General features: G+C 70.9%; 56 protein-coding genes (1 of these 56 only partly in view). 20 read left to right on the top strand and 36 right to left on the bottom strand.

What is annotated here, in order from left to right; genetic code table 11:
* Positions 1 to 54: 54 nt before the first annotated feature.
* The 4 genes from AB0M83_RS25790 to AB0M83_RS25805 all read right to left on the bottom strand — a co-directional run bounded on the left by AB0M83_RS25790 (position 55) and on the right by AB0M83_RS25805 (position 2,841).
* The gene (locus AB0M83_RS25790) at positions 55 to 1,287 is read right to left on the bottom strand and encodes a DUF222 domain-containing protein (protein WP_364520929.1); all 1,233 of its coding nucleotides are present in this window, start codon (positions 1,285 to 1,287) and stop codon (positions 55 to 57) included.
* A 159-nt stretch (positions 1,288 to 1,446) separates the two neighbouring features.
* Positions 1,447 to 2,049: a hypothetical protein gene (locus tag AB0M83_RS25795; RefSeq protein ID WP_364520931.1), complete on the bottom strand. Its 603-nt coding sequence runs from the start codon at positions 2,047 to 2,049 to the stop codon at positions 1,447 to 1,449.
* A 1-nt stretch (position 2,050) separates the two neighbouring features.
* On the bottom strand, positions 2,051 to 2,509 hold the full coding sequence (locus tag AB0M83_RS25800) for an SRPBCC family protein (protein WP_364520933.1): 459 nt from the start codon (positions 2,507 to 2,509) through the stop codon (positions 2,051 to 2,053).
* The gene (locus tag AB0M83_RS25805; protein ID WP_364520935.1) at positions 2,506 to 2,841 is read right to left on the bottom strand and encodes a metalloregulator ArsR/SmtB family transcription factor; all 336 of its coding nucleotides are present in this window, start codon (positions 2,839 to 2,841) and stop codon (positions 2,506 to 2,508) included. The genes AB0M83_RS25800 and AB0M83_RS25805 overlap by 4 nt, the downstream gene beginning before the upstream one ends.
* 134 nt (positions 2,842 to 2,975) lie before the next feature.
* Between AB0M83_RS25805 and AB0M83_RS25810 the strand changes: the two genes are divergently transcribed.
* The 3 genes from AB0M83_RS25810 to AB0M83_RS25820 are packed head-to-tail and all read left to right on the top strand — an operon-like array spanning position 2,976 to position 5,468.
* Positions 2,976 to 4,559: a serine hydrolase domain-containing protein gene (locus AB0M83_RS25810; protein ID WP_364520937.1), complete on the top strand. Its 1,584-nt coding sequence runs from the start codon at positions 2,976 to 2,978 to the stop codon at positions 4,557 to 4,559.
* Positions 4,442 to 4,786 (top strand): PGPGW domain-containing protein, encoded by a 345-nt coding sequence (locus AB0M83_RS25815; RefSeq protein WP_364521013.1) that lies wholly within the window; start codon positions 4,442 to 4,444, stop codon positions 4,784 to 4,786. Before AB0M83_RS25810 ends, AB0M83_RS25815 begins: the two co-directional genes overlap by 118 nt.
* A 19-nt stretch (positions 4,787 to 4,805) precedes the next feature.
* On the top strand, positions 4,806 to 5,468 hold the full coding sequence (locus AB0M83_RS25820; protein WP_364520939.1) for a TetR family transcriptional regulator: 663 nt from the start codon (positions 4,806 to 4,808) through the stop codon (positions 5,466 to 5,468).
* Here AB0M83_RS25820 and AB0M83_RS25825 read toward each other — a convergent pair.
* From AB0M83_RS25825 to AB0M83_RS25860, 8 genes are all read right to left on the bottom strand, one after another.
* The gene (locus tag AB0M83_RS25825) at positions 5,428 to 6,093 is read right to left on the bottom strand and encodes an epimerase (protein WP_364520941.1); all 666 of its coding nucleotides are present in this window, start codon (positions 6,091 to 6,093) and stop codon (positions 5,428 to 5,430) included. The two genes, AB0M83_RS25820 and AB0M83_RS25825, sit on opposite strands and share 41 nt — an antisense overlap.
* Positions 6,090 to 6,488 (bottom strand): carboxymuconolactone decarboxylase family protein, encoded by a 399-nt coding sequence (locus AB0M83_RS25830; protein ID WP_364520942.1) that lies wholly within the window; start codon positions 6,486 to 6,488, stop codon positions 6,090 to 6,092. The genes AB0M83_RS25825 and AB0M83_RS25830 overlap by 4 nt, the downstream gene beginning before the upstream one ends.
* A gap of 81 nt (positions 6,489 to 6,569) precedes the next feature.
* Positions 6,570 to 8,954 (bottom strand): DNRLRE domain-containing protein, encoded by a 2,385-nt coding sequence (locus AB0M83_RS25835; RefSeq protein ID WP_364520943.1) that lies wholly within the window; start codon positions 8,952 to 8,954, stop codon positions 6,570 to 6,572.
* Between the two features lie 74 nt (positions 8,955 to 9,028).
* Positions 9,029 to 11,530, bottom strand: coding sequence for a LamG-like jellyroll fold domain-containing protein (locus tag AB0M83_RS25840; RefSeq protein ID WP_364520944.1), 2,502 nt, complete (start codon positions 11,528 to 11,530; stop codon positions 9,029 to 9,031).
* 29 nt (positions 11,531 to 11,559) lie between these two features.
* Positions 11,560 to 12,540 carry an ABC transporter permease gene (locus AB0M83_RS25845; protein ID WP_364520945.1) on the bottom strand — a complete coding sequence of 327 codons (981 nt, stop codon included), beginning with the start codon at positions 12,538 to 12,540 and terminating at the stop codon, positions 11,560 to 11,562.
* Positions 12,537 to 13,499 carry an ABC transporter permease gene (locus AB0M83_RS25850; protein WP_364520946.1) on the bottom strand — a complete coding sequence of 321 codons (963 nt, stop codon included), beginning with the start codon at positions 13,497 to 13,499 and terminating at the stop codon, positions 12,537 to 12,539. The genes AB0M83_RS25845 and AB0M83_RS25850 overlap by 4 nt, the downstream gene beginning before the upstream one ends.
* Positions 13,492 to 15,048: a sugar ABC transporter ATP-binding protein gene (locus AB0M83_RS25855; RefSeq protein WP_364520947.1), complete on the bottom strand. Its 1,557-nt coding sequence runs from the start codon at positions 15,046 to 15,048 to the stop codon at positions 13,492 to 13,494. The genes AB0M83_RS25850 and AB0M83_RS25855 overlap by 8 nt, the downstream gene beginning before the upstream one ends.
* Complete coding sequence (locus AB0M83_RS25860; RefSeq protein WP_364520948.1) at positions 15,048 to 16,124, bottom strand: ABC transporter substrate-binding protein; 1,077 nt, start codon at positions 16,122 to 16,124, stop codon at positions 15,048 to 15,050. Before AB0M83_RS25860 ends, AB0M83_RS25855 begins: the two co-directional genes overlap by 1 nt.
* Positions 16,125 to 16,279: 155 nt before the next feature.
* Between AB0M83_RS25860 and AB0M83_RS25865 the strand changes: the two genes are divergently transcribed.
* Positions 16,280 to 17,287, top strand: coding sequence for a LacI family DNA-binding transcriptional regulator (locus AB0M83_RS25865; RefSeq protein WP_364520949.1), 1,008 nt, complete (start codon positions 16,280 to 16,282; stop codon positions 17,285 to 17,287).
* On the opposite strand, the gene AB0M83_RS25870 is transcribed toward AB0M83_RS25865, so the two are convergent.
* Positions 17,288 to 17,647 (bottom strand): hypothetical protein, encoded by a 360-nt coding sequence (locus AB0M83_RS25870; protein WP_364520950.1) that lies wholly within the window; start codon positions 17,645 to 17,647, stop codon positions 17,288 to 17,290.
* Positions 17,648 to 17,904: 257 nt separating this feature from the next.
* Here AB0M83_RS25870 and AB0M83_RS25875 point away from each other — a divergent pair, with 257 nt between their 5' ends.
* Entirely contained in the window at positions 17,905 to 19,059 is a 1,155-nt protein-coding gene (locus AB0M83_RS25875; RefSeq protein ID WP_364520951.1) for an AAA family ATPase, read from the top strand.
* 65 nt (positions 19,060 to 19,124) lie between these two features.
* Here the strand turns inward: AB0M83_RS25875 and AB0M83_RS25880 are convergent, their stop codons facing one another.
* Both AB0M83_RS25880 and AB0M83_RS25885 read right to left on the bottom strand, forming a co-directional pair.
* Complete coding sequence (locus AB0M83_RS25880) at positions 19,125 to 19,688, bottom strand: snapalysin family zinc-dependent metalloprotease (protein ID WP_364520952.1); 564 nt, start codon at positions 19,686 to 19,688, stop codon at positions 19,125 to 19,127.
* Between the two features lie 175 nt (positions 19,689 to 19,863).
* The gene (locus AB0M83_RS25885) at positions 19,864 to 20,355 is read right to left on the bottom strand and encodes a helix-turn-helix domain-containing protein (protein ID WP_364520953.1); all 492 of its coding nucleotides are present in this window, start codon (positions 20,353 to 20,355) and stop codon (positions 19,864 to 19,866) included.
* A gap of 102 nt (positions 20,356 to 20,457) precedes the next feature.
* Between AB0M83_RS25885 and AB0M83_RS25890 the strand changes: the two genes are divergently transcribed.
* The 3 genes from AB0M83_RS25890 to AB0M83_RS25900 all read left to right on the top strand — a co-directional run bounded on the left by AB0M83_RS25890 (position 20,458) and on the right by AB0M83_RS25900 (position 23,157).
* Positions 20,458 to 21,162 (top strand): SDR family oxidoreductase, encoded by a 705-nt coding sequence (locus AB0M83_RS25890; protein WP_364520954.1) that lies wholly within the window; start codon positions 20,458 to 20,460, stop codon positions 21,160 to 21,162.
* A gap of 169 nt (positions 21,163 to 21,331) precedes the next feature.
* Positions 21,332 to 21,895, top strand: a complete 564-nt coding sequence (locus tag AB0M83_RS25895; protein ID WP_364521014.1) for a TetR/AcrR family transcriptional regulator — start codon at positions 21,332 to 21,334, stop codon at positions 21,893 to 21,895.
* Between the two features lie 98 nt (positions 21,896 to 21,993).
* Complete coding sequence (locus tag AB0M83_RS25900; protein ID WP_364521015.1) at positions 21,994 to 23,157, top strand: cytochrome P450; 1,164 nt, start codon at positions 21,994 to 21,996, stop codon at positions 23,155 to 23,157.
* Here the strand turns inward: AB0M83_RS25900 and AB0M83_RS25905 are convergent.
* The 4 genes from AB0M83_RS25905 to AB0M83_RS25920 are packed head-to-tail and all read right to left on the bottom strand — an operon-like array spanning position 23,147 to position 27,593.
* Entirely contained in the window at positions 23,147 to 23,566 is a 420-nt protein-coding gene (locus AB0M83_RS25905) for a nuclear transport factor 2 family protein (protein WP_364520955.1), read from the bottom strand. The two genes, AB0M83_RS25900 and AB0M83_RS25905, sit on opposite strands and share 11 nt — an antisense overlap.
* A 55-nt stretch (positions 23,567 to 23,621) precedes the next feature.
* The gene (locus AB0M83_RS25910; RefSeq protein ID WP_364520956.1) at positions 23,622 to 24,512 is read right to left on the bottom strand and encodes an aminoglycoside phosphotransferase family protein; all 891 of its coding nucleotides are present in this window, start codon (positions 24,510 to 24,512) and stop codon (positions 23,622 to 23,624) included.
* Between the two features lie 16 nt (positions 24,513 to 24,528).
* Positions 24,529 to 25,323, bottom strand: coding sequence for a siderophore-interacting protein (locus AB0M83_RS25915; RefSeq protein ID WP_364520957.1), 795 nt, complete (start codon positions 25,321 to 25,323; stop codon positions 24,529 to 24,531).
* Positions 25,320 to 27,593, bottom strand: a complete 2,274-nt coding sequence (locus tag AB0M83_RS25920; RefSeq protein ID WP_364520958.1) for an excinuclease ABC subunit UvrA — start codon at positions 27,591 to 27,593, stop codon at positions 25,320 to 25,322. Before AB0M83_RS25920 ends, AB0M83_RS25915 begins: the two co-directional genes overlap by 4 nt.
* A 76-nt stretch (positions 27,594 to 27,669) precedes the next feature.
* Here AB0M83_RS25920 and AB0M83_RS25925 point away from each other — a divergent pair, with 76 nt between their 5' ends.
* A complete protein-coding gene (locus AB0M83_RS25925) occupies positions 27,670 to 28,464 on the top strand; it encodes a TetR/AcrR family transcriptional regulator C-terminal domain-containing protein (protein WP_364520959.1) in 795 nt (264 codons plus the stop codon).
* Here AB0M83_RS25925 and AB0M83_RS25930 read toward each other — a convergent pair.
* The 7 genes from AB0M83_RS25930 to AB0M83_RS25960 all read right to left on the bottom strand — a co-directional run bounded on the left by AB0M83_RS25930 (position 28,442) and on the right by AB0M83_RS25960 (position 35,556).
* Entirely contained in the window at positions 28,442 to 29,182 is a 741-nt protein-coding gene (locus AB0M83_RS25930; RefSeq protein WP_364520960.1) for a methyltransferase domain-containing protein, read from the bottom strand. The two genes, AB0M83_RS25925 and AB0M83_RS25930, sit on opposite strands and share 23 nt — an antisense overlap.
* Before the next feature lie 10 nt (positions 29,183 to 29,192).
* Positions 29,193 to 29,423: a ferrous iron transport protein A gene (locus AB0M83_RS25935; RefSeq protein ID WP_364520961.1), complete on the bottom strand. Its 231-nt coding sequence runs from the start codon at positions 29,421 to 29,423 to the stop codon at positions 29,193 to 29,195.
* Positions 29,420 to 29,650, bottom strand: coding sequence for a glutaredoxin domain-containing protein (locus AB0M83_RS25940; RefSeq protein ID WP_364520962.1), 231 nt, complete (start codon positions 29,648 to 29,650; stop codon positions 29,420 to 29,422). Before AB0M83_RS25940 ends, AB0M83_RS25935 begins: the two co-directional genes overlap by 4 nt.
* Complete coding sequence (locus AB0M83_RS25945) at positions 29,647 to 31,764, bottom strand: phage holin family protein (protein ID WP_364520963.1); 2,118 nt, start codon at positions 31,762 to 31,764, stop codon at positions 29,647 to 29,649. The genes AB0M83_RS25940 and AB0M83_RS25945 overlap by 4 nt, the downstream gene beginning before the upstream one ends.
* On the bottom strand, positions 31,761 to 32,354 hold the full coding sequence (locus AB0M83_RS25950; RefSeq protein WP_364520964.1) for a VTT domain-containing protein: 594 nt from the start codon (positions 32,352 to 32,354) through the stop codon (positions 31,761 to 31,763). The genes AB0M83_RS25945 and AB0M83_RS25950 overlap by 4 nt, the downstream gene beginning before the upstream one ends.
* Positions 32,351 to 33,142: an MBL fold metallo-hydrolase gene (locus AB0M83_RS25955; protein ID WP_364520965.1), complete on the bottom strand. Its 792-nt coding sequence runs from the start codon at positions 33,140 to 33,142 to the stop codon at positions 32,351 to 32,353. The genes AB0M83_RS25950 and AB0M83_RS25955 overlap by 4 nt, the downstream gene beginning before the upstream one ends.
* 248 nt (positions 33,143 to 33,390) lie before the next feature.
* Entirely contained in the window at positions 33,391 to 35,556 is a 2,166-nt protein-coding gene (locus tag AB0M83_RS25960; protein WP_364521016.1) for a germacradienol/geosmin synthase, read from the bottom strand.
* Positions 35,557 to 35,760: 204 nt separating this feature from the next.
* On the opposite strand from AB0M83_RS25960, the gene AB0M83_RS25965 reads away from it, so the two are divergent.
* Together AB0M83_RS25965 and AB0M83_RS25970 are read left to right on the top strand one after the other, a co-directional pair.
* Positions 35,761 to 36,054: a GNAT family N-acetyltransferase gene (locus tag AB0M83_RS25965; RefSeq protein ID WP_364520966.1), complete on the top strand. Its 294-nt coding sequence runs from the start codon at positions 35,761 to 35,763 to the stop codon at positions 36,052 to 36,054.
* A gap of 152 nt (positions 36,055 to 36,206) precedes the next feature.
* Positions 36,207 to 37,223 carry a S1 family peptidase gene (locus AB0M83_RS25970; protein ID WP_364520967.1) on the top strand — a complete coding sequence of 339 codons (1,017 nt, stop codon included), beginning with the start codon at positions 36,207 to 36,209 and terminating at the stop codon, positions 37,221 to 37,223.
* A 121-nt stretch (positions 37,224 to 37,344) separates the two neighbouring features.
* On the opposite strand, the gene AB0M83_RS25975 is transcribed toward AB0M83_RS25970, so the two are convergent.
* Entirely contained in the window at positions 37,345 to 37,962 is a 618-nt protein-coding gene (locus AB0M83_RS25975; RefSeq protein WP_364520968.1) for a class I SAM-dependent methyltransferase, read from the bottom strand.
* Positions 37,963 to 38,117: 155 nt separating this feature from the next.
* On the opposite strand from AB0M83_RS25975, the gene AB0M83_RS25980 reads away from it, so the two are divergent.
* The 4 genes from AB0M83_RS25980 (at position 38,118) to AB0M83_RS25995 (ending at position 41,819) form a co-directional block, all read left to right on the top strand.
* Positions 38,118 to 38,840, top strand: coding sequence for an SDR family oxidoreductase (locus AB0M83_RS25980; protein ID WP_364520969.1), 723 nt, complete (start codon positions 38,118 to 38,120; stop codon positions 38,838 to 38,840).
* A gap of 98 nt (positions 38,841 to 38,938) precedes the next feature.
* Complete coding sequence (locus AB0M83_RS25985) at positions 38,939 to 40,144, top strand: cytochrome P450 (protein WP_364520970.1); 1,206 nt, start codon at positions 38,939 to 38,941, stop codon at positions 40,142 to 40,144.
* A 10-nt stretch (positions 40,145 to 40,154) separates the two neighbouring features.
* On the top strand, positions 40,155 to 41,000 hold the full coding sequence (locus AB0M83_RS25990; protein ID WP_364520971.1) for a hypothetical protein: 846 nt from the start codon (positions 40,155 to 40,157) through the stop codon (positions 40,998 to 41,000).
* Positions 41,001 to 41,063: 63 nt separating this feature from the next.
* Entirely contained in the window at positions 41,064 to 41,819 is a 756-nt protein-coding gene (locus AB0M83_RS25995) for an SDR family oxidoreductase (protein ID WP_364520972.1), read from the top strand.
* Between the two features lie 124 nt (positions 41,820 to 41,943).
* On the opposite strand, the gene AB0M83_RS26000 is transcribed toward AB0M83_RS25995, so the two are convergent.
* On the bottom strand, positions 41,944 to 42,504 hold the full coding sequence (locus AB0M83_RS26000; protein WP_364520973.1) for a TetR family transcriptional regulator: 561 nt from the start codon (positions 42,502 to 42,504) through the stop codon (positions 41,944 to 41,946).
* Positions 42,505 to 42,614: 110 nt separating this feature from the next.
* Between AB0M83_RS26000 and AB0M83_RS26005 the strand changes: the two genes are divergently transcribed.
* Positions 42,615 to 43,451, top strand: a complete 837-nt coding sequence (locus AB0M83_RS26005) for an oxidoreductase (RefSeq protein ID WP_364520974.1) — start codon at positions 42,615 to 42,617, stop codon at positions 43,449 to 43,451.
* Between the two features lie 345 nt (positions 43,452 to 43,796).
* On the opposite strand, the gene AB0M83_RS26010 is transcribed toward AB0M83_RS26005, so the two are convergent.
* Positions 43,797 to 44,390, bottom strand: coding sequence for a CGNR zinc finger domain-containing protein (locus AB0M83_RS26010; protein WP_364520975.1), 594 nt, complete (start codon positions 44,388 to 44,390; stop codon positions 43,797 to 43,799).
* A 75-nt stretch (positions 44,391 to 44,465) separates the two neighbouring features.
* On the opposite strand from AB0M83_RS26010, the gene AB0M83_RS26015 reads away from it, so the two are divergent.
* Positions 44,466 to 45,317, top strand: coding sequence for an alpha/beta fold hydrolase (locus tag AB0M83_RS26015; RefSeq protein WP_364520976.1), 852 nt, complete (start codon positions 44,466 to 44,468; stop codon positions 45,315 to 45,317).
* 156 nt (positions 45,318 to 45,473) lie between these two features.
* Here AB0M83_RS26015 and AB0M83_RS26020 read toward each other — a convergent pair whose 3' ends face one another.
* From AB0M83_RS26020 to AB0M83_RS26040, 5 genes are all read right to left on the bottom strand, one after another.
* Positions 45,474 to 45,875 (bottom strand): hypothetical protein, encoded by a 402-nt coding sequence (locus AB0M83_RS26020; protein WP_364520977.1) that lies wholly within the window; start codon positions 45,873 to 45,875, stop codon positions 45,474 to 45,476.
* The gene (locus tag AB0M83_RS26025) at positions 45,875 to 46,693 is read right to left on the bottom strand and encodes a heavy metal-binding domain-containing protein (protein ID WP_364520978.1); all 819 of its coding nucleotides are present in this window, start codon (positions 46,691 to 46,693) and stop codon (positions 45,875 to 45,877) included. The genes AB0M83_RS26020 and AB0M83_RS26025 overlap by 1 nt, the downstream gene beginning before the upstream one ends.
* A 9-nt stretch (positions 46,694 to 46,702) precedes the next feature.
* On the bottom strand, positions 46,703 to 47,500 hold the full coding sequence (locus AB0M83_RS26030; RefSeq protein WP_364520979.1) for a heavy metal-binding domain-containing protein: 798 nt from the start codon (positions 47,498 to 47,500) through the stop codon (positions 46,703 to 46,705).
* A 124-nt stretch (positions 47,501 to 47,624) separates the two neighbouring features.
* Positions 47,625 to 48,329, bottom strand: coding sequence for a heavy metal-binding domain-containing protein (locus tag AB0M83_RS26035; protein WP_364520980.1), 705 nt, complete (start codon positions 48,327 to 48,329; stop codon positions 47,625 to 47,627).
* Positions 48,329 to 49,357, bottom strand: coding sequence for a PfkB family carbohydrate kinase (locus tag AB0M83_RS26040; RefSeq protein ID WP_364520981.1), 1,029 nt, complete (start codon positions 49,355 to 49,357; stop codon positions 48,329 to 48,331). Before AB0M83_RS26040 ends, AB0M83_RS26035 begins: the two co-directional genes overlap by 1 nt.
* Before the next feature lie 114 nt (positions 49,358 to 49,471).
* On the opposite strand from AB0M83_RS26040, the gene AB0M83_RS26045 reads away from it, so the two are divergent.
* Both AB0M83_RS26045 and AB0M83_RS26050 read left to right on the top strand, forming a co-directional pair.
* Positions 49,472 to 50,215, top strand: coding sequence for a DeoR/GlpR family DNA-binding transcription regulator (locus AB0M83_RS26045; RefSeq protein ID WP_364520982.1), 744 nt, complete (start codon positions 49,472 to 49,474; stop codon positions 50,213 to 50,215).
* Positions 50,212 to 51,492 carry a 6-phospho-beta-glucosidase gene (locus AB0M83_RS26050; RefSeq protein WP_364520983.1) on the top strand — a complete coding sequence of 427 codons (1,281 nt, stop codon included), beginning with the start codon at positions 50,212 to 50,214 and terminating at the stop codon, positions 51,490 to 51,492. Before AB0M83_RS26045 ends, AB0M83_RS26050 begins: the two co-directional genes overlap by 4 nt.
* Here AB0M83_RS26050 and AB0M83_RS26055 read toward each other — a convergent pair.
* Positions 51,489 to 52,214, bottom strand: a complete 726-nt coding sequence (locus tag AB0M83_RS26055) for a nucleotidyltransferase domain-containing protein (protein WP_364520984.1) — start codon at positions 52,212 to 52,214, stop codon at positions 51,489 to 51,491. The genes AB0M83_RS26050 and AB0M83_RS26055 overlap by 4 nt on opposite strands.
* Before the next feature lie 10 nt (positions 52,215 to 52,224).
* Positions 52,225 to 52,923 carry an SDR family NAD(P)-dependent oxidoreductase gene (locus tag AB0M83_RS26060; RefSeq protein ID WP_364521017.1) on the bottom strand — a complete coding sequence of 233 codons (699 nt, stop codon included), beginning with the start codon at positions 52,921 to 52,923 and terminating at the stop codon, positions 52,225 to 52,227.
* Between the two features lie 178 nt (positions 52,924 to 53,101).
* Between AB0M83_RS26060 and kstD the strand changes: the two genes are divergently transcribed.
* Positions 53,102 to 54,582, top strand: the 5' portion of a protein-coding gene (gene kstD, locus AB0M83_RS26065) for a 3-oxosteroid 1-dehydrogenase (RefSeq protein ID WP_364520985.1). 244 nt of this gene lie beyond the right edge of the window; 1,481 of the gene's 1,725 nt are visible here — the first part of the coding sequence; its start codon is at positions 53,102 to 53,104; its stop codon lies beyond the right edge, outside the window.

A 54,582-nucleotide genomic window follows, 5' to 3' on the forward strand; every position in this document is an offset into this window, starting at 1 on the left:
AACAACGAGAGATTGCACTCTTCACGTGGCTATCGCAGTCCGGTAGCCTACGAATCAACACACGCCCACCTGTCCGCCTGACCGGGGCAAGCTCACTTGACAGTGACGGGGTGGGCGATGACAGCCCGGGAAGGCGCAGCCGCGGTCGCGCAGGTAGAGCGCGCGGCGGAGTGGGGTGGAGACCAGGCGGTGGTGACGGCCCAGGTCGAGAGGCTCACTCTTGGCGCCGAGGACTGCGGGGATGATTTTGCAGTCGCAGGCGTGGATGCGGGCTTCGGCGGCGGAGATGGTGCCGAGGTCGCCGAGCAGGGCTCGGCCGACGCTGGTCTTGGGTGTGGGGTTGAGGCTGGTTTGGCCAGCAGCGGGCGTGTTGGTGGTGCCGGTGTTGTCGAGCATGACCTGGCCGAGCCCGGCCTTGAGTGGGGTGCCGGTGTCGCCGAGTGCAGCCGGAGCGGCAGCGGGCGTGGTGCCGGTGTTGCCGAGCATGGCCTGGCCGATGCTCGACTTCAGGTCTGCCAACGACACCGCCACCATCACGTGGGCTCGTTCACCTGCCTGCATCGGCAGGTCTGGGGAGTTGAAGGCCAGGTCGATCGCGTCGGAGAAGGCGTCGCCGTAGCGTTCCAACGGCGAGCGTAAGTCTGGGCCCTCGTCGGGGCTGTGGCGTTGCGCCAGAGAGTCGAAGAGGGCGCTGGCTCGGGCGCCGGTCTCGTCGTCGAAACGGCCGTTCAGCTCCCAGAACCCGGTTCTCTTGCGGCGAAACGACAATTCGCGGCTGGGCTTGGCCGGTTCGGTCTCGTCGGGTGCAGCGCCATCAGGGTCGAGGTGGGCCAGGATGCGTGCGCCTAGGGCGGCGACCTGCTTGTACCCGGCTTCGGAGGCGAACGTGAGCAGGTGCTGCTCGGCGCCGTCGCGGTGCTCGGGCGGGATCTGGGTCATCACCCCGACGATCGTGTCGATCATCGGGCTGCTCAACCAACCCTCCGACGCAGCAGCGCCAGTAGCAGGAGCCAAAGCGGGGATAGGAGTGCCGTCGAGGGTGCGGCTCGGGGTGAGGGCGCGGGCTCGCTTGACCACGGTCTCGGCGGCGGACTTGGGGACGTCGGCGAGGTGTTCGAAAAGTCGCGCGACAGAACGGTATCCGAAGAGTTCCATGACACCGCGGGACTCGATTTCCGCGAGCAGAGTACCGATTTCAGCCTCGGCAGACCGCACAACAGTGAGCAGAGCGGAGATGCGGTCGGCCAAGGCCACCGCATCCGCTTGCCACACCGTTTCCCTGTCCATACAACAAGATTACCGAAGATCGAACGCATGTCATCACTCGATCAGGTGCGAACAAGACCGCGGCAGGGACACCGTTGCGTGGGGAATTGGCGCTCCGGCACCGAGCACCAAGCAACCATGCGAAGCGCCGATTTCCCACGCCCCGGCGAAGCCGTATCTCTAAGACTGCGGGTAGTGAACTCGATAACGCAAGTGAGTAACTCCAGACCCGGCAACAACCTCAACCTGCTCAAGCGAAGCGTTGGTGTCAAGCGAAGAGAAGTACCGAACCCCAGTCCCGAGAAAGACGGGAACGAGATCAACCCGAAGCTCATCGAGAAGCCCAAGGTTCAAGCACTGCTGAGCAATACTAGGCCCAGAGACCCCCACAGACCCATCGCCAGCAGCCAAAGCCAGCGAGACGGCCTCCGACACAGAGGAAACGAAAGTGAACGGCGCCAGATGAGAGGCAGGCCAATCTGAAGGAGGAGGCCGATGAGTGACGACGAAAGCGGCACCCCCACCAGGTGGATTGCCGCCCCAGCCGTGGGTGTGGTCGAACACCCGCCGCCCGCAGACGAACGCGCCATGGCGGACCGTGTCCAAAAAGGACCGCAAGTAGTCCGCGCTCGACGGAGACACGCGGAACGTCATCGGGTAGCCGACCATCGGCACCTCCACGTCTCCCGCGGTGTACCAGTCGAACAGCGGGCCCACCGAATCGTCGGGCCGCGCCACGAAACCGTCCAGTGACATGCAGAAGCTCGCGACGACGCCGGCCATTTCAGTCCGCCAGCACCTTGTCGAGACGCTCGTACGACTCCGTGATCCCGCGGCTCATCCCGCTCTCCAGCGCCGCGTCGCGCGCCTCGATCGAGGGGAACACCGAGTGGGTCACCATGCGCGTGCGGCCGCCGAGGTCGGTCAGCTCCATCGAGTCCAAGGTGACTTCGCCGGGTGCACCCAGGAACTCGAAAGTCTGGACGATCCGGTCGGCGCTCACCGTGTGGTAGACGCCGCGGAAGCGGTACTCGCCGCGCTCGTCGCGGTGGATGTAGTCGTAGCCGCCCCCTGAGCGGGCGTCGAACTCGACGATCTCCATCTTCATCCCGTGCGGGCCCAGCCAGCGCACGATCAGCTCCGGGTCCGTGTGCGCGCGCAGGACCGCCGACGGCGGGGCCGCGAACTCGCGGGTGATCTCGATGAACGGCGTTCCGGGCTGCGCGGTGATCGTCGTGCTCATGGCGTTTCCTCCAGGTTTTCCAGGACGGCATCGAGCCGCCGGTAGCTGCGTTCGGTGGCCAGCCGGTACGTGTCGATCCAGCTGGTGAGGGCTTCGAGGGCGGACGGCACGAGGTGGCACGGCCGGCGCTGCCCGTCGCGGCTGCGCGTGATCAGCCCGGCCTGCTCCAGCACCTGGATGTGCCGGGAGACCGCCTGCTTCGTGATCGCGAAGGGCTCGGCCAGCTCGTTGACCGTCGCTTCGCCGCGGGACAGCCGCGCGATCAGCGCCCGGCGGACCGGGTCGCCGAGGGCGGTGAACGCCCGGTTCAATGCCTCCTCGTCAACCGGCATCTTTATCAACCAATCTGTTTATCAAGTGATCTGTTGAATATAGCGCGACTGTCAAGACCCCTGCCGAAAGTCGGGGGTGACCGACGTCGTCCGGCAGCGGCCGGTAGCCCCGCCCGGTCCCTACGGTGACCCGCATGACCAGGCTTTTCCTCGTGCTCGCCACGCTCCTGCTCGGCACCGCGACGCCGGCGGCCGCCGCAACGAACGACGACATCGACGGGTACGTCCGTGCCTACCTCGACCACACGGGCCTGCCCGGCGCCGCGGTTGCTGTCACCCGTGGGGGTGACGTCGTTCGCGTCGCGGGCTACGGCCACGACGCCTCGGGCGCGCCCCTCACCGCGTCGACCCGGCTGCCGATCGCGTCGCTGAGCAAGTCGATGACGGCCTTCGCGGTGCTCCAGCTCGTCGAAGCCGGCCGGATCGAGCTCGACGCGCCCGTGCCGCGCTACCTGCCCGAGTTCCGGCTCGCCGACCCGCGCGGCGCGCGGATCACCGTCCGGATGCTGCTGGACCAGACGTCCGGGATGGCCGACTCCGCGTTCCCCGACTTGAAGCTGCCGCAGCCGCACACCCTCGCCGAAGCGGTCGGACGCCTGCGTGACGCGGGGTTGGCGAGCGAGCCCGGGGCGGAGTTCCACTACCACAACCCGAACTACGAAGTGGCCGCCCGGATCGTCGAGGTCGTGGCCGGGCAGCCGTTCGCGGAGTACCTGCGGACGCGGCTGTTCGCCCCGCTCGGGATGACGTCGAGCGCCACCGTCGACGCGCCGCCGACCGGGACCGGCGGGTACGTCCGGGCCTTCGGGTTCGAGGTCCCGGTGACCGAACCGGACTGGTTCACCGGCGGCAGCCACGGCGTCCTCACCACCGCCGAGGACCTCGCGAAGTGGCTGGCGGCGCAGCGGGACGGCGGCGGCGTGCTGGCCCCGGCGTCGAACGCGCTGGCGCACACCCCGGCGCCCGGCCGGGACTACGCGCTGGGCTGGACCGTCCGGGCGGGTCAGGTGGCGCACACCGGCGAGTGGTTCAGCCACACCGCGGCGCAGATCCTGCTCCCGGACGGCTACGGCGTCGCGGTGGTGACGCCGATGGGGATGGCGCTGGACAACGAGGCCGAGCTGCTGGCCCAGGGCCTCGCGACGCTGGTCCAGGGCGGTTCGCCGGAGCCCGCGCTGCCCGCCGGGGTGGTCGCCGACCGGGTGCTCGCGGCGCTGGCGCTGATCACCGTGGGCCTCGCGGTCGTGGGTGTCCGGCGGGCCCGGCGGAAGCCCCGCTGGTGGCGGGTCGTGCCGCCGGTGCTGCCGCTCGTCCCGCTCGTATTCCTGCCTCAGCTGCTCGGGGTGGTATTCGCCGGAAGACGGGGTACCTACGCCCAAGTGCTCTACGTCTGGCCGGGCCTCGTGGCCGTGCTCGGCGTGGTCGCACTGGCGGGCTTGACCGTGGCGGTGGCGAGGGCGCGGGCTCTCGTGAGTGGCACGCGAGGCCGTAACCAGGAAGAATCGGGCGAAACGAGGGGAGACGCCCAGTGGGCATCGGCAAACAGGCGAAGAGGATCTCGATCGTGGTGGCGGGCGGCGTCCTGCTGGTGGTCGGGGTGCTGCTGCTCGTCCTGCCCGGCCCCGGCCTCCTGCTCGTGCTGGCGGGGCTGCTGCTGCTCGCGTCGGAGTTCCCGGCGCTCGAGCGGTACGTCGACCCCGTGCGCGACCGCGCGATGAAGGCGGCCGAGGACAGCGTGTCCTCGCCCCTGCGGATCGCCGGCTCGGTCTTGGCGGGGCTGGCGCTGCTGGCGGCGGGGATCGTCTGGGGCACGGTCAAGTCGCTGCCGTTCAGCGGCTGGAGCACCGGATCGAGCCTGATCCTGTCGTCGGTGATCCTCTTCGCGCTGCTGATCTGGAGCTACCGGCGGGTCAAGAACCGCCGGGAGGCCGCCCACAGCGGCTGAGGAGGATACTGTCGGCGCCATGAGCGCCGGATTCCAGCGAGCCCGGCGGCCCGAGCAGATCGAGGCGCGCCGCACCGCGATCCTCGGCGCCGCGCGAGAGCTCCTGGGCGAGCGCCCGGTCGCCGACATCAGCCTGCGGGAGCTCGCCTGCCACGTCGGGCTCGCGAAGTCCAATGTGCTCCGCTACTTCGACAGCCGCGAGGCGATCTTCCTCGAAGTCCTCGACACGGCGTGGACGGCGTGGCTCGACGACCTCGAAGGAAAGCTCGGCGACCCGGCACCGGCGGATCCCGGCTTCGCGCGCGAAGAGCGTGTCGCGGGCAAGATCGCCGCGACGCTGGCCGAGCGGCGGTTGCTGTGCGAGCTGATCAGCGCGATGGCGCCGGTGCTGGAGCGCAACATCTCGCCGGAGTTCGCCCGCAGCTTCAAGGGCCGCGCGGCGGCCAGCACCGAGCGGCTCGGCGCGCTGGTCCGGACGCGGGTGCCGGAGCTGTCGGCCGACGGCGCCCGGCAGTTCGCCCTCGGCGTGGTGATCCTCGTGTCGGGGGCGTGGCCGTACGCCAACCCGACCGACGCCGTCGCGGCGGCCACGGCCGAGCTGGGCGGGGCGCCGTCGTTCGCGGCCGGGCTGGCCGAAGGGCTCACGAACCTGCTGGCCGGGCTCGTCGCGCGGCGGCGGTGACGATGTCGGTGTTCTCGAGCACGGGCTTCTCGTAGCCGTTCTCGGCGACTTCCAGCATCGCCAGGCCGAGCTCCCGGTTGGTCGTCACGAAGCGGGGGAACAGCCGCCGCAGCACCGGGTACAGCGGCATCGCGACGCGGTAGAGCGTCCGGTACAGCGTGGTCTTCGACGTGATCCCGTGCAGCGGCTGGATGTAGCCGGGGCGGACGGAGAACGTCCGCAGCGGCAGCTTCGCCAGCGCGTTCTCGGTGGCGCCCTTGACGCGCGCCCAGCGAACGCGGCCGCGTTCGGTGCTGTCGGTGCCGGCACCCGAGACGTACACGAAAGTGGTGTCCGCCGGCAGTTTCCGGGCCACCGAAAGGGTGAGTTGGTAGGTGATCCGCTCGTACTCCTCCGGCGCCACGCCGACCGACGACACCCCGAGGCAGAAGAAGCACACGTCGTACCCGGTGATCGGCTCGAGGGCAAAGAGGTCCTCCTCGACGCGTTCGGCCAGCTTCGGGTGGTCTTCGCCGAGGGCGGAGCGGCCGATCGCGAGCACGGCCTCGACCCGGTCGTCGAGCAGGCACTCGCGCAGCAGGCCCTGCCCGACCATGCCGGTCGCGCCGAACAGCACGGCCCTCATCGATCGGCCACCGGCAGCAGCCCGCGCTCCCCGAAGACCTTCTTCGCCACCGCCGTTGCGTTCAGCGCCCGCGGGAACCCGCAGTAGGCGGCCGACTGCAGCAGCGCCTCGACGATCTCGGAAGGGGTGAGCCCGGCGTTGAGCGACGCGTTGACGTGCACCTCCAGCTGCGGCTCGCAGCCGCCGAGCGCGGTCAGCATGCCGAGCGTGACGAGCTGCCGATCGCGCGGCACGAGCTGCGGCCGCGTGTAGATCTCGCCGAACCCCCAGGAAACGAGGCTGTCGGCCAGCTTCGGCGAGATGTCGGCGAGACCGTCGAGGACGCGCTGGGCGGTCTCTTCACCGTTGAGGTCGGTCAGGGCCTGGTGGCCGCGGGCGAAGCGATCATCGGTCATGCCGGCGACGGTAGCGGCTGGAGTGGGCTCCAGGGCAACCGGCGGAGGGCCGCACCGGGGAGTTCCCGGTGCGGCCCCACGTCAGACGGCGTTCGTCTTCCGGCTCGCCACCGCGTTCGGATCGACGTAGTAGCTCGTGTACGACGTGTCCGTGCGCTGGCCTGCCGCGTTGGCGCTCCACGCGTCCACGTACAGCCAGATCTTCGTGTCGGTCGCCGGGGCGGTGAACTCGAACGTCCCCGTGCCGTCGGCGCCCGGCTGGACCACCACGTCCGGACCCGTCTCGCCGTTCGGCCGGATGTGGTAGCCGTACGCGGCCAATCCCGGCTGGACCGGCGTCAGCGTGCAGTGGACCAGCTGGCCGGGCCGCAGGTTGCCCTCCCCGTCACACGTGAGCGGCGGGGCGGCGGACTTCGGGTAGAAGCGGTAGTAGCCCGCCGCGTGCGAGTTCGAGCCGTCGGCGAACGTGCTCGTCACGTCGAGGTACTGCGTATCGGTGCTGAGCGGCGTCAGGGTGACGCTCGCCGTGCCGTCCGGCCCCGCCGGCACCGTGACCGGCGCCGCCTGGAGGTACGTGTACGTGTAGCTCACGACGCCGGGAAGCGCCGACGAGAACGTGAACGTGCCCGGCGTGGTGACGTAGCCGCCTTCGCAGCACTCGGGGAAGTCGGTGCTCGTGATGGTGGGCCCGTCCGAGCCGACTTGGACCTCCTCTTCGTTCGTCGCCGACGTGAGCCCGGCCGCGGTCGTCGTGTACACCTGGATCGTGTGGTGCCACGGCTGGTCCGGGACGATCGTGACCTGGGCCGTGCCGTCCGGTCCCACCGGGACGGTCACCGGCTCGCCGTAGTCCCAGTCGTAGGTGAACGACGTCGACCCCGGCAGCGTGGCGTGCAGCGTGAAGACGATCGGCCGGCCGACCATGGTGCCGGCCGGGACGTCGACCACGGGCAGGCCGCGGTCGATGTCGAGCGCCCCGCCGCCCTCGCCGGACAGGTTCCCGTTCGTCATCCGCGCCCGGACGGAGACGTTGTAGCGCTTGGTGACGTCGGTCGGGGTGACGGTGATCGCCGCGGTGCCGTCCGGGCCCGCGGGCAAGGTGACCTCCGGGCCGCCGTCGATCTTGTAGAGGTACTCGGTGGCACCGTCGGCGCCGTGCGGGCCGAAGGTGCACTGCCGGGTTTCGCCCAGGAAGGCCCGGGCCGGGGTACAGGTCATCGAAGGACCGTTGCGGGCCACGAAGAACCGGTAGTCGCCCGACGGTCCGTAGTTCCCGGCGGCGTCGAGGCCGTACGCGGACATGCTGATCGGGCCGTCCGTCTTCGGGGTGTACCGGACGGTGGCCTTGCCGCCGGGCCGGTCGGTCGCGACGTAGCCGCTGTCGGTGTAGCCGGCCTGCCACCGGAAGCCGGTGATCTGGGTGTCGCCGCCCGCGTCGAGGGTGAAGTCGCCGGGGATGCCGACGCCGCCCTTGCCGGGCACCTCGTACACGTAGTCGGTCGAAGTGATCACCGGTGCCGTGGCGGGCGGGGTGAAGTCGGTGGTGAACCGGCAGGTTTCGCTCCACGGGCTCGCGGCCAGGCTGTCCTTCGCCCGCACCTGCCACGCGTAGGTGACGCCGTCCGCGAGCTGCGTGTCGGGGTCGAAGTACGCGCCGGAGCCGTAGACGTCGTCCGTGCCGGTCGCGCGCTGCTCGGGGTGGTCCACCGGCCACCAGGCGAACTCGGCCGAGAAGCTGTAGTCGTCGGGGTCGCTGACGGTGGCCGACATCGCGGCGCCGCCGTGGCGGACGAGCGGCGTTTCCGCGCAGGCGTGCGTGCCGGTCTTCAACGCGGTGGGCGTCGCGGGCGGCTGGTTCTTCTGCATGCTGACGTACAGCAGCGGCCGGTACGTCCGGCCGAACCGCGGGTTGTACTGCTGGCTGTCGGGCAGCCGCAGCACCATCGTCAGCGAAGTCCGGCCGGCGTCGATCGCCTGCTGCAACGCGGTTCCGGCGTCCCAATCGAGGTAGTCCGACGGGCAGACGTCGAGACTGCCCGGGCCGGCCAGCTTGGTCAGCTCGCGGGGCTGGTCGTTCCAGGTCGGCGCCTTCTTCGCCGGCGCCGTGACCCACAGCTCGGTGCCGCGCGGCGCCGAGCAGTCGGTGACCGCGGTCTCCCGGCCGGACAGCTCCGCGTAGAGCACCTTGGCGCCGCGCAGCCCGGAGAGGTCGAAAGTGAAGTAGGACTTCGCAACGTGCTTCTTGCCGTGGTCGAGCTTCGCGCCGATCGGCGCGTCGCCGGCCGGATCGGCGAAGTTCTTGTCAGGCTGGGCCGAATCGATGTACGACCACGACGTCGACTGGATCGACGTGTACTCCGTGGCCGAAGCCGGGAGCGCCGTCCCGGCCAGGATCAGCGCCGTCGTGACGGCCAGGACGCCCGCTCTGGCGGGCAGGAACGATCTTCGAGAGCCCAAAAGGCTCACCCCCTGAATGCGAAACCCGGGGACCGCGATCGCGGTCCCCGGGCCCAACACGCTTCAGGAGTGTTTCCGGTTGCCTACTTACCGCTCGAATACAGCGCGCTCACGTCCGCGTCGGACAGCGCCCGGTCGTAGACGTGGACCTGGTCGACCGCTCCGTTGAGGTAGTCGACCGGGCCGCCGCCGTACTTGCCGCGGCCGATCACCGTGTGGCCCGTCGACGCGTCGCCGAGGCAGACGCTCTTCGTGGCCGCCAGCTGCCCGTCCACGTACAGCTTCAACGTGCCCGAAGCCGCGTCGCGGACGCCGACCACGTGGTACCAGCGGTTCGGCTCCGGCGCCGTGGGCGCCAGGGCCCGCGTGCCCACGAAGCTCATCGCCAGCCGGTGGTCCTGACCGGAGTACTGCAGGAAGAACGCGCTGGTGCTGGCGCCGTCCTGGCTGACGATCGTCTGGAAGCCGTCACCCACGGCGTTGAACTTGACCCACGCCGCCGCGCTGTAGCTGCCTTCGGTGTTCACCAGGGACGCGCCCGTGTCGGCGTACTGGCCCGACCCGTTCACCGCCAGCGCCGAACCGCTCTTGCCCGCGGTCCAGGACGCGCCGCCGACGAGCGTGGCGTCGTGGTCGCCGACGGCGTCCGCGGCCACGGTGCCGGTGTTCTCGTCGAACGGGTACGCGGCGATGCCGTCGATCCCCGGCGTGCCCGCGGGCACCGGAGGACCGGACGTCACCGGAGCACCCGTCGCGCCCTTGATCACCGCGAGGTTCGCCGCGCGGACCGCCGCGAAGTCCATCTTCTTCACCTGCCGGTCGTAGGTGAAGAAGCCGTTGACCTCCTTCTCGACGTCGGTGGTCTGCGTGTAGACGCCGGCCGAGACGCCGCACCGCTGGGCGACCAGCAGCAGGCGCTGCTGGAGCTCGCCGTAGCGCCGGGTCAGCGTCGCGCTGTCGGGCTCCATCTCGTAGGCGAAGCTGCCCGCCGGGTCGAACTCGTGCCCGGCGACCTTCAGGCCGAGACCGCCGTACTCGCCGTCGACGGCCGCTCGAGTGCCGGTCTGCACCGGCGTTCCGGGCCCGGTGTAGGTATGGTCGTCGTAGATGTCACCCTTGCCGCTGTCCGGTTCGGACCGGCAGCAGTTGACGCCGGATTCGGCGTTCACCAGCCGCGAGGGATCCCACGACTTGACCTCGTCGGCGATGCGGCCGACCTCGTAGTCGCCCCAGCCTTCGTTGAACGGCACCCACGTGACGATCGACGGGAAGCTGCGGTGCTGGCCGATCATCCGCTTCATCTCGGACTCGTAGTTGACGCGCGACGCCGCCGACGGCTCGACGTCGTCCTTCATCGCCGGCATGTCCTGCCACACCAGGAGACCCAGCTTGTCGGCGTAGTAGTACCAGCGGTCCGGCTCGACCTTGATGTGCTTGCGCACCATGTTGAAGCCGAGCGCCTTCTCCTGCTCCAGGTCGAACTTCAGCGCCGCGTCGGTGGGCGCGGTGTAGATGCCGTCCGGCCAGAACCCCTGGTCGAGCGGGCCGACCTGCATGACGAACTTGCCGTTGAGCAGCATCCGCTGCTTGCCGTCGGCGGTCTTGCCGACGCTGATCGACCGGATGCCGAAGTACGAACCGACCTCGTCCCCGCCGGACAGCCGCACGCGCAGGTCGTAGAGGAACGGGTCGTCCGGCGACCACAGGTGCGGCCGGTCCACCTTGAGCTTCAACGGCTTGTTCGCGTCGCCGGACACGCGCCCGACCGGGCGGCCGTGGTCGTAGGCGACGGCTTCGACGCGCTGCTTCACCGGCCCGCCGACCACGGCGTTCACCGTGACCGACCCGGAAGCCACGTCCGGGGTGACGTCGAGCCGGTCGATGCGCGCGGACGCCACCGGTTCCAGCCACACGGTCTGCCAGATCCCGGAGGACGGCGTGTAGAAGATGCCGTCACCGGGCTGGCGCTGCTTGCCGATCGGCTGCCCGCCCTGGTCGTTCGGGTCGGCGACGCCGACGACGACCTCCTGGGCCTTGGCCGTGGTCAGCGCGTCGGTGACGTCGACCGACCACGCGTCGTACCCGCCGGTGTGGCGGCCGACGGTCTTGCCGTTGACGATCACCGTCGTGTCGTAGTCGACGGCCTGGAAGTGCAGCAGCAGCCGCTGCCCGCCCTTGCCGACCTGCCAGTTCTTCGGGACCTCGAAGGTGCGGCGGTACCACATGTTCGTTTCGTGGCGCATGATCCCGGACAGCGCGGACTCGACCGGGTACGGCACGAGGATCCGCTCGCCGAGCGTCTTCCCGATGGGCGCGGCCTCGCCCGGGGTCGCCTTGGCGAACTCCCAGACGCCGTTGAGGTTCTGCCACTTGTCGCGGGTCAGCTGCGGGCGCGGGTAATCGGGCAGGGCGTTCGTGGGCGAGACGTCCTTCGTCCAGGGCGTCGAGAGCGGCGGGGTGAGCCGTTGCCACTGGGGTGCGTCGGCGGCGCTCGCCGCGGGGGCGGTGCCGAGGCCGGCGACCGCGACGGCGAACGCGGCGGCCGCGGTCAGCCATCTCCGGGTTTTTCGGGCAGGGCGGAACATCGTTGAGACCTCCTGTGGGGGGACGGGGCTCAGCGGGTTCGGGAACGCGCCAGCAGGCGCTGGATCACCACGACGACGAGCAGGAAGGCCCCGCTCACCACCGTCTGGTAGTTGGAGTCGAGGGTGCCGATCTGGTTGATGACGTTCTGGATCAGCGTGCGCAGCAGCACGCCGACGAGGGTGCCGATGATCGTCCCGGCACCGCCGGTGAGCAGCGTGCCGCCGATGACGACGACGGAAATCGTGTCGAGTTCGGTGCCGACGCCGATCACCGTGACGCCGGACTGCAGGTACGCGGCGGTGAGGACGCCGGCGAACCCGGCGAGCGCGCCGCTGAGCGTGTAGAGGCTGATCTTGGTGCGGGCCACCGGAAGCCCCATCAGCAGCGCGGACTGCTCGGCGCCGCCGATGGCGAACACCGACTGGCCGAACCGGGTGCGGCGCAGCAGCAGGCCGCCGAGCGCGAACAGGATCAGCGTCAGGTACACCGGCACGCCGACGCCGAAGATCGTGCCCTGGCCCAGCCAGAGGAACGCCGAGCCCGGGTCCACTTTGTACGTCGTCGCGCCTTCGGACGTCAGGGCCAGCAGCAGACCCCGGGCGAACAGCAGGGAAGCGAGCGTGACGATGAACGGCGCCATCCCGGTGCGCGCGATGAGCACGCCGTTGACGAACCCGATCAGCGAGCACACCGCCAGCGGCAACAGGATCGCGACGACGAGCCCGTACTGCGCGCCGTACGCGGCGAGGACGCCGCCGAGCGCGTAGTTCGAGCCGACCGACAGGTCGATGCCGCCGGAGATGATCACGAACGTCATGCCCAGCGCGATCACCGCGAGGAACGAGCCCTGCAGCACGAGGCTGCGCAGGTTGTCCGCGGTGCCGAAGTGCGGGAAGGCGAACCAGGCGGCGGCGATGCCGAGCACGAGCACGACGGCCGCGCCCTGACGCTGCAGGACACCGGCGAACGCGGCGCCCGACGCGCTCGTCTGGCTGGTGGTGGCGGTCATCGGCTGCTCCGCTCGCGCGCGACGTAGACCGCGACGACGATGATGGCCGCCTGGACCATCTGCGCGGTGGAGTCCGGCAGGTTGTGCTTGATCAGGGTGGCTTGGACGAGCTGCATGAGCAGCGCGCCGAATACGGTGCCGAGCACGCGGACCCGGCCGCCGGTCAGCGGCGTGCCGCCGACGACCACCGCGGTGATCGCCGACAGCTCCATGAGCAGGCCGACGTCGCTCGGGTCGCTGGCGCCCAGCCGGGACGTCGCCAGCACGCCGGCCACCGCGGCCAGTGCCCCGGAGATGACGTAGACGCTGATGAGCACGCGCTTCACCGGCAGGCCGGCCAGGGTGCTGGCGGGGCGGTTGCCGCCGACCGCGACCAGGTGCCGCCCGAACGTCGTGCGCTGCACGACCAGCCCGGCCAGCACCGCGAGCACGCCCGCGACGATCACCATGACCGGGACGCCCAGGAAGTCGCCGGTGCCCAGTTCCAGGAACTCCGGGTTGCGCACCTGGACGAGCTGGCCGTGGGCGATGACCAGGGCGAGCCCCCGGCCGCCCACCAGCAACGCCAGCGTCGCGATGATCGGCTGGATTCCCAGGTAGGCCACCAGGTAGCCGCTGAACAGGCCGGAGACCACGCCCGCGATGATGGCGACGATGATCGCCGTCAGCGGGCCCGCGCCCAGGTAGAGCGGGATGAGCGCGGCGGAGATCGCCATCACCGAGCCGACCGACAGGTCGATGCCCTCGGTGCCGATCACCAGCGCCATGCCGAGCGCGACGATGCAGACCGGCGCCGCCTGCACGAGCTGGGTGCGGAAGTTGGCCGCGGACAGGAAGTTCTCGGTGAACGCGATGTTGAACAGCAGCAGCACGACGACGGCCAGGTAGACGCCGTAGTTCTGCAGCCACGCCGTGACTTTCGCGCGGTCCGGGGCTTTCGTCAGGGTGGCGCTAGACATCGTTGTCAGCCTCGGCTGCGATCGCGGTCAAGACGTTCTCCTCGGTGATGCGGTCGCCGGTCAGCTCGCCGACGACCGAGCCGTCGCGCAGCACGACCACGCGGTCGGAGCCGTCGATCAGCTCTTCCAGCTCGGACGAGATGAGCAGCACGCCGAGCCCTTCCTGCGCGAGCTCGTCGATCAGCGCCTGGACCTCGGCCTTGGCGCCGACGTCGATGCCGCGCGTGGGTTCGTCGAGCAGCAGGATCTTCGGGCCGGTGGCGAGCCAGCGGGCGAGCAGCACCTTCTGCTGGTTGCCGCCGGACAGCTCGGACACCTTCTGCTCCGGGCCGGCCGCCTTGATCCGCAGGCGGTCCATGAAGATCTTGACGACCTTGTCCTGCTTGGCCTTGCTGACCAGGCCGAACGGCGAGAGCGTCGGCAGCGCGGCGAGCACGATGTTCTCGCGGACCGACAGGTTCGGGATGATCCCGTCGGTCTTGCGGTCCTCGGCCAGCAGCGCGATCCCGGCCCGCATGGCGGCGGCGATCTTGCCCTTCTTGAGCGGTTTCCCCGCGAGCAGCACGGATCCGCCGTCGAGGGGGAAGGCCCCGACGATGGCCCGCGCGGTCTCGCTGCGGCCGGAGCCGAGCAGCCCGGCGAGACCGACGACCTCGCCGGGCCGGATGCTCACCGAGACGTCGTGCAGCTTCCGCATGCCGGACAGGTTTTCCGCCTTCAGCAGCGGTTCACGCTCGACATCGTGTTCCTCGCCGAACGCCGTGACGCCCTCTTCGCGGATCTGCTTGATCTCCCGGCCGAGCATCTTGGACACGAGCTCGATGCGCGGCAGGGTGGCCAGCGGTCCACTGTGGACGACCCGGCCGTCGCGCAGCACGGTGACGCTGTCGCAGACCCGGTACAGCTCGTCCATCCGGTGGCTGACGTAGACGATCGCGATGCCTTCGGCGTGCAGCCGGTTCAGCACCTCGAAGAGCGTCTCGACCTCACGCGGCTCGAGCGACGACGTCGGTTCGTCCATGATGACGACCTTGGCGTCGGTCGAGACCGCGCGGGCGAGGGCGACCATCTGCTGCGCGCCGACGCCCAGCGTGTGCAGCGGGCGCTTGACGTCGTCGTCGATGCCGTAGCCCTTGAGGAGCTCGCGGGCGTCGGCGTACATCTTGGACCAGTCGACGAGCCCCGCCTTGGTGCGCGGCTCGCGGCCGAGGAAGACGTTGCCGGCGATGCTCATCAGCGGGACGAGGTTGACCTCCTGGTAGATCGTGGAGATCCCGGCCCGCTGCGCGTCGATCGGCCGCTTGAACGTCACCGGCTCGCCGAGGTGGCGCACCTCGCCCTCGTCGGGCTGGTAGACGCCGGTGAGCACCTTGATCAGCGTGGACTTGCCCGCGCCGTTCTCGCCGACCAGCGCGTGCACCTCGCCCGGTCGCAGCGCGAAGCTGACGTCGTCGAGCGCGAGGGTGCCGGGGAACCGCTTGGTCACCCCGGCCACCTCGAGCACCGGTGCGGTCGTCATGGCGACGTCCTCCTCGGTGGCTGCGGTCATCAGTACGCGTTCCCGACCTTCTGCGCGGCGTTGGTCTCGTCGTACTGGTCGTCGGTGATCACGACGCTCGCCGGGATGGCCTCGCCGTTCTCGAACTTCTGCAGCGTCTGGAAGGCCAGCGGGCCGAAGCGCGGGTTGGACTCGATCACGGCGTTGTAGCTGCCGTCGGCGATGAGCTGCACGGCGTTGCGGGTGCCGTCGATCGAGACGACCTTGACGTCCTTGCCGGGCGCCTTGCCGGCGGTCTTCAGCGCGTTGACCGCGCCGACGCCCATCTCGTCGTTCTCGGCGTAGACCGCGGTGATGTCCGGGTGGCTCTGGATGAGCTGCTCCATCACGGACTGGCCCTTGGACCGGTCGAACTCACCGGTCTGCTCGGCGACCACGGACAGCCCCGGCGTCTTCGCGAGCTCGTCCTTGAAGCCCTGGGTGCGGTCGGTGGTCACGTTGTTGCCGGACGAGCCGAGCAGGATCGCGACCTTGCCGGTGCCGCCTGTCGCCTTCGCCATGGCCTGCGCCGCGCGCTTGCCCTGCTCGACGAAGTTCGAGCCGATGAAGGTCAGGTAGTCGGTGCACGGCTGCGACGTCACCTTGCGGTCGATGGTGACGACCGGGACCTTCTTGGCCTTCGCCGCGTCGAGCGCGGGCTGGAGGCCGTCGGAGTTCAGCGGCGCGACGACGAGCAGCTGGGCGCCGCGGTCGAGCATCGACTTGATGTCGCTGATCTGCTTGTTGAGGTCGCTCTGGGCGTTGGTGACGAGCAGCTTGTCGCTGGCGATGCCGAGCTTGGCGGCTTCGTCGCGAATGGACTGCGTCTCGGCGATCCGGAAGGGGTTGGCTTCCTTTTCGGACTGTGAGAAACCGACAACCGCGGTCTTCAGGTCGACCTTGGCGTAACCGGTCTTTTCGAGCGTGCAGCCGTCGGCGGACGGCGCGACGGACTGCGCGGACGCGGCCGGCCCGCCGCCGCTGGAGGGGGCGGCCGGGGTCTCTTCGCGGCTGGTGCAGGAGGTCAGGGTGAGCGCGGCGGCGGCCGCGGTGACCAGGACCAGGCGGGGACGGGTGGACAGAGGCACGGTGACTCCTCGGGCAGCGACGGTGGTGGCCCGCTCACCGGGGTGATCGGAGTCACCGCGGGAGCCTTGAGGTACTTTTTACATCGTTGGAACAACGTTGTAAACCGGCAAATTCTCGCTATGCTGCGTGCTCACCACCTGAGAAGGAGCCGCCCGTGACCGTGACGCTCAAGGACGTCGCCACGCTCGCCGGAGTGTCGGTGAAGACGGTGTCGAACGTGGTGAACGGCTACGCCTTCGTCAAGCCGGAGAACCGCCGGCGGGTCGAGGAAGCCCTCGCCGCGACCGGGTACCGGCCCAACGTGGGCGCGCGCAACCTGCGTCGTGGCCGCACGGGGTTCCTGGCGCTGATGGTGCCGGAGCTGTCGATCCCGTACTTCGGCGAGCTGGCGGGCCTGGTCATCACGGCGGCGCAGAAGCGCGGCTGGAGCGTCCTGATCGAGCAGACCCAGGGGACGCGCTCACGGGAGCGCGAGACGCTGTCGTCGCTGGGGCCGCACCTGGTCGACGGCGCGCTGGTGCACCCGGAAGCCCTGGAGGCGGCGGATTTCCCCTCACCGGGGGAGATCCCGCTGGTGATGCTGGGCGAGCACGCGGTCGACGTGCCGATCGACCACGTGGCGATCGACAACGTCCTGGCGGCGCAGACGGCGGTGTCCCATTTGGCCTCTTTGGGGCGCACGCGGATCGCGGCGATCGGGCGCAATCCGGCGCGTGGGACGTCTTCGCAGCGGTTGGCGGGGTACCGCACGGCGTTGTCCGCGGCCGGTCTGTCCTATTCGGACGCATTGGTGGCCCCGGCGGAGAAGTGGCACCGGTCGGTGGGAGCGGCGGCGATGCGGTCGTTGCTGGCTCTTCCGTCGCCGCCGGACGCGGTGTTCTGCTTCAACGACCTGCTGGCGATCGGCGCGCTCCGGGCGGTGGCGGAGCTGGGGCTCCGGGTGCCGGAGGACGTGGCGATCGTGGGGTTCGACAACAACGAAGAGAGCGCGTTTTCGTTGCCGGCGCTGACGACGATCGCCCCGGACAAGACGGCGTTGGCCGAGGCGGCGATCGACCTGGTGCACCGGCGCATCACGGGGGACAAGGCCTTGCCGGCGCAGGACATCCAGACGCCGTTCGCGCTGGAGATCCGGGAGAGCACCCGGGGTGCGAGCGCCTGATCAACAGGGTGCGACGGCGCCGGTTTCGCCGGCCGCGCACCAGCCGGGGTGGGTGGCGAGCCAGGCGTCCCGCTCGCGTTCGACGTCCTGCTGCGAGAGCCCGCGGGCGGCGTTCAGGCAGCTGCCGGTCTGGCAGTCCGCGGCGTTGGGCCGGGTGGTCTTGGGCGCGGCCTTCGCCTTGGTGACCACGCTGGTCACCGTCGTGGGCACGGTTTCGGTCGTGGTGGCCGTGACGGTCACGGGCTCGGCGGTGACCGTGGCCGGCACCGGCGGCGGAGTCTGCGCGGCGGGCGCGGCTGCGCAGCCGCCGAGCACCACGGCGATGGCCAGGATCGCGGTGGCGGTAGCTAAGCGGTGCATGTTCAGAACCTTCGGGTGCGGCGGACGATCTACCCACTCTCCGCTCCGGACAGGCGAAGTCGCCAGGGCCGTTGGACCCGAGCCAACGCGGAGTCGGCGCACCCGGACGGTCGGTTCGCGTACCTGGACGGTCGGCTCGCGTACCTGGACGGTCGGTTCGCGTGCCCAGAGGGTCGGTGCGGCGGGCGAGCCCGCGCTACTTCTAACTGGTCCGGAACGGATCCGAAACTGTCGGGGGTGGCGGTTAGGTTCGGGGCATGCTGACCACGTTGGCCGTCGAAAACTACCGCTCGCTGCGTGACCTCGTGCTGCCGCTGTCCGGGCTGACCGTCGTCACCGGGCCGAACGGCAGTGGCAAGTCGAGCCTGTACCGCGCGCTGCGGCTGCTGGCCGACGCCTCGCGCAACGGCGCCGTGGCGGCGCTCGCCCGTGAAGGCGGGCTGCCGTCGACGCTGTGGGCCGGCCCGCAAAACGGGGCGCGCCCGGGCAAGCCGGTCCAGGGCACCGTGCGCACCAAGCCGGTCGGGCTGCGGCTGGGGTTCGCGGGCGACGAGTTCGGCTACGCGCTCGACCTGGGCTTGCCGGTGCCGGGCGAGACGATGTTCAACCTGGACCCGGAGTTCAAGCGGGAGGCGGTGTGGGCGGGGCCGGTCCTGCGGCCGGCCGCTCTGCTGGCCGACCGCGCGGGCCCGGTGGTGCGCACCCGGGTCGAGTCCGGCGGCTGGGGTGACGAGCGGTTCGAGATCCGGCTGTCCGACAGCATGCTGAGCGAGTTCGCGGACCCGCGGGCGTGCCCGGAGCTGGTCGTGGTCCGCGAGCGCATCCGTTCGTGGCGGTTCTACGACCACTTCCGCACGGACGCGTCGGCCCCGGCCCGCCGGTCCGTGGTGGGGACCCGCACGTTCGTCCTTTCCCACGACGGCGCGGATCTGGCGGCGGCGTTGCAGACCATCATGGAAGTGGGCCGCGCCGCGGAGCTGGAGTCGGTGGTCGACGCGGCGTTCCCGGGGTCCCGGGTTTCGATCGTCTCCCAGGACGACGGCCTGCTGTCGGTCCGCTTCCACCAGCACGGTCTGCTGCGTCCGTTGTCGGCGGCGGAGCTGTCGGACGGGACACTGCGGTTCCTGCTGTGGGTGGCGGCGTTGCTGACCCCGCGGCCGCCGGAGCTGCTGGTGCTGAACGAGCCGGAGACGAGCCTGCACCCGGACCTGCTCCCGGCCCTGGCCGTCTTGGTCGCGACGGCGGCGAAAGAGACCCAGCTGGTGGTGGTTTCCCACGCTTCGCCCCTGATCCGGGCGCTCGCCGAGATCGCCGACGTCGGGGCTTTGGAGCTGGAGAAGGAAGGCGGGGAGACGAAGCTGGTGGGCCAGGGCCGCCTGGACCGGCCGTCCTGGTACTGGCCCGAGCGCTAGCCGGACGTGCGAAGGCCGCACCGGGAACTCCCGGTGCGGCCTCCCCCGACGACGTCACACGCGGATCACTTGACCGGCATCGTCACTTCGTAGATGCGGGTCTGCTGGGCGGCCGCCGCGCGGAAACCGTTGGCCCACAGCGATTCCACCCGCGAGGCTTCTTCCGAGTTCGGGTTCGCGTTGGTACACGACGGGCCGGGGCCGCCACCCGACATCAGCTCCGAGCACGGACCCTCGTAGTGGTCCGGCAGGCCCAGCGCGTGGCCCGTCTCGTGGGCCGTGATGCGGGTCTGGTCGTACTGCCCAGCCTGCGTGTAGTCGATGAAGATCGTGCCGCTGCCGTGGCCGTCCGTCTGCGCGTACGAGCCCTGCGGGTCGTTGCCCTCCGTGTAGTGCAGTGTCGCGCCGGAGGAGCTTTCCTGGAGCTTGACGTTCGACACCGCCGCGTTCCAGTTGGCGGCGCCCGCGTTGATCCGGTCGCGGAAAGTCGGGGCGTCCGAGGTGTCGTAGTAGACGATCGTGGCCGCTTCGGCCCGCGCCGGGGCCGCGAAGGCCGGGGCCGCGGTGAGCGGGGTGGCGATCATCGCCAGCGCGACGGCGGCGCCGGGCAGCAGGTACTTCCTGGACATCGGGACGACTCCTTGCCGTGGGGAATTTGCCGGGTCTGCGCGCGCTGGGTGTCGAACTTACGGAATCGCCCGGCTCTTGTGACCCGACTTTCGTACTGCGTGGCGAACGGTGATTCACCAACCACGACGGAGTCTTGACATGCGTGAGGACGCATACGAGGATGCGCCGTCCGGCTCAGCCGACGGGGTCCGCCAGGGGGATCGTGCCCTCGCGCAGACGCGAGGCACGCCACGCCAGATCGTCCCTGACCAGCGGTTTTCCGCAGCTGTCGCAGGTCGCGCCCGGGCGGGTGAGCTCGCCGCAGGCGACGTGCACGAGCTGCATCGGGCCGGCCGCTTCGTCGGACGACGTGTACGCGTCACCCCACGCCCCGAGCGCGTGCAGCACCGGCAACGCGTCCGAGCCGGCCTTCGTCAGCCGGTACTCGTGGCGGGTCCGGCCGCCGTCGCGGTAGGGGAGCTTCGTCAGCAGGCCGCGGTCGACGAGCTTGGCCAGCCGGGTCGTCAACACGTTGTCGGCGATGCCGAGCTGGCTGCGGAAGTCCTCGAACCGGGTCGTGCCCGCGGTGGCGTTGCGCAGGATCAGCAGCGTCCACGGCTCGGCGAGGACGTCGGCGGCCCGCGCGATCGGGCAGGCCGTGCCTTCCCAGGTGGTGCGGCGGCTCATGAGTGTGATCCCTCCTACCTGACTTGCTTGGAGCAAGTCTACGCCGTACAGTCGGCCATAGCTAGCTTGCAAAGAGCAAGCCAGGTGCGAGAGGAGCTCGTCATGGAGATCACGGGTGCGGTGGCGCTGGTCACCGGAGCCAACCGGGGACTCGGCCGGCGGTTCGCCGCCGAGCTGCTCGAGCGCGGCGCGGCCAAGGTCTACGCCGCCGCGCGCAACCCCGAGTCGGTCGACCTGCCGGGGGTGGTGCCGCTGAAGCTCGACGTCACGGACCCCGAGTCGATCCGGGAAGCCGCGAAGATCGCCGGGGATGTCACGCTGCTGGTCAACAACGCCGGTTCGTCCACCGGGTCGACGTTGCTCGGCGGCTCGCTCGAGAACATCAAGCTGGAGATGGACACGCACTACTTCGGCACCCTCGGCGTGACGCGCGCGTTCGCGCCGATCCTCGAGCGCAACGGCGGCGGCGCGGTGCTGAACGTGCTGTCGGTGCTGTCCTGGTTCACCGCGCCCCAGGTCGCGGCGTACTCCGCGGCCAAGTCGGCGGCCTGGTCGATGACCAACGCGCTGCGCCTGGAGCTCGTGGCGCAGAAGACGCAGGTGACCGCGCTGCACGTCGGCTACATGGACACCGACATGGCCAAGCACGTCGACGGCCCGAAGGTCGACCCGGCGGTCGTGGCCGGGCTCGCTCTCGACGGCGTCGAAGAAGGCCGCTTCGAAGTTCTCGCCGACGACCTCAGCAAGAACGTGCGGGCCGGGCTGTCGGGCGACCTCGCGGGGCTGTACCCGGCACTGGCCGGCTGACGAAACCGATTCCGCGCTTTGTCACATTCGGATGATTTTCGCCGTTCCGGGGTTCTCGGGGACCCCGGAATGCGGGTGGTCCGGCGCCGGGCGTATGAATGTGCGGGTGGCGGAGAAAGTCGAAGCCGGAATCGGCCGGACGAGGAACCGCTGGGGTGAAGGCGAACGGCTGCGCGGGGAAATCCTGGCGGCCGCCGGCCGGTTGCTGGCCGAGCTCGGCGGTGAGGACGGGCTGACGATCCGCGGGGTGGCGCGCGCGGTCGGCATCGCCCCGGCCAGCATCTACCAGCATTTTTCCGACCGCGCGGAATTGGTGCGCGGCTTGCTCGAGCACGAATACGCGCGACTGGCGGAATCGATGCGCGCGGCGGAAGAGACGCTCGGCGAAACCGACGTCGTCGGCCGGGTCCGGGCGCAGATTCACGCGTACTGCGCGTTCGCCATGGAGAACCCCGGGCATTACCGGCTGATGCTTGCGAACGGCGCGTCCCGCGCCGAGCCCGGCGGCCGGGCGGAAGGTCCGCTGCTGGACCTGATCGACCGCCTGGCGGCCGGTTTCGAGCGCTGCGTCGAGGCCGGCCACGCGCTGCGCGTCACGCCGGGCCGGGCGGCGGCGGTGGTGTTCGTCGGGGCGCACGGGCGGGTCGCGCTGTTCCACAGCGTGCTCAACCGGACGGGGGCGGAGATGGTGGAGCCGTTCGTGGACGAGCTCGTGTCGTTGGTGTTCGCCTGATCGGACTGTGGCGAAGTTCCGGGAAGATGCTTAGCATAGCTATGTAAATTTCCGGCAGCTTCGGGAGGTATCCGGTGGACGGCGTGCCCGCGTTTCCGATGACCCGGCAGTGTCCCTTCGATCCGCCCGCCGAACTCGGCGAGCTGCCGCCGGTCTCCCGGGTGCAGCTGTGGAACGGCAGCACGCCGTGGCTGGTCACCCGCTACGACGACGTCCGCGCGGTCCTGCGCGACTCGCGGATCAGCGCCGACTCCGACCGGCCCGGCTACCCGCACCAGAGCGCCGCTTCGGCGGCCCGGCGCAAGCGCGCGAAGTCGTTCATCACCATGGACGGCGCCGAGCACGCGGCCCAGCGGCGCCTGCTCACCGGCGACTTCCTCGTCAAGAAGATGGAGGCGCTGCGCCCGGCGATCCAGCGCATCGTGGACGACCTCGTCGACGGACTGCTGGCCGGCCCGAAACCGGTCGACCTGGTGACGGCGTTCGCGCTCCCGGTGCCCTCGCTCGTGATCTGCGAGCTGCTCGGCGTGCCGTACGAGGACCGGGAACTGTTCCAGGACATCACGAAGGTGATGGTGTCGAGGACGGCGACCCCCGCCGAGGCGGTCGAGGCCACCGAAGAACTGCTCGCGTACCTCGGCGGCCTGGTGGAGAAGAAGGCGTCGGCCCCGGGCGACGACGTCCTGAGCAAGCTGGCGGTTTCCCAGTACGCCACCGGGAAGATGACCGCCGAGGACGTCGCGTCGATGGGCCAGCTGCTGCTCGTGGCGGGCCACGAGACGACGGCGAACATGATCGCCCTCGGCACGGTCGCGCTGCTGGAGAACCCTGCGCAGCTCGAACTCGTGCGCTCCGGCGACGCGGACCTGCTTCGCCGCGCCGTCGAAGAGTTGTTGCGGTACCTGAACATCACGCACACCGGACGCCGCCGGGTGGCGACCGAGGACATCGAGATCGGCGGCGAGGTGATCCGCGCGGGCGAGGGCGTCATCGCGGCGGGCGACGTCGCCAACCGCGACGGCGCGGTGTTCGCGGAGCCGGACCGCCTGGATGTGACGCGCGAGGCCCGCCACCACGTCGCGTTCGGGTACGGCGTGCACCAGTGCCTCGGGCAGACGCTGGCGCGGGTGGAGCTGCAGGTCGTCTACGGGACGCTGTACCGGCGCATCCCGGGACTGCGGCTCGCGGTGCCGGTGGAGGAGCTGGCCTTCAAGGACGACATGCTGGTGTACGGGGTGCACTGCCTGCCGGTCACGTGGTGACCTTCTCGCCGAAGACCATCCGGTGGGCGCGCGCGGTGTCCATGTACTCGCGGACGCGGTGGATGAGCCCGCCCCGGAGTTCGAAGACGAAGCAGTAGTCGTTGGCGTAGTGGTTGCCGTTGGCCAGCGTCGCGGTCATGGTCTCCTCCACGACGACGCGCTCGCCGTCGGCGTGGAAGCCGTGGAAGGTGACGGAGACGTCGCGGACGAAGAAGCGCGGGAAGTCCACGGCGAGAAACTGCACGATCGCATCGCGCCCGACCAGGTGCGACGGTCCGCCGAGCGCGACGGCGGTCGCATTCCCGGCCGGGGCCAGCCATTCGGCGTCTTCGGTGAAGACGGCGGCGATCCGGCCGGCGTCGTGGGTGGCGAACTCCCGCCAGGCGTGCTGGACGATGTCACGGCTCATGGCCGAGAACCCTAGGCGGAACAAGGGGTTCCGGGCTGGCAGGTTCGCGACGTCGTCACACCGCCCGGCGCAGGGCGTCGAGGTCCTCGGTCAGCCGGGCCCGGAGGAACCGGGCCCGGTCCGCGTCGCCGTCCTGCCGCGGGGTCATCTCGACCAGCATGATCAGGTCGAGGTAGACCCGGTACAGCCCGAGCCGCGCCCACGCCGGCATGCCGAACTCAGCCGGGCCGCCCGCCTCGCGGTAGCCCTCCAGCAGTTCGCGGTCCGGGTCGCGGAACAGCGTCAGCGAGACGAACTCCGCCACCGGGTCGCCCCAGAACGCCCGCTCGGCGTCGATGACGCCGGACACGCGGTCGCCGTCGAGGAGGATGTTGCCGCGCCACAGGTCGAAGTGCACCAGCACCGGCGTCGTGACCAGCTCGAGGAGCGGCTCGTGCCGGCGCACCAGGTGCGCGATCTCCGCGGCCGGCCGCGGCAGCTGCACCCGGTACGCGACGGCGTCCGCGAGAACCGCGTCCGCCATGGCCGTGAACGCCGCCGGCCACGTCGGGTGCGGCGGGTCCTGCGGGTAGCCGAACCCGTCGCCGGTCGTCTTGTGCAGCCCGGCGACGATCCCGCCCAGCTCGGTCCGCAGCCGCGGATCGGCGTCGGGCACCTGGGACCACGGCACGCCCGGGAGTTCCGTCATCAGCAGGAATCCCGGCCCCGCGGCGACGACGGACGGCAGCGGACCCGGGACCCGGCGGTAGTACTCCGCTTCCGTGGCCAGGAGGTCGTGCTCGTAGGACAACCCCGGCGCGGACGGCGCGATCTTGAGCACCAGCCGCCGCCCGTCGGCGAGACTCAGCCGGATCGCCGTGTTGTAGGTGCCGCCACCGATGTCCTCGCTCGCCATCACCGAAGCCGGGTCGATGCCCGCCGCCGCCAGAGCTTCTTCCGTGCGCACGGAAGCGAGTCTGCCACTAGCCGCCGAGCTTCTCGCGGGCGTCGGCGAGGTCCTCGGCCGTCGGCGCGTCGTCCTGGGTGAGCGCGCGCCGCCAGTAGCCGGTGAACTCGATCGCGCTCTTGTCGACCCCGCGCTCGCCGACGAGGTGCCGCCGCAGCGACCGCACCATCCCCGCTTCGCCCGCGAGCCACGCGGCCACCGAGCCCGGTCCGAGTGGAACCCCGCGCACGGCTTCGCGCAGCTTGATCCCGTGCGGCGCGCCATTCCGGTGCAGCCATTGAACGGGAAGTGGTTGCTCTTCGCCCGCGTCCGCCACCTCTACGAACACCATCGGATTGTCCACTTCGGACAACAGGGTGGCGATGGCGGGCAGCGCGGTCTCGTCCCCGGCCAGCAGCACCGTGTCCGCCTTCGGCACCGGACGGCGGTAGGCGGCGTCCGGGCCGTAGCGGCCGAGGACGTCACCGACCGCCGCGGTCCGGGCCCACGCCGTCGCCGGGCCGTCGGTGCCTCCGGAGTGCAGCACGAAGTCGACGTCGATCGTCCCGCCGTCCCGGCCGCGCACCGTGTAGCTGCGCATCACCGGCCGCTCGTCCTCGGGGATCGCCAGGTACGCCTGGTACCAGCGCATTACGTCGTCGTCACCCGTCGGCAGCCGCACCGGGCGGCCCGGTGGCGGGAACAGGAGCTTCAGCTGCTGGTCGGGCCACGGCTCCAGGTCGGCCAGCCCGGAGCCGGCGAACGTGACGCGCACGGTGCGCGGGGTCGGCCGCCGCACCGCCGTCACTTCGAGCAGCCCGGTGGGGTTCACGGCTTCCCCAGGTATTCGCGCAGGTGGCGGGCGGTGAGCGTGGAGGCGTGCTCGACGAGTGCGGCCGGGGTCCCTTCGAACACCACGCGGCCGCCGTCGTGCCCGGCGCCGGGGCCGAGGTCGATCAGCCAGTCGGCGTGCGCCATCACGGCTTGGTGGTGCTCGATGACGATCACCGTGTTGCCCGCGTCGACGATCCGGTCGAGCAGGGCCAGGAGCTGGTCGACGTCGGCGAGGTGCAGGCCGGTCGTCGGCTCGTCGAGGATGTAGGTCGAGCCCTTCTCGGCCATCCGGATCGCCAGCTTGAGCCGCTGCCGCTCGCCGCCGGAAAGCGTGGTGAGCGGCTGGCCGAGCGTCAGGTAGCCGAGGCCGACGTCGCCGAGCCGGTCGAGCACCCGCCGCGCGGTGCCGGAGGGGAAGAACTCGCGCGCCTCGGCGACGGACATCGCCAGCACCTCGCTGATGTTCTTGCCGTGCAGCTCGAACGTCAGCACCTTCGGCGTGAACCGCTTGCCCTCGCACTCTTCGCAGACCGACGCGACGCCGGCCATCATCGCCAGGTCGGTGTAGATCACGCCGAGGCCCTTGCAGTGCGGGCAGGCGCCCTCGGAGTTGGCGCTGAACAGGCTCGCCTTGACGCCGTTGGCCTTGGCGAACGCCGTGCGGATCGGGTCGAGCAGGCCGGTGTAGGTCGCCGGGTTGGACCGCCGCGACCCGCGGATCGCCGACTGGTCGACCACGACGACGTCGTCGCGGTGGGCCAGGGAGCCGTGGATCAGCGACGACTTCCCCGACCCGGCCACGCCGGTGACGACGGTCAGGACACCGAGCGGGACGTCGACGCTGACGTCCCGGAGGTTGTGCAGCTTGGCGCCGGTGATGCGCAGCCGGCCCGACGGCTCGCGGACCTGCTCGCGGAGGGTGACCCGGTGGTCGAAGTGGCGGCCGGTGAGCGTGCCGGACGCGCGCAGGCCGTCGACGCTCCCGGTGTAGCAGAGCCGGCCGCCGTCGGTGCCCGCGCCGGGGCCGAGGTCGACGACGTGATCGGCGATCCGGATGGTCTCCGGCTTGTGCTCGACGACCAGGATCGTGTTTCCCTTGTCCCGCAGGCAGAGCAGCAGGTTGTTCATCCGCTCGATGTCGTGCGGGTGCAGGCCGACGGTCGGCTCGTCGAAGACGTACGTGACGTCGGTGAGGCTGGATCCCAGGTGCCGCACCATCTTCACGCGCTGCGCCTCGCCGCCCGAGAGCGTCGCGGACTCGCGGTCGAGGGAGAGGTAGCCGAGGCCGATCTCGACCAGTGAGTCGAGGGTGTCGCGCAGGTTGCCCAGCAGCGGCCGGATCGACGGCGCGTCGAGGGTGCGGACGAACTCGGCGAGGTCGCTGATCTGCAGGGCGGCGCAGTCGGCGATGTTCTTGCCGTCGATCTTCGCCGACAGCGCGGCCTGGTTCAGCCGGGCGCCGCCGCACGCGTCGCAGGTCTTGAAGGTGGCGGCCTTCTCGATGAACGCGCGCAGGCGCGGTTGCAGCGACTCGGTGTCCTTCTGCAGGTAGAGCCGCCGGACCTTCACCGCGAGGCCCTCGTAGGTGATGTTGGTCTTGCCGACCTTCACCTTGCACGGGCCCTTGTGCAGCAGGTCGTCGAGCTGCTCGGGCGTGAAGTCGCGGATCGGGACGTCCGGGTCGAAGAAGCCGCACGAGAGGTAGGTCTGCACGTACCAATTGTCCGGCGTGAAGCCGGGGACCTGGATCGCGCCGTCGTGCAGCGAACGGTCGAAGTCGAGCAGGGCGTGGACGTCGAGGTCGGACACCCGGCCGAGGCCTTCGCACGCCGGGCACATGCCTTCGGGCAGGTTGAAGCTGAACGCGCCGGACGTGCCGACGTGCGGTTCGCCGAGCCGCGAGAAGGCGATTCGCAGCATCGCGTAGGCGTCGGTCGCGGTGCCGACCGTGGAGCGCGAGTTGGCGCCCATCCGCTCCTGGTCGACGACGATGGCCGCGCTGAGGTTCTCCAGCAGGTCGACGTCCGGGCGCGACAGGCTCGGCATGAACGACTGGAGGAAGGCGCTGTAGGTCTCGTTGATCAGCCGCTGGGACTCGGCCGCGATGGTGCCGAAGACCAGGGACGACTTGCCGGAGCCGGACACGCCCGTGAACACCGTGAGCCGGCGCTTCGGGATGTCCAGGTCGATGCCGGTCAGGTTGTTCTCCCGGGCCCCCCGGACCTCGATCACGTCGTGGGTGTCGGCGGCCCGCCTGGGTGAGGTCATACCGTCCTTCTCGATAGTTTAGGCTGTAAAGTGATTCTCGATCGTACAATACTTTAGGGTGTAAGGAGTCGGCAAGGTGGTCGTCTTCGCGGGTCAGGGCGACGCCCGCCGGTCCATGGAACTGCTGTGGGGGCCCCGCGTGGTCGCGCCACGCACGGGCCCTGGGCCGAAGCCGGGCCTGTCCGTCGAGGCGATCGTCGCGGCGGCGATCGACATCGCCGACGCCGAGGGCATGGCGTCGCTGTCGATGCGCGCGGTCGGGGAACGCCTCGGCCGCACGGCGATGGCGCTCTACACGTACGTGCCGGGCAAGACCGAGCTGGTCGACCTCATGTACGACCGCACGCTGGGGGAGCTGCCGTCGTCGTACCCGGTGACCGACGGGTGGCGTGCGGCGGCTTCCTCGCTGGCCGATGAGCTGTGGAACCTGCACTTGCGGCACCCGTGGCTCCTGCAGGTCTCGCCGGCCCGCCCGGTGCTCGGGCCGGGGGAGTTCCACGTGCAGGAGACGCTGCTTTCCGTCCTGGCCTCGACCGGGCTGCCCCTGGCCCGCGTCCGGTGGGTGGTGTCGGCACTGTTCAACATCGTCCGCGGCTCGGTCCAGGCGGCGGCGGAGTCCCGCCAGGCGGCAAGCGAGACGGGACTGTCCGAAGAGGACTGGTGGGGGGCGCGGTCGGCATTGCTCGGGGAACTGGTGCCGGACCTGACGGCCCGCTTTCCGACGGTGTCCCGGCTCGGCGCGTCGGTGGAGGCCGCTTCCGGCGACGAGCCTTACTTGGAGCGCGAGGCGCGGCTGTCGTTCGAAGCGGGGCTGGAGCTGCTGCTGGACGGCGTCGAGGCGGCGATCGTCAAGGCTTCCGGGCCTCGATGAGGAACCGGGTCGTGTGGGCGATGAAGGGGCCGTCGCGCTCGATCTTCTCGTGCAGCTCCCGGAGCTTGCCGCGGTACTGCTCGACCGTGAAGCCCGGGACCATCCAGATCACCTTGCGCAGGAAGTAGACCACCGCGCCGATGTCGGAGAACTCGGTGCGCAGGGACTCCGACCGCAGGTCCGTCACCTCGAGGCCCGCTTCCGAAGCCGCCTTCACGGCGTGGTCCGGATGGCGGCTGTTCCTGGTTTCCGCCGGCTGCGGGCCGAGGAAGAACTCGACCAGCTCGAACACGCTCGCCGGCCCGACCTGCTGGGAGAAGTACGCCCCGCCCGGACGCAGCACCCGGGCGATCCCGGCCCAGTCCGTCGTCACGGGGTGGCGGCTGGAGACGAGGTCGAACACGTCGTCGCCGAAGGGGATTCCCTCGGTGGCCACGACGACGACCCCGCGCGGACGCAACCGCGCCGACGCCCGGGCGACGTTCGGCGGCCACGACTCGGTCGCCGCCATCAGCGTCGGCAAGGACGGGCAGCCGTCGAGGACTTCACCGCCACCGGTCTCCAGATCGAGCGCGGCGTGAACGCCCGCGAGCCGTTCGCCCAGCAGCCGCTGGTAACCCCAGGACGGCCGCTGTTCGGTGGCGCGGCCGTCGAGCCAGGAGAAGTCCCAGCCGTCGACGGACACCGCGGCGGCTTCGGCGACCAGTTCGTCGAACATGCCCCGATGGTCACAGGGCCGCCAGTGGCCCGCCACCCGATTTCCGCTCCGGCGGCGGTGGCACCGGCTTGGCCAGGGCGACCGCGGAGAAGTCGACGACGACCGGACCGCGCCGGGTGTCGACCGTGCACGTGGTTTCGTCGCGGGCCACGAGGTACCCGAGAGCGTCGGTGAACCCGCCTTCGATCCGATACCGGACGACGACCCGCGTCCCGAGCGGCAGTTCCCGCAACAGCTTCACAGCCGCGCGCTCAGCTCGTCGTCGGACGGCTCGACCAGGAACGTGCCGTCGTCCCACACGATGGTCGGGATCCGGCGCGCGCCGTCCTGCAGCTCGCGGACCCGGCGCTCGGCGTCCGCGTCGGCCTCTACGTCCACATAGGAGTATTCGACGCCCTCGCGGTCGAGCAAGGCCCGGCTGCGCTTCACGTCCGGGCACCAGGAAGCGCCGTACACCGTCAAACTCACGAAACAACCTCCGAAACAGCGTCGGGAACGGGCGAAGGGTGCCCCAAATCGGTCAGCCAGCCGCGGAACACCCGGTGCAGCGCCTCCGCCCCGACGACCTCGCCGAGCGGCGGCAGCTCCCGCGGGTGCACCACGAACCCCCGCTGCTGCGGGCCGCCCAGCCCACCGTGCGAGCCCACGTGCGTCTCGAACGGCGATGCCTGGTCCGAGTCCGGGTCGTAGCGGCTGTTGATCATCACGTCCGCGCAGTGCGGGAACGTGTCGACCCGGCGGATCAGGTCCGCCGCGTGCGGGCCGTACGGCAGCAGCGGGTCCTCGCCGATGACGACGCCCGTCGCCAGCCGGTGGAGGCCGTCGCGGCCCAGGACCACCGGGCCGAACTCGCGGCTGCGCACCAGCAGGAACCCGACGCCCGGATGATCCACCAGCGACGGCAGCAGGTCGGGGAACTCGCGCTCGATCGTCTCCAGCTCGACGCGTCCCTCGTGCTCGGTGAACGACACCATCGCGACGTGCCCGGACACGACCACCACCACGCCCGGCGCTACGCGGGTCACCGCGCCCGGCGAGCCGGACGTCGTGCGCGGCCGGTTTTCGGCGCACTCCGCGTCCTCCACCCGGGCGCGTAGCCGGCGCGCGATCAGGCCGCCGCTCTTCGTCGCTTCCGCCAGCGCCGCGTTGATCTGCCAGCTCTCGGCCTGCCGCCGCTTGCCCGAAGACGCCGTTGCCGGCGACGGCGAGCCGCCGCACATCCGCCCGACGTACGCCTCGATCGTCTCGCCGAACCGCTGTGAGAAGGCCTGCCCTTGCGTCTGGCCGTGGTCCGACAGCGCCACGACGTGGTAGCGGCGCGGGGCGAGCCGCGAAGCCCGGTGCAGCCGCGCGATCTGCTGGTCGATCGAGCGCAGCACCGAAAGCGTGTCGAACCGCTCGATGCCGGAGTGGTGCGCGACCTCGTCGTAGCCGAGGAAGTCCGCGTACACCACCGGCCGCCCGGCCAGCATGTCGCCGAGGATCGCCGACACGACGACGTCGCGCGCGATCACCGTGGTGCCCGGCCGGGCCAGCGGGTACCAGCCGCCGCGCGAGACCCGCGGTACGACGCCGGCGCGGCGCTGGCGGACCGACGCGCTGATCTCGCGGAAGACGTCGGCGAGCGCGACGACGAACGTCCGGAGTGCGTTGATGGGGTTCGCGAAGTAGGCGTAGTAGCCCGCGCCGAGCCGGTCGCGCTGGTGGTGGCGCAGGCCTTTCGGCACCAGCACCGGGATCGAGCTCATGGTGAGGCTGACGTGGCCGGCGTCGCCGGAGAAGAGGTTGCCGCGGCTCGCGCCGTCGCCCGACAGCAGGCCGCGCCCGTCGGAGTGGCGCCGCTCGATCTCGGCCGCGTCGGTCGGGTGCGCGCACGCCATCACGTGGTCGCGATCCTTTTCGTACCAGCGGAAACCGAGGATGTCGTGGTTGGAGCCGTGCAGGATGCCGCAGACGCTCGCCCCGGTCTGCGAGCTCCAGTCGGTGTGCCACGGCGTCAGCGTGTGGCTGCCTTCGGAGAGCCAGGCGGCGAACGTCGGCATGTCGCCGTCGCGGATCGCGCGGCGGACGGTGTCGAACCCGAGGCCGTCGATCTGCAGGAAGACGACACCGGCCGGCTGGTCGGCATCGCCGGGCGCGGCGGCGTGGCGACGGCGGCGGCGGTTCGCGCGGCGGAAGAAGATCTCGTCCTCGTCGATGGCCAGCCCGGCCGAGATGAGCGCCCCGACCCCGGCCATGGCGACGGTGACGATCACCGCCGTCCGGAAGCCGACCAGCTCCACGCCGGGCACCGTGTGGAACACGGCCAGGGTGCCCGCGCCGAGCAGCAGGAACCCGAAGAGGCCGAACGTGAAGAACGCCAGCGGGTACGCGATGCGCATGACCAGCGGCCAGCCGACGCCGGCTAGCAGGCCGAGCAGCAGCGCGCAGACGGTCGGCTGCCACCAGTGCGTCATCCGGAAGCCGGGCAGGAGGACGTCGAGCAGGCGCAGCGCGCCGGTCACCGCGGCCCACACCAGCAGAACGCGGGCGACGGCCCGGCCACCGCGCAGGAGCCGGCCCTTCGGCGCGGACGTCGTCACACTCGCTCCCCCGTCTTCTCCTTGGCCTTGCGCCGCCACCGGGCGATCAGGTTCATCAGCACCGTGACGAGCAGGACCAGCACCGTCGCCAGGACCGTCGCGATGATCGGCGAGTCGAAGATGCCGCCGCTGAGGATGCCGAGCAAGCTGTACGCCGTCGCCCAGAGCACGCACGCGAGCAGCGCGGCGGGCAGCAGGCGCCGCCACGGGTAGCTCAGCGCGGCGGCCGCGAGCAGCACCGGGATCCGGCCGGCCGGGACGAGCCGGCCGATCACGACGAGCTGCCAGCCGCGGCGGGCGAACTGGTCACGGGCCTTCTCGAGCCGTTCGGCGGGCTGGCGGCGGCTGATCCAGCGGAACGCGGCTTCGCTGCCGAGGCGCGGGATCCCGAACGTCACGACGTCGCCGACGTACGCGCCGAGCGTGGCCAGGACGATGACCAGCGGCAGGGACAGGTGGTCGGTGGTGGTCGCGACGGCGGCCGCGGCGCCGACCACCGCACCGGTGGGCACGATCGGGATGACCGAGCCGAGCAGCACGCCGCCGAACAGCGCCGGGTACCCGATGGCGGCCGGGTCGGTCCAGTTCACGCGCGGTCCGTCGCGGTCGGGAGGACGACGTCGGCGCCGGGCTCGGTGAACAGGACTTCGGTGGCGATCTTGGTGTTGCGCACGTGAGCGGCGAACTCCCGCGGCGGGTCGGCGAGCAGCCGCCGCATCCGGGCGGTGCGTTTCAGGCCGGGGACGGCGAGGGTGCCCCAGTGGACGGGCACGGCGGCGCGGGCCTGGACGACGGCGGCGGCTTTCGCGGCGCGGGCCGGGTCGAGGTGACCCGGCCCGAGGTTCGGCCCCCAGCCCCAGACGGGCAGCAGGGCGACGTCGACCGGGCCGAAGCCCGCCATGCCGTCGAAGAGGTCGGTGTCGCCGGCGTTGTAGATCTTCGTGGCCGGGGTTTCGATCAGGTGCCCGATCGCGGGGCTCTGTGGGCCGTGGGTGAGCCGCGGGCCCCAGCGGTGTCCGGAGTGGACGGCTTTCGTGGCGGTGATCTTCAGCGCGCCCTCGGTGAGGGTCTCGCCGGGCGCGATTTCCTCGACGTTCTCGAAGCCCTTCTTGGCGAGCCAGGCCCCGGCCCCGCGCGGGACGACGATCCGGGTGCGCTTGCCGAGCAGCTTGAGCGAAGGCAGGTGCAGGTGGTCGCCGTGCAGGTGCGAGAGGAGGACGAGGTCGACGTCCGCGTAGGCGCCGGGGGCGGGTACGGGGACAACGCGGGTCAGGCCGCCGACGCGCGCGGTGAGCACGGGATCGGTCAGCACGACCCGGCCGGCGAGTTCGAGCCGGACGGTCGAATGGCCGAGGAAACGCAGGTTGAAGCCGCTCACGCTGTCGAGTATCGCCCTCGCGCGAAACGATCGCCCCTCGGAGTGGCGCGAACAACGCCCTTCAGCGACCGGCGGCTCGGGCACGCCGGGCCCGGCGCACCGCGAGCCGGACGCGGAGGCGACGGCGGGCTCGGCGCCACCGGGCGCGCAAGTCCGTGCGGAGGGCCTGCTCCGCCGCGTCCGGCAGTCCGGCCGCGCGGAGCAACCGGGCGATTTCGCACTGCTTCGGCGACGGGGATCCCCGCACCTCAGCGACCGGCGGGCAGCAGGGACGAGATGCGCAGCGACGACGTCCCGATCCCCGTCGGCCCGCCGAACGTGCTTCCCGCCATCGGGTGGTACCGCAGCTCCGCCTCCGTGTACCGGCCGACGTTCTCGTGCCAGTTCACGATCCCCGCCATCCAGTTCCGGAACTCCTCGACGTACTCCAGCAGCATCTCCTGCACGTCCGGGGCCACGGCGTAGTCGCGGAACAGCGCGGGCAGCTCGACGGTCGCCGCGTGCGTGAACTCCGCCAGGCGCGCCGCCATCAGGTCGTTCACCACCTCGAACGCGCGGTCCTCGGGGCAGTCGAGGAAGTTCCGCACCACGAGCACCGCGTTGTGCAGCTCGCCTTCGTACTGGATCTCCTTGCGGTACGAGTAGAGGTCGTTCACGAAGCACGCGTAGTCGGTCGCCGAGTGCTCGATCGCCTGGACCGGCCGCGTCCGGTACAGCTCCGGCGGTACCGCACGCCCGTGCCCGAACCGCGACAGGCTCATCGTGAGGTCCGAGCCGAACGTCCGGCGCCGCATCTCGACGTAGTCGATCGGGTCCGGGATGCGGTTCTGGGCCTGGTTCACCAGCTCCCAGAGCCAGCTCGACGTCATCGAGTCGACCGCGCGCCGCACCACGAGGCGGTTCTCCGGGGGCATGTCCGCCGTCGTCCGCGCCCAGACGTCGGCCAGTGCGACTTCCAGCTGCGTCGACGGCGTGGCCGATCCCTCCATGACCGACGACAACCGCAGGTTGCACGCCTTCGCGCCGGCGAGGTCACGCGTCGCGCCGAACATCATCGGGTAGTAGTCGTCGGCGTACGTGCCCCAGGTCAGCCAGTCGCTGGTGACGTCGAGGCCGTCCGCCGTCGCGTCCGGGTCGATGCCCGCCGCGCACAGCGCGAGGTCGGCCGCGCGCAGCCGCCGCTCGTCCCACACCACGCCGTCGAGCAGGCCCGTCCGCCGCGCCCAGTCGACGTTCCGGCGGCGGCAGGCGTCCAGATGCGGGCTCAGCCGCAGCGGGAACGGCGGTGCGATCGACGGCCGGGGCGCGGAAACCGTCCGGAACGGCGTGGCCGAAAACGACCGCAGCCGCTGCGGGGCCGTCGCGAGCACCGAGCCGAAGATGCGCGCCGCCGACGTCCCCAGGCCGGTCGCGCCGCCCAACTCCGGGCCGCCTCGGCTTTCCAGCGCTCCCTCGTTCATGTACCGGCTGGACCGCAGGTGCCACTCGTGCCCGCCGGACTGCCAGTCCTGCAGGCCCTTGACGTAGGCGAACGTCGCCGCGCGGGCGGCCGGGTCGACGCCGTGCTCGTCGAACAACCCGGGCACCTCGGTCAGCGCGGTGTGCTCGAACTGGTGCAGCCGCGAGGTGATGAGGTCGTTGACGGCGTCGGCCGCCTCCTGCGTCGTGAGCCCGAGGAACTTCTCGAACACGAGCACGCCGTTGGACAGCTCGCCTTCGTCCTGCACCTCCCGCTGGTAGGAGAACAGGTCGTTGCGGAGGTGGACGCTGTCGGCGAAGCAGTCGCGCAGCACCTCGAGAGGCCGCGACGCGGCGATCTCGTCCGGCACTTCGGCGTGCACCGAGTGCTCGACGAGGTTCGCCGACCACGGCGCGCCGCCGACCTTCCGCCGCATCTCGACGTACTCGATGGGGTTGGCGAGCCGGCCTTCGTTGATGTTGGCCAGCTCCCACAGCGACTCTTCGAGCAGCGCCTTCGTGCTCTCGATGAACCGGCGCCGCCAGCCGGCCGAGCGGTGCGGGATCGTCCGGTTCCACAGGTCGGTCAGGCCGCGCTCGACGGGGTTTTCCGGCGTCGCGGTGATCTCGCCTTCGGCGGGCATGAACAGGTCGAGCCGGTCGAGGTAGGTGCGCGCGCTGTCGATGTCGCCGGTGCGCTTGTACAGCTCGAGGAAGTGGTCGTCGAAGTAGAAGACCCAGACGTACCAGTCGGTGATCAGGTCGAGCTCGTCGGCACCGGCGTCGGGGTGGGTGTAGGCGCAGAGCAAGGCGTAGTCGTGGGAATCGAGGTCGTGCTCGTCCCAGATGACGGTGCCGTGCTGGGGGACGTCGATCATGTCCATCCCGTACGCCCACGCCTTGCTGTGCGCGCGGGCCCGCTCGAGGTGCGGGTTCACCCGCGCCGGGTAGGGCATGTAGAACTCGGGGAGGACGAACGGCTGCTGAGGCACCCCGTGAGGCAACCAAACGAGGCCGGGGCCCGCCAAGGGAAGCAGGCCGGATGCACACGAACGGGCCGGGCGCATCCCCCGGCCGGCCCAGCGGTGTGCACGGGCCGGTCGGCACGCGGCAGTCCGCCGTCGCACGATGGAGGACGTACCCGAGGCGAGGAGAGCCCGATGACCGAGACCCGAGTGGTCGACAACCCCGACGAGAGCCGCTACGAGGTTTGGGCGGGGGACAAGCTGGCGGGGTCCGCGTACTACGACCAGCGCGGCGACCTGACCGTGTTCACCCACACCGAAGTCGACGACGCGTTCGCGGGACAGGGGCTGGGCAAGGCCCTGGCGGCCGGCGCGCTCGACGACGTCGTCGCGCGGGGCCGGACGATCGTGCCGGTCTGCCCCTTCATCGCCGGATACCTGAAGAAGAATCCGGGCTACGAGGACCACGTTCGCTGGCCGAAAGGGTGAGTGTTACGCGGAGCGAGACAGCGTCACGGGCCTGAGTTGAGAGGTATGTCCGGATCTGCTGGTTATTAACCAACCTTAGTCGGTGGTGCGTTGGTTGCTCGGCAACGAAAGTGACCGGCGCAGGCTTCGAACCGGCAACCTGGAGGAAGTTGATGACTCCCCGGAAAACCGCCCTCAAGACCTTCGCCGTCTTGTCGGCCGCCGCGCTGACGTCCGGCGTGTGCGCGTCGGCGGCCACTGCGTCCCCACTGGCCTTCTCCGAACTGCAGGCCACCGCCGTCAGCAACGCCACGCAGGTGGCGAGCACCCTGGGTGCCACGTCCGGTGGCATCTACCTGGAGAACGGCAAGGCCGTCGTGAACGTCACCGACGACGCGTCGGTCCAGAAGGTGCAGGCCGCCGGCCTGACCGCGAAGAAGGTCAAGCACACCTTCGCCGCGCTCACCGGCGTCAAGAACCAGCTGGACGCGGTGAAGAACGTGCCGCAGACCGCGTGGGGCATCGACACCAAGACCAACCAGGTCGTGGTGAAGATCTACGACGCGGCGAGCAAGGAGACGTCCGACAAGGTCGCCGCGGCCGCCGCGAAGTACGGCGACAGCGTCCGGGTCGAGCACCGCACCGGCAAGCTCGAGCTGCACATCGCCGACGGCGACGCGATCCAGAACAGCCAGGGCCGCTGCTCGCTCGGCTTCAACGTGACGCGCGGCGGGGAGCCTTTCCTGCTCACCGCGGGCCACTGCACCAACCTCGGCGGCACCTGGGCCGGCGGCGACGTCTCCGGCGCGCAGGTCGTCGAGAGCGACTGCCCCGACGCCGACTCCGGCCTGCTGACCCGCCCGAACGGCACCGGCCCGGGCGAGATCAACACCGGCCAGGCGATCACGAGCGCCGCGGAGCCGACGGTCGGCGAGCAGATGCAGAAGCAGGGCTCCACCACGGGTGGCGGCAGCGGCGAGATCACCTCGGTCGACGAGTCGGTCAACTTCGACGTCGGCGTCCTGAACCACGAGTTCGGCACCACCGCGCACACCGACCACGGTGACTCGGGCGGCCCGGCGTACGACGGTTCGAAGGGCCTGGGCACGCTGTCCGGCGGCGACACCGTGACCAGCTACTTCTACCCGCTCACCCTGGAGCTGCAGGCTTACGGCCTCGAGCTCGCCTGACAGTTCACGACCCGCGAGGGCTCCTTCACACGCGTCACAATGCAACACCGCAGCGCGAAGCGCTTCCGTTGAGGGCGGCGGTGGGGGCATGGGCGGAGGGTGAAGGAGCCCTCGCTGCTGTTCAGAGCCGCTTCGCGCGGTAGACGGCGTCGGTGTGGTGACCCTCGCCGCGCGTCTCGCAGGTCTCGACGATCCACTCCCAGGCGTCGCCGAGGTAGGTCGTGATCTCCTCCGGCTCGAAGAACAGCTCCTCCGGCGGCTTTTCGCCGTCGAAGTCGCGTGTGGCCTTCGGCGAGTGCCCGACGACCAGCAGCGAGCCGCCCGGCCGGATCGCCGCGGCGGCCGCCGTGAAGACGTCGCGGCGCAGGTCCGGTGGCAAGTGCATGTACTGCGCGGAAATGAGGTCGTACCGGTCTTCCGGCTGCCACTTGAGGATGTTGCGGTGCAGCCACCGGACGGTCACGCCCGCCTCGGCGCCCGCCTCTTCCGCGCGGGCGAGTGCGACGGTCGAGATGTCGACACCGTCGACCGTCCAACCGTGCTTCGCCAGCCAGATCGCATCGCCGCCTTCGCCGCAGCCCAGGTCGAGGGCGTGCCCGGGTTTCAGCCCTTCGACCTCGGCGCTCAGGTTGGCGTTGACGTTCCCGCTCCAGATCCGGTGCTCGTCGCGCTGGTACATCGCCTCCCAGAACTCCTGCTTGAGCAGGTTCTCGACGGTGATGGGCTGGTCGTGCGGCATGGTTCCTCCTCGGTGACGTCCTCAGCATGCGGAGGTCGTCACCGAAGAAGCAAATTGCGTTGCTGATCCGGCAACTCGGGCCAAGCCCGCGAGGTGGTGTTCCGGTCGGCGGGAAAGTCAAGCGGGTAACGGCTTTCCTCGGCGAAGATGGCGCCATGAGCGAACAGCGGGAAGTCGTGGTCACCGGGGGCGGCACGGGCATCGGGCTGGCGATCGCCGCCCGGTTCGCGGCGGCGGGCGAGCGGGTGACCGTCACGGGGCGCCGCAAGGACGTGCTGGAGGCGGCCGCGGAACGGATCGGCGCGCGGGCGGTGTCGTTCGACGCGAGCGACCCGGCGGCGGTGCAGGCCGCGCTGGCGGAACTGCCGGCGCGGGTGGACGTCCTGGTCAACAACGCCGGTGGCAACACCGATCGCGTCCGGGAGGCACCCACGGACCTGGCCGGGGTGGCGGACGCGTGGCGCGCGAACTTCGACGCGAACGTCGTCTCCGCCGTTCTCGTGACGACTGCGTTGAAGCCGCGCTTCGCGGACAACGTGCGGGTTGTGACTCTCGGCTCTGTCGCGGCGAAGCAGGGCTCCGGTTCCTACGGTGCGGCGAAAGCGGCGATCGAAGCGTGGAACACCGACCTGGCGCGGCAGCTCGGCGCCACCGGCACGGCCAACGTCGTCGCCCCGGGCGTCATCCTCGACACGGAGTTCTTCCACGGCACGCTGACCGAAGAATGGCTCAGCTCGCGGATCTCCGTGGCGCTCAACAAACGGGCCGGCGCGCCGGAAGAGGTCGCGGAAACCGTGCAGTTCCTGGCTTCGCCGGGAGCCGGTCACGTCACGGGACAGGTCGTGCACGTGAACGGCGGCGCTTACGGGGCCCGCTAGGCCATCCGGGTCGGAAGTGGGTCGAACGTCCCACGACGGCACCGGTTCTCTCCATGGTGGAAAGGGACCTGACCACCGGAAGAGAGGTGTGATCCGCCGTGACGGCAGCATCCGAAATCCCGGCCCTCCCCACGGCACGACCGGCCGGATGCCCGTTCGACCCGCCCGAAAACTACGCCACGCTGCGGGAAACCGCGCCGACGTCGCGGGTGCGCTGCCCGGCCGGCATGGATGCCTGGCTGGTGACGCGGTACAGCGACGTCCGCGCGGTGCTCGCCGATCGCACGATGAGCTCGCGCGGCGCGTCCTCGGTGCACGTCCACCCGGACGCCGACCTCGACGAGGAGGTCAGCCCCGGCTCGATCATCCAGCTCGACGGCGCCGACCACTCCCGCATCCGGAAGATGGTGATCGCGGAGTTCACCGTGCGGCGCGTGGAGGCGATGCGCGGCTACGTCCAGGAACTGGTGGAGAGCCACCTCGACGCGATGCTCGCGCGCCCCGGCCGCGCCGATCTGGTCGAGGACTTCGCGTTGCCGATCCCGTCGCTGGTGATCTGCGAGCTGCTGGGCGTCCCGTACGCGGACCGTTCGCGGTTCCAGCGGCAGAGCGGGTTCCTCGTCAGCACCGACGCCACGCGCGAGGAAGGGCAGCAGGCGTACGACGAGCTTTCCGGGTATCTGGCGGAGCTTTTCGACGACAAGCGGCGGAATCCGCAGGACGACCTGTTCAGCAGACTGATTTCCCGCGGTGCCGCCTCCGGTGATCCGCTGACGATGGAAGAGCTCGTCGTGCTCGGGCTGAGCCTCCTGGTGGCGGGCCACGAGACGACGGCGAACATGATCGCGCTCAGCACGCTGGTGCTGCTGGACCATCCCGCCCAGCGCGAGATCGTGCTTTCCGCGCCGGACCGGGCGGTCGAGGAACTGCTGCGGTACCTGTCGGTCGTCCAGTTCGGCGTGCTGCGCTACGCGACCGCGGACGTGCGGGTCGGTTCCCGGTCGGTGAAGGCGGGGGAGTGGCTGGTGGCGGCGCTGAACTCGGCCAACCGCGACGAAGAGCTGTTCCCCGGCGGCGACAAGCTTGACTTCCACCGGGAGTCGCCGCGCACCCACGTCGCGTTCGGTTTCGGTGCCCATCAGTGCATCGGCCAGCAGCTGGCCCGCGTCGAGCTGCAGGAAGCGCTGACGCGGCTGTTCCGCCGGGTGCCGGACCTGCGGCTGGCGGTGCCGCGGGAGTCGTTGGCGTACAAGCACAACACGCTGGTCTACGGGGTGCGGGAGCTGCCGGTCGCCTGGGGGTGAGAATGGCGGCATGACAGCATCACCGGCCCGGCGGCTGTGGGCGGCCGTGGAACCGCTGCACGCGGTCGTCTACTTCGCGCCGGAGACGGCCGCGGCGGCGAAGGAGGCCGGCCTGCGCGGGTACTGGATGGGGTACTTCGCGGGCCGCCTCGCACCGCTGGGTGCGATCGGCCCGGCGGCGGCGACGTCCGTGCTGTTCGGCTTCGCCCCGGCGATGGTGGCGCGGGCTCTGCCGGACGCGTGGTCGTTCGCTTCGCCTGTGGATGTGCTTCTCTCGCGGCTTTCGGCCGTCGAAACCGCTCTTTCTCGTGCTCTTGGGCCTTCGGGGCTCGACGAACTGGCTTCGCTGCTGGAGCAGGCCGCGTCCGCGTGTCACTTCGACGGACGCCCGTTGGCGGCGGCGTGGGCCGCGGTGCCCCGGCCGGCGGGGGTGCTCGCCCGCCTGTGGCTGGCGGCGACGGTGCTGCGCGAGCACCGCGGCGACGGCCACGTGCTGGCGGCGGTCCACGCGGGGCTGACGGGCCTGGAGACGACGTTGACCCACATCGGCGACGGCGTCATCGCTCGCGGCGACGTCCAGCCGCACCGGGGCTGGTCCGACACGGACTGGGAGTCTGCGGTTTCTCGCTTGGTGGCCCGCGGCCTGCTGGATTCGTCCGGCCGGCTGACGGTTTCCGGTCTGGAGGTGCGGCGCCGGATCGAGGAGGACACGGACCGACTGGCGGCGGCCCCGCTGGAGGCGCTCGGCCCGGCCGGTCTGGCGCGGCTGCTGGAGCTGGCCGTCCCGCTGAGCCGGGCGCTGATCGACACGGGCGTGATCCCGGTCCCGAACCCGATGGGCGTCCCCCGTCCGTGAGTGTCGAATCCGCGTGGTCCCGTTCGACGCACCGGTGACAGCATCCGGACATCGGAGGGAACCATGACGTTGCTCGCCGGCAAGAACGCGATCGTCTACGGCGGCGGAGGCCGCATCGGCACGGCCGTGGCCTGCGCTTTCGCGGAGGAAGGCGCCCGGGTCTTCCTCGCGGGCCGCACGCGCGGCCGGCTGGAGGAGGTCGCCACGCGCATCCGCGCGGCGGGCGGATCGGCCGAGGTGGCAGAGGTGGACGCCCTGGACTCGCGTTCGGTCGACGACCACGCGGACGCGGTGGCGGCCCAGGGCGGCGTGGACATTTCGTACAACCTGATCAGCCACGGCGACGTCCAGGGCACGCCGCTGATCGACATGTCCCTGGCCGACTACGAGCGCCCGGTCCTGACGGCGGTCCGGACCCAGTTCCTGACTGCTCGCGCGGCGGCCCGCCACATGGTGAAGCAGGGATCAGGCGCGCTCCTCTTCTTCGGCGGCGCGGGCGAACCCGTGCGCGAGTTCGCGGTCGGCGGGTTGCAGGTGGCGTTCCACGCGCTCGAGGCGATGCGCCGCCAGCTGGCCGCGGAGCTGGGCCCGCGCGGGATCCGGACGGTGACGCTCCGGACGGGCGGCATCCCGGAGACCCTGCCGGCGGAGTTCGAAGCCCGAAAGGAGATCGAGGAGAACATCGCGGGCAAGACGATGCTCGGCCGAGCGGCAACCCTGGCCGACGTGGGAGCGGTGGCGGCATTCGTGGCCTCGGACCGAGCCAGGACGATGACGGCCTCGACGGTGAACATCAGCTGCGGCGCCTTGGTGGACTAGCGACGGCTGGCGGCGGTGGGCCGGGGACGCGTGGTTGTGGCGTCCTGGCTCGCCGCGCTCCCGGCGCGGTGCATGGTTCGCCGGTTGCACGCCACCCGTGCCCGAGGCGTTCGCGTACCGCTCGTCACTGCTCCGCGATCAGCCGCCGCACCGCGTCCACCACCAGCCCTCGGCGTTGCTCGCGGGAGAGGGTCGTGCGTACGCCGAGTTCCGAATTGGTCGTTGCCCACGCCGTCGAGATCGACTGGATCAGCACCAGCAGCTCCATGGGTGTGTAGTGCTTGGACAGCCTCCCTTCGTCCTGTGCTCGCTGCAGGTCGTGCAGCCGGATTTCGTTGGCCAGCACGATTTCGGTGACCCACTTGCCGTCGGGGCGCTCCAGCCGGTGCCAGACCGCCAGCCGCAGCGTCTCCGGTTGCTCTTCGTACCGGTCGAAGAGCTTCCCGGCGTAGCCCGGCAGGTCATCGGTGTCGACCGGGACCTCGAGGACGAACTTGCCGACCGATTCGCCGAAGACCGTGTCGAACAGGCTGTCCTTGTTGGTGAAGTACTTGTAGAGCATCGCTTTGTTGCAGCCGGCGGCGTCCGCGATCCGGTCCACGCGGGCGCCTGCGATGCCCCGTTCCGCGAACTCCTCCGTGGCGGCGGCGAGCAGTCGCCGCTTCGTGTCCGCCGCATCTCTCATACCCGTCACGGTAGCAACTAACTGGTTGGTTGACAAACTCGCCCGGCAGGTGTTCTCTAGAGGTAACCAACCGGTTGGTTAGCCGGTTCGGACGAGCGAGGAGAGGCATCATGAGCAGGACTTGGCTGATCACCGGCAGTTCCCGGGGGTTCGGGCGGGAGCTGGCGCGGGTCGCGCTCGAGGACGGCGACCGGGTGGTCGCCACCGCGCGCCGGCCGGAGCAGCTGAAGGATCTGGTGGCCGAGTACGGCGACAACGTCCGGGTGTTCGCCCTGGACGTGACCGACCCCGCGGCCGCGCGGGAGGCTGTGGCCTTCGCGGTGCGTGAGTTCGGCGGGCTCGACGTCGTGGCCAACAACGCGGGGTACGCGAACAGCGCGCCGATCGAGGACATGGCGGAGGACGACTTCCGGGCGCAGGTCGAAGCCAACTTCTTCGGCGTCGTCAACGTCACGCGCGCAGCCCTGCCGGTGTTCCGCGAGCAGGGTTCGGGGCACTTCCTGCAGTTCTCGTCGGTCGGCGGCCGGGTCGGCGGGTCGCCGGGGCTGGGTGCGTACCAGGCGGCGAAGTTCGCGGTGGAGGGGTTCTCCGAGGTGCTCAACGCGGAGGTGAAGCCGTTCGGCGTGAAGGTCACGATCGTCGAACCGGGCGCGTTCCGCACGGACTGGCAGGGCGCCTCCATGGAGCGCGCACCGGTCCGCCCGGAGTACGACGCCTCGGTGGGCGAGATGCACCGCCTCCGCGACGCGACGGACGGCAAGCAGGCAGGCGACCCGGCCCGGGGAGCCCGCATCCTCGCCGACGTAGTCCGGCTGGACGCGCCCCCGCTGCGCCTCCTGCTCGGCGCGGACGCGGTCGAAGCGGTGCGGCGGTCGGATCGTGCCCGCGGGGCGGAAGTGGAGGAGTGGGCCGAGGTGAGCCGCTCGGCGGTGTTCGCCGCGGAGTGAGGCAGGTGCCGGGGCGCGGTGGGGGAGCGAGCGAAGGCGGTGGTGCGATGGGCGCAGACTGGCGGCCGAGCGTGGGGTGACAGTGGCAGCTGTGGTGGGCGGTTACCGGCGGCAGTAAGTGCGGGGTGGTTGCCCAGGGCGGCTGGTTCGGGGCCTTGCTAATGGCAACCGTCGTGGCTTCCTGGCAACAGCGGGTGCCGGGGCGGCCGGTCGTGAGCAGCGCCGGCGGCAACTCCGGTGGTGGACCAGCGGCGCAGGCGCTAGAGACCCGAGCGGTGCACAACGAGTCCGGCCCACGCCGGCCCGCGAAGGCGGCGAAGTCCGGCAACGCCAGGCGGGTCGACCTCAAGGGCGTCGCTGAGGCGACTCCCGTTGCTCGACCACCAGCCGCTGGTGCCGGGCCGCGCGGACGCGGTCGCCGCAGGTTGTCGAGCACCAGCGGCGGCGGGCGTGCTCGCGGAAGAAGAACCGTACGCAGCCGTGGGCTTCGCACGGGCGCACCAGGGGGCCGAACTCGCCGGTGACCACGTCGATCGCGTCGCGGGCGAGCGCGGCCAAGGCCTCCTCCAGGCTGCCCGGGCTGGTGCTGTGCCACTCCCGGTGCGGCCCGGCCGGCCAGGTGAGCTGCGGCGCGGCGGCGTCGGCGCGGGCGGCCGCGTTCACCGTCTCCACCGCGGCCGCGGCCGGTGCGCGGTCCTCCGCCAGTGCGACCAGCAGCTCGCGGACCGCCGCACGTAGATCTGTGACGCGGCGAAGGTCGTCCGCGTCCAAAATGGCGGCGGGCAGGCGCAGCCACTCGGCGGCCGCGCGGGGCTGGGCCAGGTCGTCGACCTCGCCGCCGGTGCCGAGCCGGCGGGTGTTGACCAGCGCCAGCGCGGGGGAGCGCTCTTCGCCGGGTGCCGCAGTGACCACGTTCGCCTCCCGAAGTTCGTCCTTCATCTTCCAGGCTCGTTGACAGCCTACGCCGTCTCATGGATAAATGAGCAAGTATCCATGAGACGCGAGGAGAAACCGATGGTCGCCGTGTATCACCGCTTTGCCACCGTTGCCGGGCGCCGGCTGTTCTACCGGGAGGCCGGGCCCGCCGGCGCTCCCACGATCGTGCTGCTCCACGGATTTCCGACGAGCTCGCACATGTACCGCCACCTCATCCCGGCGCTGGCCGACCGCTACCACGTCGTCGCGCCCGACTACCTCGGCGCGGGTGCGTCCGACGCGCCGCCGGTCGGCGAGTTCACCTACACCTTCGACGCCCTGGCCGAGCTCACCCTCGGTCTGCTCGACGAGATCGGCCTCGACCGCTTCGCGCTCTACATCCAGGACTTCGGCGCCCCGGTCGGCCTGCGCATCGCGGCCGGGAACCCGGAGCGGGTCACCGCGATCGTCACGCAGAACGGCAACGCCTACGTCGACGGCCTGGGTGCCGGGCTGCCGCAGCGGCTCGCCGCCGGCACGCTGACGGACGAGGACCTGCGCGGCATGGTCAGCCTCGAAGCCACGCGGGCGCAGTACCTCGACGGCGTGCCCGACCCGGCGCTGGTCAGCCCGGACGTCTGGATCCACGACCAGGCACTGCTCGACCGGCCCGGCGGCGCCGAAATCCAGATGGCGCTGCTCGCGGACTACCACCACAACATCGGCCTGTACCCGAAGTTCCACGAATACTTCCGGACCAGCCAGGTCCCGCTGCTCGCCGTCTGGGGAGGCAACGACGAAATCTTCATCGCCGACGGCGCCCGCGCCTACGCCCGCGACCTGCCCGACGCCGAGATCCACCTCCTCGACTCGGGTCACTTCGCGCTCGAAACGCACTTGGACGCCATCGCCGGCTACGTCCGCGGGTTCCTGGGCCGGGTGGTGGGCTGAACCGCGTTGCCCCGCATCATTCTCCGCGGAGATCCCGCGGGTGACGGCCGGGCAGTCCGGCCGTCACCCCAGGAATGTCGTACCCGCGGACTAGACTCTACATCGGGGGCGCGTCATCCGGCTCATGCTGCACTTCCCTTGCACAGCAAGGACTTTTCAACCACCCAGCAACCGCGAGAGCGCATCCCGGGCTTTCGCGTCCTTCGACGCCAACGCCGTCAACTCCTGCGCCAGCGCCGCGAGCCAGTCGTCGACCGCGGTCTCCTTGCGGCTGATCACCACGCCCCGGACCACCTGGTGGATCTCCGCCGCGACCCCGCCGTGCTTCCCGGTGCTCAGCACCAGCACCCGGTCCGGCGTCCGGACCCGCACCGCGACCGCCTGGCCGTCGCGGCCCGCGACGCGGTCGGCGAACGTGCGTCGCCGGTCGACCTCGACCATGCCCGGCGGCAACGCGCTGCCCAGCGTGTCGGACAGGACCCGGTGGTAGGACTCGACGTCCGCGCGGTCCGTGCGCAGGGCAGCCGCCACCAGGTGGAAGTCCAGCTCGCCGCTCATCAGTCGGTCAGGGGCAGCACGAGCTGCGGCTTGGCGATGTGGTGGTCGGCGCGCAACGGCTTCACCGCCGTGCCGATCGCGAAGAACTCCGTCGTGTGCCCGCCCCAGCGGTGCGGCAGCGACAGCAGCTGCACCCCGACGATGCCCTCCGCCTCCAGCTGTTCGGCTTCCGTCTGCATCCGCGACATCGCGAGCTCGCGCGCGTCGTACAACGCCTCGGTGTACTGCGGGATCTCGACGTTCTGGCCGATGTTGCCCATCATCTGCCGGAACCGCTGGTGTGCGATGTGGTAGACGCACGTGCCCATCACCATGCCCAGCGGCGCGTAGCCGGCCTGCACCAGCGTCCAGAAGTCCTGCCCGGACAGGTCCGAGGTGAACGGCTTCCCGGTGTTGTTGCGCCATTCGCCGGGTTCGTCGGCCTTCACCGCGGTGCCGACGGCGATGAACTCGGCGAGGTCGCTGCCGAACTCCTTGAACTCGATCTCCAGGCGGACCGCGACGATCCCGTCGGCGCCGAGGACGTCCGCCTCCGCCTCCATCCGGGACATCGCGAGCTCGCGGGCGTGGTACATCGCCTGCGAAAGCCGGTCCAGCTCCTGGTTCTTGCTCCACCGTCCCATCTGGAAGCCGACGTGGTAGATGCTCGAGCCGAGCACGAGCCCGAGCGGCCGGAACCCGGCTTCGCGCACGAGGAGGAACTCGTTGACGCTCAGGTCGGACGTGAAGAGGCTGGTCTTCTGGCCCGGCCGCATCTCGGCGAGCCGGCGCATCGCATCCTCGGGGATGTGCTGCGCGGCGGGATCCGCGGTGGTCACGAGGCCTCCTCAGGAACGGTTCAACGGCAGGATCTTGAGCGCGCTGGTCGGGGCGGCGCGGCCTTCGTGGAAGCGGGCGATCGCGGTGCCGGTGACGGTGGCGATGCCGGCCACCGCAACCTCCTGCACCGGCCAGGTCCGCAGCGTCATGCCCGAGACGATGCCGCCGTCGGCGCCGCAGTCGCGGATCGCGCGGGCGAACTCCGCCCGCGCCGCACCGCGGACCTCGGTGACGACCTTCGTCGGCGCGTCGACTTCGGTGTTCCCGGCCAGCGGGTTGACCTGGTACTGCATGTTGTAGTCGAAGTGCGCGCGCCCGGCGACGCCGACCGCCATCCGCACCGGCACCCAGCCCGCCTGCATCAGCTTGCCGACGTCCTGGCCCGGCAGCTCGGTGGTGAACAGGCGGCCCGGCCGCTGGTCGGTTTCGGCGCGCACGGCCGTGCCGAGGGCGGTGAACTCCTGCATCACGTCGTCGAGCGCGGTGACGGTGACCTTGATCCCGAGGACGCCGTCGGCGCCGAGGGCGGTGGCTTCCTGCCCGAGCCGGTCGAGCGCGGTCGCGTAGCCCTGGCGCAGCATGCCCGAGAGCAGCTTGACCTGGTCGGCGGCCCACGCGCCCGGCCCGGTCCAGCCGACCTGCTGCACGACGCAGCCCATGACCTCGCCGACGGCGGTGAAGCCGGCCACTTCCGCTCCGACGGCGCCGGGCACGGTCAGCAGCGACGTCTTCAGCCCGGACGAGGCGTAGCGCTCGACGCGAGCCCGCGCGACGGGCGGCAGGCCACGACCGTCCCACTCGGGCACTGGCTGACCTCCTTCGACCGGGCTTTCGCTTCCATCGTGGCACGGATCCGCGCGGGCAGGAGGCGCGCGCGGGGTGATCAACGGGTATGTCCGGAAGGTCCGGTCGTCGCCGGGTTTCGGGAACTCACCGGCCGTCCAGCGGCAGCACCGGGAGCGACGACGTCGGCGCCGGACCCGTCCCGAACCGCGCCACCGCCGTGCCGAACACGCTCGCCACCGCCGTCGCTCCCGTGTGGCCCAAGGCCCACGCCCGCACCGTCGTCGACGACACCAGGCCGCCGTCCGCTCCCGATGCGCGCACCGCCGCCAGGAACTCCGCCCGCGCCGCCGCCCGGACGCTGGTCACCAGCTCGGTCGGCACCACCGCCTCCGCGCCCGGCCGGTCCGTCATGGCGATGTCGAACGCCGTCGCGCCGTCGATGCCGATCGCCAGCGTCACCGGGACCCAGCCCGCCAGCAGCAGCTTCGCCACGTCCGGACCGGACAGCCCCGTCGTGAACGGCCGTGGCGGGCGGACGCCGCGCACCGCGCGGACCGCCGTGCCCAGGACCACGAACTCGTGGACCGCCGCGCTCACCCGGGTCACCGTGCAGCCGATCGCCAGGACACCGTCCGCGCCGAGCGAAACAGCCTCTTCGCGCAGCCGGTCCAGGGCCGTCGCGTAGCCGCGGCGCAGGCCCGATGTCACGTCCTCGGACCGCGAGACGACGCAGCCCATCACCTCGCCGATCGGCCGCAGCCCCACCGCTTCGGCACCGACCGCGCCCGGCACCGACAGCAGCGACGTCCGCAGTCCCGACGCCGTGTACCGGCCGGCGCGCGGGTGCACTAGCGCCAGCTGTCGTCGCCGAAGCCGAGCGTCACCGGGCCCCGGCGGGACGTCTCGGCGATCGTTTCGGCGGGCAGGACGTCGTCGAGGAACGCGTAGTCCGCGCGCCGGTTGCGCGCGTGCCACTCCGCGATTTCGTGCCAGCCCGGTGCGGCCAGCGCGCCGCCGAAGTGCTGGACCGACAGCCCGGCCGTGAGACCGGCAAACCGGAGCCGGTCCGCCAGCGGCCAGCCGGTCAGGGTCGCCGCGACGAACCCCGCGCCGAAGACGTCGCCCGCGCCGGTCGCGTCGAGCACGTTCACCGGCAGCGCCGGGATGTCCGCCGTCTCGCCGGTGGTGGCGTCGACGGCCAGCACCCCGGCGGCGCCGCGGGTGATCACCGCGACCGGGACCAGGTCGGCGAGCGCCGCCAAGGCCGCTTCCGGGGTGTCCGTGCGGGTGTAGCGCATCGCTTCGACGTCGTTGGGCAGGAACGCGTGGCAGCACGCCAGCTGCTCGAGCAGCGCGGCCGACCACGCCTCCGACGGGTCCCAGCCGACGTCGGCGAACACGAGACTGCCGGCCTGGTGCGCGGTGTGGACCCACTCGGCCGTGTCGAGGCCGATGTGCGCGACGGTCGCGCGGCTCGGCGGCGGCGAGCCGGCCAGCTCGGCGACCGGGACGGGCGGCGGGTGGCCGTGCGTGACCATCGCCCGGTCGCCGGCGTAGGCGAGGGAGACGGTGACGGGGGAGTGCCACTCCGGGAACCGCCGCGACCGCGACAGGTCGATGTGCTCCTGCCGCGAAAGCACGTCCCAGCAGTAGCGCCCGTAGACGTCGGTGCCGAACGCCGCCGCCAGCGACGTCCGCAGGCCGAGGCGGCTCAGCGCCACCGCGAAGTTCGCGATGCCCCCCGGCCCCGAGCCCATGCCGCCTGTCCACACCTCCGTGCCCGGCTCCGGCGGTCCTTCGAGCCCGGTGAAGACCAGGTCGAAGAACAACAGGCCGGACAGGAAGACATCGATGTCGGGTGCGGACTCGGCCGGCACGGGGCACCTCCGGGACTCGAGGATGCGCACGAGCGTGCTTCAGGTGCGCGAAATACGCAAGAGACGCGCAAACTCGCTCGCTTGATGAGCGAGTTTGACTGCTATCGTCCCGGCATGCTGCCCCAGCGCCGCCACGAGCTGATCCTCCGGGCTCTCCGCGCGGAGGGCCCGGCGCCGGTCGGCGTGCTGGCCGAACGGCTGGGCGTCAGCCAGGCCACCGTGCGCCGTGACCTGGTGCGGCTCGATCGCGAGGGCCGGTTGACCCGCGTCCACGGCGGCGCGATGGCGGCCGACGACGAGCCGTTCGCGCGCGTGGCCGCCGAACGGGCCGACGACAAGGACGCCGTCGCCCGGCGCGCGGCGGGCCTGGTCGCCGACGGCGACACCGTGCTCCTCGACATCGGCACGACCGCGCATCGGCTGGCACGGCACCTGCGCGACCGCGCGCTGACGGTGATCACCAGCAGCCTCGCCGTCTACGACGAGCTGAAGGACGCCGACGACGTCCAGCTGGTGCTGCTCGGCGGTGTGGTCCGGCGCAGCTATCACTCGATGGTGGGATTCCTGACCGAGGACGCGCTGCGCCAGATCCACGCCGACACCGTCTTCCTCGGCACGAGCGGTATCCGCGGCGACGGCCACGTGATGGACTCGACGGTGGTCGAGGTGCCGGTCAAGCGCGCGATGGTCGCCGCGGGCGACCGCGTGGTGCTGCTCGCCGACGCGGGGAAGTTCCCCGGCACCGGCCTGGCCCGGGTCTGCGGCCCGGACGCGCTCGACGTCGTCGTGACGAGCCCCGGAGCCCACGAGCCGACCTGTTCGGCGTTGCGCGAGGCGGGCGTCGAGGTGCTGCGATGAGGTTGGCGATCTTGGGTGGCGGCGGGTTCCGGGTGCCGTTGGTGCACGGCGCGTTGCTGGCGGGCGGCGGCGTCACCGAGCTGGTTCTGCACGACGTCGACGCCGGGCGGCTCGCGGCGATCGAACGCGTTCTCGCCGAGCAGGCCGCCGGCGCGAAGACGGCGCCGCGGGTGCGGACCACCACCGACCTGGGCACCGCACTGTCCGATGCAGACTTCGTGTTCTCCGCCATCCGCGTCGGCGGGTTGCGCGGCCGCCGGATCGACGAGCAGGTCGCGCACGCGGAAGGCGTGCTGGGTCAGGAAACCGTCGGTGCCGGCGGGATCGCCTACGGGCTGCGGACCGTTCCCGTCGCCGTCGAACTGGCGCGGAAGATCGCGGAGCTGGCTCCGCGAGCGTGGGTCATCAACTTCACCAACCCCGCCGGGATGGTCACCGAGGCGATGACCGCCCACCTCGGCGGCCGCGTGCTCGGCATCTGCGACTCGCCGGTGGGGCTGTGCCGCCGCGTCGCGCGCGCTCTCGGCATCGACCCGGCGACAGCGTGGTTCGACTACGCCGGCCTCAACCACCTCGGCTGGCTGCGCGCGGTCCGCGTCGGAGGCGAGGACGTCCTGCCGCGGCTGCTCGCCGACACCGGGGCGCTGGAGTCGTTCGAGGAGGGCAAGCTCTTCGGCGCGGACTGGCTGCGTGCCCTCGGCGCGCTGCCCAACGAGTACCTGCACTATTACTACTTCGCCCGCGAAGCGATGAGCTCCCGGTCGCGCGGGGCCCAGTTGCTGGAGCAGCAACGCGGGTTCTACGCGGAACCTTCGCTGGCGTCGTGGGAACGCACGCGTTTGGAGCGCGAAGCGACGTACATGGCCGAGACGCGCGAGGGCGAGCGTGACGATCTCGAAGGCGGCGGCTACGAGAAAGTCGCCTTGGCGTTGATGCGGGCCATCGCGTACGGCGAACGCACGACGCTGATCCTCAACGTCCACAATGGATCCGCGCTCCCGGGGGTGCCGGCCGACGCGGTCGTCGAGGTGCCGTGTGTCGTCGACGCGAACGGTGCCCGGCCCCTCGCCACCGCGCCGCTGCCCGGGCACGCCGTGGGTCTGGTGACGGCGGTCAAGGCCGTTGAACGCGCGACGATCGAAGCCGCGACGACGGGTTCACGCGAGGCCGCGTTGCGGGCGTTCGCGCTGCACCCGCTGGTCGACTCGGTCTCCGCGGCGCGGCGGCTGCTCGACGCCTACGCCGCGGCGCACCCGGAACTCGCTTACCTGGCTTAGCAAAGTTCGCGCAGCAGCGGCGCCAAGCGGTGGGCGAGGTCGGCGTCGACCAGCTCGATCTCGCCGACGAGGAGTTCGGTGACGGCCCGGAACGGCGTGGTCAGGTCGTCGAGCCCGCGGACGAGCGTTGCCTCGAAGGGCCTGGTGACGTCGGCGGGCAGCTGGTCCAGGCCACGGCCCTCGACGGCGGGAACGCCGTGGCGCAGGCAAGCCAGGCTCAGCGTGAACTCCCGGACCCGGCCGATCATGTACTCGGCCTGCCAGCCGCGGCCGCGTTCGATGCTCGACCGCGCGTGCAGGGCGTGCAGCCAGGCCAGGTCGATCAGCCGCCGCGCCTCCGGAGGTCGTGACTGCGGGCGGTCCTGGGGCGTGCCGAACAGCAGCCGGAACTTCGGCGTCGTCGCGCCGAAGGCCGCCTCCGGCCAGAACGCCAGGTCGACCTGCAGGGTGTTCGCCAGCAGGAAGACGCGGAACACGGTCCGCTCGAAGACGACGTCCATGTGGTGCACGGCGCCGTGCTCGCCGTACATCCGCGCGGTGAAATCCGCGAGCACCGGCTCGGGCTCGCCGGCGACCGCGAAGGCGAGGTCGATGTCCGACCACTCGTCTTCGGCGTCGAGCGCGGCCGAGCCGGTGAGCGCGGCGCCGGTGACGCGCTCGTCCGACCGGGCCGCCTCGACCAGCGCTTCGCGGAGCAGGTTCCGATCGCCCGAAGTGAACATGATCCCCAGGTTAGACCGCGGCCATCGCGGTGAACTCCGCTTCCGCTTCGCCGCGCTCGACGTACAGCGACCACGCCTTGTCGGCGATGTCGTCCGGATCGAGGGTGCCGACCGCGAAGCCGTGGTCCTGCTTGGTGAACTCACGGTGGATGTCGCCGCCCTCGATGAGGCCGCCGATCGTCAGCGTTCCCGCGTAGACGCCGGTTTCGCTCAGGGCCGCGTTCAGCGTCAGGACGTACATGCGCAGCGCCGCCGACGCCGGCGCGAGGCTGCCCAGCATCGGCATCGGGTACTTGCCGCTCAGCCCGCCGGCGAAGAGCAGCGCGCCCGAGCCGCGTTCGAGCATGCGTGGCAGGACCGCTTCGACGAGCCTCGCCGCCGGGAGCGCGATCGCGTCGAACGCCGCGCGCAGCGCTTCGGCGCCCGTTTCGGTCAGGGAGGCGGGACGGGGGCCGGAGATGTCCGCCGGGCCGAAGTACACCGTGTCGATCTCGCCCGCCTCGGCCTCGATGCGCGCTAGAACGTCTTTCAGTTCGGCGGGGTCGGTCACGTCCGCGGTGTAGGTGTGCGTGGTGTCGCCCAGGGACTCGCGGTAGCTCGCGTGCCGGACTTCGGTGCGCGAGACCAGCGCCGTCGTGAAGCCTTCGCGGCCGAAACGGCGGGCGATCGACAGGCCGAGCCCCGGGCCGACTCCCAGGACGGCGATCACTTTGGACAAAGGTCCTCCTCGGCTAATGTGAGACTGTTCTCAACTTAGCCATAACATGAGGGTGACGTCAACTTGATGCGGCGAATGTCGTCATGGGTTCGGATCAGTGGCCTACGGGGCTGCTCCAAGTGGGTAGAACCTGTTTCAGTTTCCCGAGTGGGACGACACGATGTGCGCCATGGATGCCGAGCTGACCCGCCGCCAGATCCTGCGAGGCACCGCGGCGGGCGTGGGTCTCGCCATGACGCCCGGGCTCGCGAACGCCGCGAACACCGCGAGCGTGGGGGAGTACGACGTCGTCGTGGTCGGCTCCGGCGCGGCCGGGATGACCGCGGCGCTGACGGCGGCGAAGCGCGGCCTCAGCGTCGTCGTGCTCGAGAAGGCGCCGACGTTCGGCGGCTCGGCGGCTCGGTCCGGCGCCGGGATCTGGATCCCGAACAACCCGGTGCTGCTCGCCGCCGGCGTGCCGGACACGCCGGCGAAGGCCGCGCAGTACCTCGCCGCCGTCGTCGGACCCGACGTCCCGGCCGCGCGGCAGCAGGCGTTCCTCCGCAGCGGCCCCGAAATGATCGCGTTCGTCCTGGCGAACAGCCCGCTGCGGTTCCGGTTCATGGAGGGCTACAGCGACTACTACCCGGAGCTGCCGGGCGGGCTGCCGAACGGCCGCTCGATCGAGCCCGACCAGTTCGACGGCAATCTGCTCGGCGCCGAACTGGCGAACCTGAACCCGGCGTACCTCGCGACGCCGCCGGGGCTGGTCGTGTTCAGCGCCGACTACAAGTGGCTGAACCTGGCCGCGGTCAACGCGAAGGGCGCGGCCGTCGCCGCCGCCTGCCTCGCCCGTGGCACGGCCGCCGCGCTGGCCGGGCAGAAGCCGCTCACGATGGGGCAGTCGCTCGCCGCCGGACTGCGGGTGGGATTGCAGCGGGCGAACGTGCCGGTGCTGCTGAACACGCCGCTGCTCGACCTGAACGTCGAAAACGGTGCGGTGACGGGGGTTCTCGTGCCGAACGGGCTCGTGCGGGCCCGGCGGGGCGTGATCGTCGGCTCCGGCGGGTTCGAGCACAACGCCGCGATGCGCGCGCAGTACCAGCGGCAGCCGATCGGCACCGCCTGGACCGTCGGGGCCAAGGAGAACACCGGTGACGGCCACCGCGCCGGGCAGCGCGCCGGCGCCGCGCTCGAGCTGATGGACGACGCGTGGTGGGGCCCGGCCATCCCGATCCCCGGCGACCCGTACTTCTGCCTGGCCGAGCGGACGCTGCCTGGCGGGCTGATCGTCAACCAGGCCGGGACGCGGTTCGTCAACGAAGCCGCGCCCTACAGCGACGTCGTGCACACGATGTACGACAAGAACCCCACTGCGCCGGACATCCCCGCGTGGCTCGTCGTCGACCAGAACTACCGGAACAAGTACCTGTTCCGCGACACCCTGCCGCTGCTGCCGCTGCCGGACTCCTGGTACGCCGCGGGCGCGGTCTTCAAGGCGTCGAGCATTCAGGCGCTCGGCTCGGCGATCGGCGTGCCGCCGGCCGCGTTGAAATCCACAGTGGACCGCTTCAACGGCTTCGCCTGGTCCGGAGTGGACGGTGACTTCCGGCGCGGCGCCAGCGCGTACGACCACTACTACACCGACCCGCTGGTGCTGCCCAACTCCTG

Origin of the sequence: Amycolatopsis sp. NPDC051106, assembly GCF_040682775.1 — a bacterium.
Classification (GTDB): domain Bacteria; phylum Actinomycetota; class Actinomycetes; order Mycobacteriales; family Pseudonocardiaceae; genus Amycolatopsis.

What these genes read in the sequence shown, in the direction of transcription:
- AB0M83_RS25790 (WP_364520929.1), bottom strand. Translation starts at nt 1,287, where the DNA reads ATGGACAGGGAAACGGTGTGGCAAGCGGATGCGGTGGCCTTGGCCGAC.
- AB0M83_RS25795 (WP_364520931.1), bottom strand. Translation starts at nt 2,049, where the DNA reads ATGGCCGGCGTCGTCGCGAGCTTCTGCATGTCACTGGACGGTTTCGTG.
- AB0M83_RS25800 (WP_364520933.1), bottom strand. Translation starts at nt 2,509, where the DNA reads ATGAGCACGACGATCACCGCGCAGCCCGGAACGCCGTTCATCGAGATC.
- AB0M83_RS25805 (WP_364520935.1), bottom strand. Translation starts at nt 2,841, where the DNA reads ATGCCGGTTGACGAGGAGGCATTGAACCGGGCGTTCACCGCCCTCGGC.
- AB0M83_RS25810 (WP_364520937.1), top strand. Translation starts at nt 2,976, where the DNA reads ATGACCAGGCTTTTCCTCGTGCTCGCCACGCTCCTGCTCGGCACCGCG.
- AB0M83_RS25820 (WP_364520939.1), top strand. Translation starts at nt 4,806, where the DNA reads ATGAGCGCCGGATTCCAGCGAGCCCGGCGGCCCGAGCAGATCGAGGCG.
- AB0M83_RS25825 (WP_364520941.1), bottom strand. Translation starts at nt 6,093, where the DNA reads ATGAGGGCCGTGCTGTTCGGCGCGACCGGCATGGTCGGGCAGGGCCTG.
- AB0M83_RS25830 (WP_364520942.1), bottom strand. Translation starts at nt 6,488, where the DNA reads ATGACCGATGATCGCTTCGCCCGCGGCCACCAGGCCCTGACCGACCTC.
- AB0M83_RS25840 (WP_364520944.1), bottom strand. Translation starts at nt 11,530, where the DNA reads ATGTTCCGCCCTGCCCGAAAAACCCGGAGATGGCTGACCGCGGCCGCC.
- AB0M83_RS25845 (WP_364520945.1), bottom strand. Translation starts at nt 12,540, where the DNA reads ATGACCGCCACCACCAGCCAGACGAGCGCGTCGGGCGCCGCGTTCGCC.
- AB0M83_RS25850 (WP_364520946.1), bottom strand. Translation starts at nt 13,499, where the DNA reads ATGTCTAGCGCCACCCTGACGAAAGCCCCGGACCGCGCGAAAGTCACG.
- AB0M83_RS25855 (WP_364520947.1), bottom strand. Translation starts at nt 15,048, where the DNA reads ATGACCGCAGCCACCGAGGAGGACGTCGCCATGACGACCGCACCGGTG.
- AB0M83_RS25870 (WP_364520950.1), bottom strand. Translation starts at nt 17,647, where the DNA reads ATGCACCGCTTAGCTACCGCCACCGCGATCCTGGCCATCGCCGTGGTG.
- AB0M83_RS25875 (WP_364520951.1), top strand. Translation starts at nt 17,905, where the DNA reads ATGCTGACCACGTTGGCCGTCGAAAACTACCGCTCGCTGCGTGACCTC.
- AB0M83_RS25880 (WP_364520952.1), bottom strand. Translation starts at nt 19,688, where the DNA reads ATGTCCAGGAAGTACCTGCTGCCCGGCGCCGCCGTCGCGCTGGCGATG.
- AB0M83_RS25885 (WP_364520953.1), bottom strand. Translation starts at nt 20,355, where the DNA reads ATGAGCCGCCGCACCACCTGGGAAGGCACGGCCTGCCCGATCGCGCGG.
- AB0M83_RS25890 (WP_364520954.1), top strand. Translation starts at nt 20,458, where the DNA reads ATGGAGATCACGGGTGCGGTGGCGCTGGTCACCGGAGCCAACCGGGGA.
- AB0M83_RS25900 (WP_364521015.1), top strand. Translation starts at nt 21,994, where the DNA reads ATGACCCGGCAGTGTCCCTTCGATCCGCCCGCCGAACTCGGCGAGCTG.
- AB0M83_RS25905 (WP_364520955.1), bottom strand. Translation starts at nt 23,566, where the DNA reads ATGAGCCGTGACATCGTCCAGCACGCCTGGCGGGAGTTCGCCACCCAC.
- AB0M83_RS25920 (WP_364520958.1), bottom strand. Translation starts at nt 27,593, where the DNA reads ATGACCTCACCCAGGCGGGCCGCCGACACCCACGACGTGATCGAGGTC.
- AB0M83_RS25930 (WP_364520960.1), bottom strand. Translation starts at nt 29,182, where the DNA reads ATGTTCGACGAACTGGTCGCCGAAGCCGCCGCGGTGTCCGTCGACGGC.
- AB0M83_RS25960 (WP_364521016.1), bottom strand. Translation starts at nt 35,556, where the DNA reads ATGCCCTACCCGGCGCGGGTGAACCCGCACCTCGAGCGGGCCCGCGCG.
- AB0M83_RS25965 (WP_364520966.1), top strand. Translation starts at nt 35,761, where the DNA reads ATGACCGAGACCCGAGTGGTCGACAACCCCGACGAGAGCCGCTACGAG.
- AB0M83_RS25970 (WP_364520967.1), top strand. Translation starts at nt 36,207, where the DNA reads ATGACTCCCCGGAAAACCGCCCTCAAGACCTTCGCCGTCTTGTCGGCC.
- AB0M83_RS25975 (WP_364520968.1), bottom strand. Translation starts at nt 37,962, where the DNA reads ATGCCGCACGACCAGCCCATCACCGTCGAGAACCTGCTCAAGCAGGAG.
- AB0M83_RS25980 (WP_364520969.1), top strand. Translation starts at nt 38,118, where the DNA reads ATGAGCGAACAGCGGGAAGTCGTGGTCACCGGGGGCGGCACGGGCATC.
- AB0M83_RS25990 (WP_364520971.1), top strand. Translation starts at nt 40,155, where the DNA reads ATGACAGCATCACCGGCCCGGCGGCTGTGGGCGGCCGTGGAACCGCTG.
- AB0M83_RS25995 (WP_364520972.1), top strand. Translation starts at nt 41,064, where the DNA reads ATGACGTTGCTCGCCGGCAAGAACGCGATCGTCTACGGCGGCGGAGGC.
- AB0M83_RS26000 (WP_364520973.1), bottom strand. Translation starts at nt 42,504, where the DNA reads ATGAGAGATGCGGCGGACACGAAGCGGCGACTGCTCGCCGCCGCCACG.
- AB0M83_RS26005 (WP_364520974.1), top strand. Translation starts at nt 42,615, where the DNA reads ATGAGCAGGACTTGGCTGATCACCGGCAGTTCCCGGGGGTTCGGGCGG.
- AB0M83_RS26010 (WP_364520975.1), bottom strand. Translation starts at nt 44,390, where the DNA reads ATGAAGGACGAACTTCGGGAGGCGAACGTGGTCACTGCGGCACCCGGC.
- AB0M83_RS26015 (WP_364520976.1), top strand. Translation starts at nt 44,466, where the DNA reads ATGGTCGCCGTGTATCACCGCTTTGCCACCGTTGCCGGGCGCCGGCTG.
- AB0M83_RS26020 (WP_364520977.1), bottom strand. Translation starts at nt 45,875, where the DNA reads ATGAGCGGCGAGCTGGACTTCCACCTGGTGGCGGCTGCCCTGCGCACG.
- AB0M83_RS26045 (WP_364520982.1), top strand. Translation starts at nt 49,472, where the DNA reads ATGCTGCCCCAGCGCCGCCACGAGCTGATCCTCCGGGCTCTCCGCGCG.
- AB0M83_RS26050 (WP_364520983.1), top strand. Translation starts at nt 50,212, where the DNA reads ATGAGGTTGGCGATCTTGGGTGGCGGCGGGTTCCGGGTGCCGTTGGTG.
- AB0M83_RS26055 (WP_364520984.1), bottom strand. Translation starts at nt 52,214, where the DNA reads ATGTTCACTTCGGGCGATCGGAACCTGCTCCGCGAAGCGCTGGTCGAG.